This window comes from Nocardia arthritidis (assembly GCF_011801145.1).
Lineage (GTDB): Bacteria > Actinomycetota > Actinomycetes > Mycobacteriales > Mycobacteriaceae > Nocardia > Nocardia arthritidis_A.
On record NZ_CP046172.1, the window covers coordinates 2,354,289 to 2,411,959 of the forward strand.

The 57,671-nt window shown below is 68.2% G+C and carries 29 protein-coding genes and 1 pseudogene (2 of these 30 cut by a window edge); 20 read left to right on the forward strand and 10 right to left on the reverse strand.

The window, feature by feature from the left end:
• Positions 1–475: the final stretch of a phospho-N-acetylmuramoyl-pentapeptide-transferase gene (mraY, locus tag F5544_RS10455; protein WP_167473013.1), read on the forward strand. 599 nt of this gene lie to the left of the window's left edge; the window shows 475 of its 1,074 coding nt (coding positions 600–1,074); the start codon falls outside the window, past its left edge; the stop codon is at positions 473–475.
• 10 nt (positions 476–485) lie between these two features.
• On the opposite strand, the gene F5544_RS10460 is transcribed toward mraY, so the two are convergent.
• Positions 486–1,283, reverse strand: a complete 798-nt coding sequence (locus F5544_RS10460; RefSeq protein WP_167473014.1) for a sulfite exporter TauE/SafE family protein — start codon at positions 1,281–1,283, stop codon at positions 486–488.
• A 93-nt stretch (positions 1,284–1,376) separates the two neighbouring features.
• Here F5544_RS10460 and F5544_RS10465 point away from each other — a divergent pair, with 93 nt between their 5' ends.
• From F5544_RS10465 to F5544_RS10480, 4 genes are read left to right on the forward strand one after another with little or no spacing between them, the layout of a single operon-like run.
• Positions 1,377–2,207, forward strand: coding sequence for an AraC family transcriptional regulator (locus F5544_RS10465; protein ID WP_167473015.1), 831 nt, complete (start codon positions 1,377–1,379; stop codon positions 2,205–2,207).
• A gap of 24 nt (positions 2,208–2,231) precedes the next feature.
• Positions 2,232–4,256: a glutaminase family protein gene (locus F5544_RS10470; protein ID WP_167473016.1), complete on the forward strand. Its 2,025-nt coding sequence runs from the start codon at positions 2,232–2,234 to the stop codon at positions 4,254–4,256.
• The gene (locus F5544_RS10475; RefSeq protein WP_167473017.1) at positions 4,243–4,605 is read left to right on the forward strand and encodes a WD40 repeat domain-containing protein; all 363 of its coding nucleotides are present in this window, start codon (positions 4,243–4,245) and stop codon (positions 4,603–4,605) included. The genes F5544_RS10470 and F5544_RS10475 overlap by 14 nt, the downstream gene beginning before the upstream one ends.
• A 19-nt stretch (positions 4,606–4,624) precedes the next feature.
• Positions 4,625–6,661 carry an acyltransferase family protein gene (locus F5544_RS10480; protein ID WP_167473018.1) on the forward strand — a complete coding sequence of 679 codons (2,037 nt, stop codon included), beginning with the start codon at positions 4,625–4,627 and terminating at the stop codon, positions 6,659–6,661.
• 3 nt (positions 6,662–6,664) lie between these two features.
• Here the strand turns inward: F5544_RS10480 and F5544_RS10485 are convergent, their stop codons facing one another.
• Positions 6,665–7,342 (reverse strand): class I SAM-dependent methyltransferase, encoded by a 678-nt coding sequence (locus tag F5544_RS10485; protein ID WP_167473019.1) that lies wholly within the window; start codon positions 7,340–7,342, stop codon positions 6,665–6,667.
• Positions 7,343–7,416: 74 nt separating this feature from the next.
• Here F5544_RS10485 and F5544_RS10490 point away from each other — a divergent pair, with 74 nt between their 5' ends.
• The gene (locus tag F5544_RS10490; protein WP_167473020.1) at positions 7,417–8,265 is read left to right on the forward strand and encodes a helix-turn-helix transcriptional regulator; all 849 of its coding nucleotides are present in this window, start codon (positions 7,417–7,419) and stop codon (positions 8,263–8,265) included.
• 18 nt (positions 8,266–8,283) lie between these two features.
• On the opposite strand, the gene F5544_RS10495 is transcribed toward F5544_RS10490, so the two are convergent.
• Positions 8,284–9,507, reverse strand: coding sequence for an FAD-dependent oxidoreductase (locus F5544_RS10495; RefSeq protein WP_167473021.1), 1,224 nt, complete (start codon positions 9,505–9,507; stop codon positions 8,284–8,286).
• Between the two features lie 98 nt (positions 9,508–9,605).
• On the opposite strand from F5544_RS10495, the gene F5544_RS10500 reads away from it, so the two are divergent.
• Complete coding sequence (locus F5544_RS10500) at positions 9,606–10,217, forward strand: TetR family transcriptional regulator (protein WP_167473022.1); 612 nt, start codon at positions 9,606–9,608, stop codon at positions 10,215–10,217.
• Between the two features lie 18 nt (positions 10,218–10,235).
• Here the strand turns inward: F5544_RS10500 and F5544_RS10505 are convergent, their stop codons facing one another.
• Genes F5544_RS10505 through F5544_RS10515 form a run of 3 tightly spaced genes read right to left on the reverse strand, consistent with a single transcriptional unit; the run spans position 10,236 to position 13,172 of the window.
• Positions 10,236–11,042, reverse strand: coding sequence for an Rv1733c family protein (locus F5544_RS10505; RefSeq protein ID WP_167473023.1), 807 nt, complete (start codon positions 11,040–11,042; stop codon positions 10,236–10,238).
• Positions 11,021–11,971, reverse strand: a complete 951-nt coding sequence (locus F5544_RS10510) for a LysR family transcriptional regulator (protein ID WP_167473024.1) — start codon at positions 11,969–11,971, stop codon at positions 11,021–11,023. The genes F5544_RS10505 and F5544_RS10510 overlap by 22 nt, the downstream gene beginning before the upstream one ends.
• A gap of 46 nt (positions 11,972–12,017) precedes the next feature.
• On the reverse strand, positions 12,018–13,172 hold the full coding sequence (locus F5544_RS10515) for a permease (RefSeq protein WP_167473025.1): 1,155 nt from the start codon (positions 13,170–13,172) through the stop codon (positions 12,018–12,020).
• A gap of 226 nt (positions 13,173–13,398) precedes the next feature.
• Here F5544_RS10515 and F5544_RS10520 point away from each other — a divergent pair, with 226 nt between their 5' ends.
• From F5544_RS10520 to F5544_RS10530, 3 genes are all read left to right on the forward strand, one after another.
• Entirely contained in the window at positions 13,399–13,923 is a 525-nt protein-coding gene (locus F5544_RS10520) for a hypothetical protein (RefSeq protein WP_167473026.1), read from the forward strand.
• A 67-nt stretch (positions 13,924–13,990) separates the two neighbouring features.
• Entirely contained in the window at positions 13,991–14,155 is a 165-nt protein-coding gene (locus tag F5544_RS10525; protein ID WP_167473027.1) for a hypothetical protein, read from the forward strand.
• Positions 14,156–14,416: 261 nt separating this feature from the next.
• A complete protein-coding gene (locus F5544_RS10530) occupies positions 14,417–16,000 on the forward strand; it encodes a M1 family metallopeptidase (RefSeq protein WP_167473028.1) in 1,584 nt (527 codons plus the stop codon).
• 45 nt (positions 16,001–16,045) lie between these two features.
• On the opposite strand, the gene F5544_RS10535 is transcribed toward F5544_RS10530, so the two are convergent.
• Entirely contained in the window at positions 16,046–17,413 is a 1,368-nt protein-coding gene (locus F5544_RS10535; protein ID WP_167473029.1) for an FAD-binding oxidoreductase, read from the reverse strand.
• Between the two features lie 173 nt (positions 17,414–17,586).
• The gene (locus F5544_RS10540; RefSeq protein WP_238847187.1) at positions 17,587–18,711 is read right to left on the reverse strand and encodes a fused (3R)-hydroxyacyl-ACP dehydratase subunits HadA/HadB; all 1,125 of its coding nucleotides are present in this window, start codon (positions 18,709–18,711) and stop codon (positions 17,587–17,589) included.
• Positions 18,712–18,780: 69 nt separating this feature from the next.
• Here F5544_RS10540 and F5544_RS10545 point away from each other — a divergent pair, with 69 nt between their 5' ends.
• From F5544_RS10545 to F5544_RS10640, 9 genes and pseudogenes are all read left to right on the forward strand, one after another.
• Positions 18,781–19,809 carry an asparaginase gene (locus F5544_RS10545; RefSeq protein WP_167471223.1) on the forward strand — a complete coding sequence of 343 codons (1,029 nt, stop codon included), beginning with the start codon at positions 18,781–18,783 and terminating at the stop codon, positions 19,807–19,809.
• 55 nt (positions 19,810–19,864) lie between these two features.
• Positions 19,865–20,392, forward strand: coding sequence for a cupin domain-containing protein (locus F5544_RS10550; protein WP_167473031.1), 528 nt, complete (start codon positions 19,865–19,867; stop codon positions 20,390–20,392).
• Positions 20,393–20,635: 243 nt separating this feature from the next.
• A complete protein-coding gene (locus F5544_RS10555) occupies positions 20,636–22,000 on the forward strand; it encodes a lysine N(6)-hydroxylase/L-ornithine N(5)-oxygenase family protein (RefSeq protein WP_167473032.1) in 1,365 nt (454 codons plus the stop codon).
• 192 nt (positions 22,001–22,192) lie between these two features.
• Positions 22,193–23,320 carry a cytochrome P450 gene (locus F5544_RS10560; RefSeq protein WP_167473033.1) on the forward strand — a complete coding sequence of 376 codons (1,128 nt, stop codon included), beginning with the start codon at positions 22,193–22,195 and terminating at the stop codon, positions 23,318–23,320.
• 39 nt (positions 23,321–23,359) lie between these two features.
• A pseudogene (locus F5544_RS47480) lies at positions 23,360–38,119 on the forward strand (SDR family NAD(P)-dependent oxidoreductase); the annotation flags it as partial.
• Complete coding sequence (locus tag F5544_RS10625) at positions 38,119–38,886, forward strand: thioesterase II family protein (protein ID WP_167473034.1); 768 nt, start codon at positions 38,119–38,121, stop codon at positions 38,884–38,886. The pseudogene F5544_RS47480 and the gene F5544_RS10625, both read left to right, overlap by 1 nt.
• Positions 38,883–39,980 carry a branched-chain amino acid aminotransferase gene (locus F5544_RS10630; RefSeq protein ID WP_167473035.1) on the forward strand — a complete coding sequence of 366 codons (1,098 nt, stop codon included), beginning with the start codon at positions 38,883–38,885 and terminating at the stop codon, positions 39,978–39,980. The genes F5544_RS10625 and F5544_RS10630 overlap by 4 nt, the downstream gene beginning before the upstream one ends.
• Positions 39,981–40,141: 161 nt before the next feature.
• Positions 40,142–42,286, forward strand: a complete 2,145-nt coding sequence (locus tag F5544_RS10635; RefSeq protein WP_167473036.1) for an MMPL family transporter — start codon at positions 40,142–40,144, stop codon at positions 42,284–42,286.
• Positions 42,287–42,304: 18 nt separating this feature from the next.
• Positions 42,305–42,949 carry an FMN-binding negative transcriptional regulator gene (locus F5544_RS10640; RefSeq protein ID WP_167473037.1) on the forward strand — a complete coding sequence of 215 codons (645 nt, stop codon included), beginning with the start codon at positions 42,305–42,307 and terminating at the stop codon, positions 42,947–42,949.
• 142 nt (positions 42,950–43,091) lie between these two features.
• Here F5544_RS10640 and F5544_RS10645 read toward each other — a convergent pair whose 3' ends face one another.
• Positions 43,092–43,727: an LmbU family transcriptional regulator gene (locus tag F5544_RS10645; protein WP_203217524.1), complete on the reverse strand. Its 636-nt coding sequence runs from the start codon at positions 43,725–43,727 to the stop codon at positions 43,092–43,094.
• A gap of 1,206 nt (positions 43,728–44,933) precedes the next feature.
• Complete coding sequence (locus F5544_RS10650) at positions 44,934–46,115, reverse strand: pyridoxal phosphate-dependent aminotransferase (protein ID WP_167473039.1); 1,182 nt, start codon at positions 46,113–46,115, stop codon at positions 44,934–44,936.
• Between the two features lie 370 nt (positions 46,116–46,485).
• On the opposite strand from F5544_RS10650, the gene F5544_RS45930 reads away from it, so the two are divergent.
• Positions 46,486–57,671: the 5' portion of a non-ribosomal peptide synthetase gene (locus F5544_RS45930; protein WP_275107021.1), read on the forward strand. It continues 7,576 nt past the right edge of the window; only the first 11,186 of its 18,762 coding nucleotides appear in the window; it begins with the start codon at positions 46,486–46,488; its stop codon lies off the right edge, out of view.

The window sequence follows — 57,671 nt, forward strand, 5'->3', positions numbered from 1 at the left end:
CGGCTACACCATCATCACTTTCTGGCAGTATCAGCATTCCTGTGCGGCCCGGCCGGAAGCCGGCTGCTACAACGTCCGCGACCCGCTGGACCTGGCCCTGGTCTGCGCCGCCGCCGCGGCCGCGTGCGTCGGATTTCTCTGGTGGAATGCCGCGCCCGCGCGAATCATCATGGGCGACACCGGATCACTCATGCTGGGTGGTCTGCTCGCCGGACTTTCCGTCACCACCCGCACCGAATTGCTGATGATGGTCGTCGGCGCACTGTTCGTCGCCGAAATCTTCTCGGTGGTCCTGCAGGTGGCCGTCTTCCGCACCACCCGCGCCCGCCTGTTCAAAATGGCGCCCTTCCATCACCATTTCGAACTGAGCAAATGGGCCGAAACCGCGGTCGTCATCCGCTTCTGGATACTGAGCGGAATAGCGACCGCGATCGGTCTCGCCCTCTTCTACGGCGAATATCTCGGCGAGATCTGACCTCGCCGGTTCAGGTGAATGCGGTCGCGGTCATGACGATCAGCACGATGGTCAAGAACACCGGATATCCGATCGCGTGCAGGTGATCCGGAATCCTGACCACCGATCTCTTGACCAGCGCGATGGTCGGCAGCGCACCGGCCAGCAGGGCAAGCGCGGCGACGAGGTCGACGTGGCCGAATAATCCCTGACGCGAATCGGACTGTGCGGCAAAGGTGTACACCAGCGTGGCGACCAGTGCCACGGGGATGCTCAGCGGGTTCGCCAGCGCGGCGGCCTCGGCCATCGATAATCCACGGCGGCGCAGCAGCGGTACGGTGACGACACTGCCGCCGACGCCGAGAAATGCTGCGACAGTTCCGATTCCGACGCCGCCGAGCACCGACATCGTCTTCCCGAGTGGTTCGGGGCGGGCGGCGCGGGTGAGGAATCCGCCGCGCAGGACGATATCGGCGATCGCGACGAGCAGGTAGACGACGAACAGAATGTGCAATGTCTTGTCCGACACCGTATTCGCCGCCAGCGCGCCGATGACGGCGCCGACCGCGATGAAGCCCCAGAGGGGATGCAGATAGTCACGCCGCAACCCGCCGGAACGCGCGTGGGTGACGGTCGCGATCGTCGCGTTGACGACCATGACCGCCGCCGATGTGGCGACCGCGACATGCATCGCCTCCGATCTGGACGCGGCCGCCGAGATGGCGTAGATGACGGGCACGGTGACGAAGCCGCCACCGAAGCCGAACAGGACCGTCGTTACACCCGTCAAACATCCGAAACCCATCATGACCAGCAGTGATATCCACACAGACGCACGGTACGGCCAGCGGGGTATGGCGCACATTCGATGCTCTGCCATTAGCTTTCGAGAATCCGGCACCTCCGGCGTACGCTCGTCGAAATGCGGAACGTGCTGGTGGACGAGGTCGACTCGATCGAACGGGCCATCCTGGCCATCGGCACGGACTATCCGGCGCACCATTCGCTGCCGACCCATCGGCATCGCCGGGCGCAGGTTCTCTATGCGGCAGACGGCATCATGCGGGTCGACACCGAACATGGGACATGGACGGTTCCGACCCGGCGAGCCGTGCTGATCCCGCCAGGCATCGATCATCGGGTCCTGATGGAGGGTGTCAGCACGCGCAGCCTGTATCTGGAACCCGGTGCGGTGCCGTGGTTTCCGGCGCGCTGCCAGGTGGTCGAGGTGTCGCCGCTGCTGCGCGAACTGATCTTGGCGGCGGTGGATATGCCGCCCGAGTACAACATCGGCGGTCGAGACGGTGCGCTGACCGATCTGATCCTCTACGAACTCCGGACGTTGACACCGCTACCCCTCGAACTGCCCCTACCGGTTCGCGCGGACCTGCGGGACCTGTGTGAGGCCTTCCAGCGGACCCCGTCGATTCGATCGACGCCCGAAAGTTGGGCCGGGCGAATGCGTGTCAGCACACGCACCTTCAACCGCGTCTTTCGCGCCGAAACCGGGCTCACCTTCCAACAGTGGCGGCAACGGGCCTGCGTCGCGCACGCCATGCGCGCGCTGATGTCGGGAGCGGCGGTCACCGCGGTCGCGGCCGAACTCGGCTACGAAACACCGGCCGCCTTCTCGGTCATGTTCCACCGGGAAATGCGAACGCCGCCAAGCGCTTTCCGGCCCAGGTCCGGTGTCGAAGTCCGGGCGGGGGGTGCGCTGGGCGCGCGGGCGATGGATGATCGAGGGAGAGCGTGATTCCGGACGAACAGTGGGGTCGGAATGAGTTCGCAATTCGGTGTGATTCGGCCGCCTGCCGTGCCGTTGGCGGTGCGGTCTCCTTATCTGTCCACCTGGCTGGCGGGGGATCGGTTGGCGGGGACGTGGGCGACATTATGGGCGGGGCAGATTACCGCGTTGACGGGTATCGTGCGGGTCGACGGGGCGGCGTATCTGTTCGCCGGTGCGGTTGGTTCACCGGAACTGCCTGTGCTGCAACAAGTTTCGATTTCGGTGACGGCGACCCGATCGATTTTCGTATTCGATGGCGGCGGTATCGAATTGACCGTGACGTTCTTCTCCCCGGTCGACCTGTCCGACCTGCGTCGCCAAAGCGTTCCGATGTCCTATATCACCGTGACGGCCCGCTGTGTCGACGGCGGTTCGCATGATGTCGCGGTCTACCTGGATATCACCGGCGAGTGGGCGCACGGCGATCGGAGCCGGAGCATCGACTGGGATGTGCGAGTGGCGGATTCGCAACGCGCGCTGAGCTTCGCACCGGTCGACCCGGCCGTGCTGGCCGAGGACTCGGAGCAGGCATCGTGGGGGACGGTGGTATTCGCGACGGACGCGGATTCGGGGTTGACCTATCTGATCGCCGACGCGGACGCGGCGCGCGCCGCCGGTGCGGCGGGTCCGTTGGCCGATACGGTCGAGCCCGGTCCGCGCGGAATCGACGACCGCTGGCCGGTTTTCGCGTTCAGCCGGGATCTCGGCACCGTCACCGCGCAGACGCCGAGCCCGGAAATGGTGGTGACGATCGGACATGTCCGCACACCCGCGGTCAGCTATCTCGGTGCGCCGCTTGCCCCTTGGTGGCACACGTACTGGGCGGACTGGCCGGATATGTTGGGCTGGTTCCGCGCCGACTACCCCGCCGCACTCGCCGCGGCGAGCGGTATCGACGCCCGCATAATCGCGGATGCCGCAAGCATTTTCGGCGCGGGCGCCACCGCCGACCAATACGCGACGATCGCGGCGCTGGCCATGCGGCAGGCGGTCGGCGGCACCGAACTGGTCGATCACGACGGTGCGCCATGGGCATTTCTGAAGGAGATTTCCAGCGACGGCAACGTCTCCACGGTCGACGTCGTGTATCCGGCCGCGCCCGCATTTCTGTATCTGGCGCCGAATTACCTTCGGCTGCTGCTGAATCCGCTGCTGGAGTACGTGCGGGCGGGCAATTGGCCGCAGCCGTTCGCGCCGCACGACCTGGGCGCGCGCTACCCGGTCGCGGACGGCCACAACGACGGCGGCGGCGAGAATATGCCGGTCGAGGAGTCGGCGAATCTGCTGATCATGTGCGCGGCCCTGATCGGGCGGCCGGCCACCGCCGACACGACCGCACTGCTCACCGAGTACTACCCGCAGCTGCGCGCCTGGGCCGAATACCTGGTGCCGAACGCGCTCGATCCGCCGCTGCAGAATCAGACCGACGATTTCGCCGGACCGATCGCGCACAGCTGTAACCTCGCGCTCAAGGGGATCATCGGGATCGGTGCGATGAGCCTGATCGCGCAGGCGACCGGCAATGCCGACGACCGGAATCGCTACGACTCGATCGCACGCGACTACATCGCCCAGTGGGCGGCCAGGGCGCCGGATCCGACAGGCTCCCACCTCCAACTCGCCTACGACGACCCCGGCACCTGGAGCATCAAATACAACGGATACGCCGACCGCCTACTCGGCCTGAATCTCGTTCCGCCCGAAGTGATTACCCAAGAGGCCACGTGGTATGCCGGGCAGGCGAACGACTTCGGCGTCCCACTGGACAACCGGCACACCTACACCAAAGCCGACTGGGAATTGTGGACCGCGGCCTTCCTGATCAACGAACCAACCGCCCGCGACCTGCTGGTACGATCGGTCTACCGATTCGCCGACACCACCGGCGATCGGGTACCGCTCACCGACTGGTACGACACGGTCTCCGGCCAGCGCGTCGGATTCGCCGCCCGCCCGGTCGTCGGCGGACTGTTCGCCCTGCTCACCCTCGCCCAACCCGGTTGTGCGGGAACGTGATTGCCCCATCTACGACCGCGCGGGCCCCGATGACCCGGCACTGTGGCTGTCCATGCGCTATGTCGATGGCGGCGAGGTCGACGCGCTGCTTGCGGCGCATCCCGGCGGACTCCCCACCGACCGGGTGTTGTCGCTGTCCTTCTGTCCGGATGGATCGCTGCTCGCCTCGGGCAGCGAGGAGCGCACGGTGCGGGGCCGGGAGCTGACCGCCGAATCCGGTTCGCGATATCGCGGCAGCGGGGATGAAGCGCAGCTCACGCGGTTGGACCTCGGCCGTTCGTGCGTGATAAGAGATTTGTCATGTCATCGAACCCCGCTATCGCCCGCGCCGGTGCATTCGAGAGCCTGACGAGCGTCTTCGTGACACTGTGAAGGCCGCTCGAGTAGGGGTCGCGCCCGCCGAATCGGTTCGGTCCGGGTACCGGACGGATCTGGATGGGTTGCGTGGCTTCGCGATCGCGCTGGTGGTGGCGTTCCACGTGTGGTTCGGGCGGGTGTCCGGCGGTGTCGACATATTTCTGGTGCTGTCCGGATTCTTCTTCACCGGATCGCTGCTGCGGCGCGCCGAATCGACCGGTGCGGTGGCGCTGCGGGAGACCGCGCGGCGCACCGTGCGGAGGTTGCTGCCCACGCTGGTGGTCGTGCTGGCGACGGTGGCCGCCGCCACGGTGGTGTTGCGGCCGTATACGCAGTGGATGGATATGGCGGGGCAGCTGCTGGCCTCGCTGCTGTACTACCAGAACTGGCGGCTCGCGCTGTCCTGGAGTGACTATCTGGCCGCGGATCCGTCGGTGAGCCCGCTGCAGCACCTGTGGTCGATGGCGGTGCAGGGACAGTTCTATGTTGTTGCGCTGCTTGGTGTTTGGTTGCTGGTCGCGGTGTGCGGCGCACGGTGGGCGCGCCCGGTCGCGGCAGTGGTGTTCGGCGGGCTGGCAATCGCCTCGTTCGGCTATGCCGCGCACGGCGTCGCGACGCATCAGGGCTGGAACTACTACGACAGCGCGGCCAGGGCATGGGAATTGCTGGCGGGGGCATTGCTCGCCGTCGTCGCACCGCTCGTCGCGCTGCCGAAGCCGGCGCGGGTGCTGCTGGCCTTCGCCGGATTCGCGAGCGTCGTGGCGTGCGGCTGGGTTTTCGATGGCGCGAATGTCTTTCCCGGCTCTGCCGCGCTGGTCCCGGTGTGCGCCGCGGCCGCGCTGATCCTGGCCGCGAACAATGCCGAGCCGCCGCTGCCGAACCGCCTGCTGGCGGCCGCGCCTATGGTGCGGCTCGGAGAGCTGGCATACGCCCTGTACCTGTGGCATTGGCCACTGCTGATCTTCGTGCTCGCCGAGCGCGGCACCCCGACCGCCGGGCTGGAGACCGGCACCGCGGTGATCGCCGCGTCGCTGATGTTGGCGTACCTCACCAATCGGCTCGTCGAGTCGCCGCTGCGCGCGGGCGCGATCTCCTCGGCCTACCGCAGGCGCGGCGGACGACTGGTCGCCGCGCTCGGTGTGCTGCTGCTCGCGGTCACCGCGGGCGCTCAACTGGTGCATTACGCGAATCCGCCCCGGCCCATCGCGATGCTGGATCCGGTCCGGTATCCGGGCGCCGAAGCATTGGCCGCGGGCGCGACGGTGCCGCGAGTTCCCATGCGGCCCACCATTTTCGAGGGGTCCGCCGACTATCCCGATCCGACGGTGGACGGTTGCATCGCCGATTGGGACACCCGGGAGGTGATCACCTGCGCCTACGGTGACCAGGCCGCGGCGCGGACCATCGCGGTGGTCGGCAGCTCACATGCCGAGCACTGGATTCCGGCGCTGAAAGTGCTTGCCAGGGAACACAATTTCCGGATCACCGTCTATTTGAAGATGGGTTGCCCGCTGACGGTCGCGGCGGAACCCAGCTACAAGGGCGAGGCGAATCCGGACTGTCGCGACTGGTCGCGGGAGGTGATCGATCGGCTCGGCGCCGACCGTCCGGACTGGGTGTTCACCACCGGCACCCGCCCGCGCGACGGCGCGGGCGACGAGACGCCCGACGACTACCTCCAGGTGTGGTCCGAGCTGGCCGACCGCGGGCTGAAGGTGGCCGCCGTGCGCGATACCCCGTGGCTGCGCCGCGACGGCGTTCGCTACCGTGCCATCGATTGCCTTGCGCGCCAAGATGATCGAATCGGCTGCGGAATGCGGCGCACGGATGCGCTCGACCCGGTTGATCCGGCCGCCGCGCCCGCCGCCGCCTTTCCCAACGTCTTCCCGCTGGATCTCACCGACGCGGTCTGCGAGCCGCTGGTCTGCCCGGTGAGCGCGGGTAACGTCCTGATCTACCACGACGAACATCACCTCACCGCCAGCTACTCTCGTTCCCTGGCACCGGAATTGGGGCGCCGGCTCGGCCCGATTCTCGGCTGGTGGTGATGGTCAGGCGGGGCGGGTCGCGCGATAGTAGGTGAGCAGTCCGAGGGCGCGCCGCGGCTCCGCGAAGAGCACATCGCATTCGAAACCCGTCTCGCGCAACAGTTTCGGTATCCGATCACCCAAATTGCCCTCCAGGGCGCCGGTGCGGTGCATGAGGCGGGAGAGCACGCCGTGGTGCTGGTGGATATCGCCCGCGACATCGACGATGTGCAATCGCCCGCCCGGGCGCAGTACCCGGAAAACCTCCTGCATCGCCTGCGTTTTCACGTCTGCGTCCAGGTGGTGCAGCATCAGCGAGGAGAGTACCCGGTCGAAGCTGCCGTCCGGGTACGGCAGCTCCTGGGCGTAGGCGCGTTCGAAGCGAATTCCGGTCAAGTCCTCGGCCTTCCGCTGCGCGCGGGCCAGCGCCCGCGGGTCCGGATCGGAGCCGGTGACCTCGGCGGCGGGCTGGGATCGCTTCGCCATGATGGTGAGATTGCCGGTGCCGCAGCCGATTTCGAGCACTCGCTGCCCGGCTTCGAGCTCCGCCTGCACGATCAGCGCGGCATGCATCTTGGTGCTGCCGAGCAACCGGGTCAACAGGTCATAGGTCGGCAGCAGCAGATCGTGCCCGGCGGCGGGCAGATAGTCGTGGCGGTTTCCCAAGGCATCGGTGACGCTTCCGGGATGATGTTTGGTCATATGTCATATGATGAGCCCCGGTTTATCTGCGCAATTGGGTGATTGTTCGCGATATCGGGATTATCTTCGGTGTCATGACGGAGATGTCCCGGCTGGTGCGGCACGAGCGCGGCATCCCGGTTTTCGACTACCGGACCGATCCGGTGACGCCGCCGGTATCGGTGCTGCGCATGCATCGGCCCGGCAGGCCCGGTCCGGATGGGCGGCATATCCACGACTTTCCGGTGCTGTTCTATACGGCGGGCATCGTCCACGTCGTCGCGCCCGGCCGGGTGATCGATCTTCCGGTGGAGCACGGTCTCGGCTGCGGTACCGTCGTCGCATTCGATCCGAGGGCGCTCGGCGGGGCGGCCCGGCCCGCTTGGGCGTCACACCCGCTGCTGTACCCATTCCTGCACGGCAGTTCCGATGGGTTGCTGCGTCTTTCGGTACCCGATGGCCGAGACGTGTTCTGGGAGAACACGATCTCCGCCATCGAAGCCGAAATCGCCGGACGCCGGGAGGGCTATCGTCAGGCGGCGCTCGCCTATCTGACGCTGCTGTTGATCGAGCTGGCCAGGATGGCCGCCGATGTGGTCGGTGATCTGCGGCGCAGTGGTGAACCGCTGCTCGCCGCGGTATTCGAGGCGATAGACGACCACATCGGCGAACCGCTGTCGCTGCGCGATGTCGCGCGTGCGGTCGGTATGACACCGGGCCACCTCACCACCGTGGTCCGCCGCCGCACCGGCCGCACCGTGCAGGACTGGATCGTCGAACGCCGGATGACCGAGGCGCGCAGGCTGCTCACCGAAACCGAACTGCCCATCGGCGAGATCGCCCGCCGCGTCGGCATGGCCGATCCCGGCTACTTCACCCGGGTGTTCCGGCGCGAGAACGGTGCGCCGCCGCGGCGCTGGCGGGAGCGGTCGGCGGCGCGGTGATACGCGGGTAGGCCGCCCCTACTCGTTCGCGCGGGCGATGGCGCGCTGCATCATCGTGCGGATGCCGGGCAGCCGCATGGCGCGGATCATCATCTCGTTCGCGAAGATATGCGCCTTCGTCGGCGGGGCGAATTGGGCTGTGCCCTTGCGGGCCAACGCCTGTCGCTTGCGCACCTCGGGCCGCAGCGCCGCCTCCCACGCGGCGAGCGCGGCCGGGATATCGTCGCCGTGCGCGTCGAGTTCGTCGCCGAGCCGGTCGGCGCCGGTGAGCGCGAGTGCGGCCCCGTGCCCGGCGAAAACCGTTACGCACCAGGCGGAATCGCCGAGCAACAGCACCCGGCCGCTACTCCATCGGTTCAGCACGATCTGGCTGACCGAGTCGAAGTAGGCCGCGCCGGGGTCGCGGGCGAGTTGGCGCAGGGCGTTGGGCACGCCGCCTTCCAGATCGCCGAAAGCGGTGGTGAGCGCGTCCACCGCCCCCCGCTTCAGCTCCGTTTCCGGGTCTTCGCTGTAGTAGGTGAAGAATGCCGAGGACCGGCCGGGCCCGAGGTTCATCACCGCCGCCGTGCGGCGCACCCCGATGAAGGTGGTGCCCGCGCCCTCCGGCACGCCGTCCGGAGTTCCATCCAGCGGCAGCGCGCCGACCATATGTTTCAGCTCGACCCGGCAATCGGTGGCCTCGCCGAACAGCAGTCCGCGCACAACCGAATGCACGCCGTCGGCGCCGACCAGCAGGTCGGCCGTTTCGCGGCTGCCGTCGGCGAATTCGATATCGACCTCGTCCCGGCCGGGTACGACGGCTCGGACGGTGGTGCCGAACCGGATCGGGACGATCTCCGAAATCTCCTCGTAGAGAACGGTTTCGAGGTCTCCCCGGAAGACGGTGAGCATCCGGGAGCCGAGGGCCTGCGCCGCGGCGGCGGGCACGGTGAATTTCGCGCTGCCGTCGGCCCTGGTCAGGATCGAGGTGAAGAATCCGATATCGCGCGCGACGAGCTGGGGCAGTATGCCGAGGCGCCCGGCCGTGTCGTAGGCCTGACCGGGCAGGTTGACCAGATAACCGCTGCTGCGCCGCCCCGGCGCGCGCTCGACCACCAGCACCCGCCAACCCGACCGGTGCAGGCGCAATGCGGTGGCCAGGCCCGCGATTCCGGCACCGATGATCACCGCCCGTTTGGCCGGTGTGTCGGCACGGCCCGGCCGGTCGCCGTGCGCCTGTGCGCTTCCGCCGTTGTTCGTCACTCTCGCGATCCTCTCGGTTTGAGCAGTTGTTCAAATCGAGTATGAGCATGTGTTCAAACTTGGTCAAGGTATCGCCGACGGCCAATAGACTGGCCGTCATGCCTAGAGGTGTCGCCATCCCCGCGATCCGGCAGCAGCTGTTCACCGCCGCCGAGCAGCTGATCGTCCGCGACGGGCCGGGCAAGCTCAGCGGCCGGGCCGTCACCGGAGCGGCGGGTGTCGCGACCGGGTTGATGTACGCGCATTTCGCCGACTTCGACGAATTCCTGACCGGCTACGCCACCGACCGCGGGTTCCTCCTCTGCGCCGAGGCGGCGAACCTGCCGGAGCGGGCGGGCACCGGCGGGATCGCGGCGAACGTGTGCGAGGTGGTCCTCGCGCGTCCGCTGGCCGCAACCGTCGCCTCGGTGCGCCTGCTGGCCGCGCGTCCCGATCTGGCGGACCGGATCGGCGAATTGCTCGGCGATCGGAACGCGGGGCTCGACACCATCGAAAGCGCAACGGCCGCATACCTTTCGGCCGAGCAGCGGCTCGGCAGGCTGCCCGCGACGGCGGATCCGGCGGCCCTCGCGCTCGCCATCGTCGGCGTCGTCCACCACCTCCTGCTCACCGTCACCGCGGAAGCCGATATCCGCCTGCGCCTGCATCGAACCGTCGCGGCGCTGGTCGGTGAGCCGACGCCGTCGGAGCACGGGAGCGCGGCGCGGTGATTTCGCGGTGGCTGGGCGCTACTTGCCCTGCCCGATCGCGCGGCTCATCCGCTGCCATTCGCGTGCCCATTCCGCGCGATTGCGCCAGGCCAGCAGCCATGTCGCGGACCAGGCGAGAGTTATTGCGCCGCAGACAATTCCGGTCAGTGTGAACAGCCCGGCGCCGATGCCCTGTATGGCGGCGGACCCGGTGGACACCGGTGCGCCGGTGGGGCGTCCGTTCGACCCGAGCCACATCGGGACCAGGTCGCCCCGTTTGGCCGATGCGGGCACCTCGATGGTCGCGGTCGCGGGGTGACCGTCGAATTTCCACTGCACGTGGGCCTCGAGGTGGCTCGCCGCGGTCTGCCCCTCGGTGGGAATCAATTCGGGATCGCTGGTAATCGCCACCTGGACAAGGGTTTTGGTGGCATTGTCGGCGTGGATGCGCGCGGCGGCGGAGGTATATCCGACGGTGCCCGCAAGACCGGCCAGCGGAACTGCGGCCAGCACGAGCACGATGGCGAGCAGCCGGATCAGCCCCTCGAACCGATCCGCAGGGCGCATCAGCGGGTTGCCGCTCCACGGCAGTGTCCGCCACAGTCGCCGCGCCAGCGAGGGATATCCGTCCATCTCGACCGCCTCCAACACCGCCCATCGAGCCGAGCCGGACAACCGGTCCGGCGGTTGCACATGCGGCGGTGTCGCGTCGTCGCGGACGCCGCCGTGGCGCGAATAGCCCGGAAGCGCCCGGCCGAAACCCGGATTGGGCGTTCCGCGGAACGGCTGTACCGCGACTCGCGGTCGCCGACAACCGCCGGTTGTCAGCGCTGAGTGGAACCCCATAGCTCGGTCCGGATTTCCAGCGGCGGCAGCCACTGCGTGCGCGGATCGAACGGGCGGAATTCGGCGCGGATGTGCTCGATCAGGCGGGGCAGCGCCGGATGTTGGCTGTGCCGATGCCAGAGCATGGCGTGTGGATAGACGGGCGTCGGATCGATAATCGGGATCTGGACGATCTCGGGATGCCATGGGACGCGCATCTTTTCGGCGCCGAATACGAAACTCTCCGGGGAGTGGGCGATCTCGTCGAGCAGATGGTCCAATCCGAAATCCGGTCCGGTGGTGTCGTTGGTGAGTCCGAATTCGCCTGCGAGATCGTTGTAGTAATGCGCCCATTCGCTGCCCGGCTCGTTGCCCGGCATGCGGGCGACCGAATCGGTGAGCTCCGCCAAGCGTATTCGGCGGCGTCCCGCCAACCGATGCCTGCGGTTGACCAGGATCTGTAGCGGTTCGAGGTAGGCGGGAACATAGTCGATAACCGGGTCGAGCTCGCCGATCACCCTGGCGAAGGCGACATCGATGGTGCCGTTCGCGAGCGCGGACCGCCCGCTGCGCAACCCTTTCGAGGAGACGATATCGATCTCGACATCGTCGTTGGCCTCGTGGAAGGCGCGGACCAATTCCGCCGGCGCGAGCCGGGTTCCGATCACGTCGACGCGCAGCGGACGGTCGCGCCCGCATACGGATTCCACCGCGCGATCGGCCAGCGCGATCAGGGCGCGGGCATGCGGGAGGAAGGCCGCGCCGTCCGGGGTGAGCTCGGCGCCGCCGCGGGCGCGCCGCAGCAGTACGGTGCCGAGCCCGGCCTCCAACTTCGCGATCCGCTTCGAAATCGCCTGCTGCGTAAGGTGCAATTCATCGGCCGCCGCTCCGAAATGCCGATCGTCGGCGATGGCGATGAACGCCCGCACCGCACCGAGATCCAGTTCCAACTTTCGCTCCTCGCACAACCGATGGTGGTCGAGGGCAGGGTAGCGCTCAGTGGTGGTGCTGGGCTGCGGGGTCGGGGTTGCCGCCCATCATGCGCAGCATGGGGATTCCGCCGGTGCGGATGAAGCGCAGGACGAGCAGGGCGGCGAGGATGAGGAAGGCGATATTGAGCCAGGTGGTGTAGTTCCAGCTGATGCCGTCGGCCATGACCATGGCGTTGCGTTCCTTCGGCGTGAGACCCGTTGCGCCGAACAGGATTTCGACGAGGTAGCCGGCGCCCGCCATGGCGGCGTAGAACGTCGCGAGCAGGGTGAGCGTCATGCGGGCTCCATAGTATTTGCGGTAGATGTTGAGGATCGGCAGGATCAGCAGGTCGGCGTAGATGAAGGCGATGACGCCGCCGAAGCTGATGCCGCCGTTCCACAGCACCGCGGCCAGCGGCACGTTGCCGATCGAGCAGACGAACGACAGGATCGCCACCAGCGGCCCGACCAGCGGTCCCCAGATCGCGGACAGCAGCGGATGATCGGTCAGGAAGAAGTTCTGCCAGAACGAATTCGGCACCCACGCGCCGATCGCGCCCGCGATGAGCAGCCCGATGATCAGGTCGCGCAGGATGGCGGCCCATTCCATCACGAAGACGTGGGATACCGCGGTCAGGCCCGGGCGGGAGAGCAGCCGCCGCAGGAACGACCCCTCGGACGGCACCGACATATCCATGGCCGCATGGCCTTCCATCGATCCGGCGAGCCCGCGTTCGGCCTGCGCTCGCGCCGCGTCCACCAGCCTGGACCGGACGAAGATCCGGAACAGCACCGCGAGCAGCACGATCATGATCGGCCCCCCGATGAATTCCGCGGCGGTGAACTGCCAGCCGAGTAGCAGCGCGAGGATGATGCCGAGTTCGGCGACGAGGTTGGTCGAGCCGATCTCGAAGGCCATCGCCGCGGTGAAATTCGCGCCCTTGCGGAACAGCGAACGCGCGAGCGCGACCGCGGCATACGAGCAGGAGGAGGATGCGGCGCCGAGCCCGGCCGCGATCGCGAGCGTGCGCGGGCTGTCGTCGCCCAGCAGCCGCACGATGGTGGATTTGCGCACCACCGCCTGCACCACCGCCGACAGCGTGAATCCGAGGATGAGCGCCCAGAGTATCTCCCAGGTCATGGACCCGGTGAGGGCCAGTGCGTGTCCGATCGCGTGCATCGGTGGCCTCGTCTCGCGGTAGTCGGATGGGGTCCGGACGGCATCCCTTGGACACCTTATACCGGTAGGGGGTATTGCGGTCAAGGGTGCGGGCGCATGTCGGTCGAGAACGCATTCCCCAGTGGAGTGGGGAGCCGCGCGGAATACCTTGGCGGCCTCGGAAAGTCGTATCTTGATCGCGGCTCTTATGCCACGGATGAGCGCTAATTATTGGAGGTTCCGGGAAATGGCGCTAAAACATGTCCGCGTCACGGCTCTGCTGATTGCGGCGACCCCGCTCGCCGCTGCGATGGCACTACTTCCGACCACCCCCGCGGGCGCCGCCGACGGCGATCTCGGCTGCCAGGCGTCCCTCAATCTGACTCTCACCCCGCCGTTGCAGGCCGGCGGCAGCGCCACTGTCAGCATCAGTGGTGACCTCACCAATTGCACGTCGAGCAACGGCCAGCACAGCGATCTGACCGCGGGCAAGCTGGCGGGCACCGGCACCGCGTCGGCCACCTCGATGATTCTGTTCCCGTGCGGAATCTCGGTGGACGGCAATGGATCCGGCACGGTCACCTGGGCATCGGGCAGCACGAGCGATATCAGCTGGCAGCTCTCCATGCCGACCTTCAGCGCGAATGTCACCGGGGGCCAGTTGAGCGGCGACACGGTGGGGGCGAGCATCCAGAACGCCCAGCCGAATCCGGGCTGCGAGACCAGCGGCCTGAGCACCCTCGCGGTCCAGGCGCAGGTGACGTTCAGCTGAAAGCGCGCCGCGGCGGGCCCACCGCCGCGCTTCGAAATACCGGCAATAGAGTTAGGTGGTACCAAAAATGTCCGCACTTTACAGCGTTGTGGATTACATCGCCCAGAACAACTCCGGCTCCAGCAGCGGCGGTCATTCGCCGAGCACCGGATCGTCGCTCGTCGGCAGCGGCTCGGTCGGCATCGCGATCGATCTGGCCAAATTGATTCTCGGATTATTGACGGCATTCTGATCCGAATATTCGGCGTCCAGCGCGGAGACCATCGGTTTCCGCGCTGGACGTCGTTGTGCTGTATGGGATTGCCCGCTGATGGGGAATTTCCACAGTTGGCGCGATAACTCTACCGATCATTTCTGTGAGATCGTTTAGCGGCAGCGATGTTCGAGCCGCCGAATCGGCTTGTACTGCAATCGATCACAGATCCAGGCGAACGCCCGATACGGGGCGTGGCTGCGTTCGCCCTCGGATTGCTTATCAAAGGGGTTGATTCCCATGCGAATTCATCGTCCATCGAATGGACGCATTCGAACCTGCGCGGTACCGGGATCGCGGACGCTGCTCGCGCCCGCCGTGGTGGCGTTGAGCCTGATCTGCGGCGCGACGGCGGCCGCGGCACCCTCCGGCGCCCCGCATACCGGCACCGGGAACGGTTCGTCGACCGGTTCGGCCGATCCGACGCCGGGCTCGGACGGCGTCGGCGACCCGTACTATCCGCAGGACGGCAACGGCGGTTACACGGCGGTCCACTACGACCTCGGAATCGACTACGACCCGCCGACCCACCACCTCACCGGCAAGGCGACGATCACCGCGAACGCGACGCAGGACCTGTCCGCGTTCAACCTCGATTTCGCCGGTCCGCCGGTGCAGGGCGTCACCGTCAACGGCAAGGCGGCCCGCTTCGACCGGCAGGGCGAGCACGAACTCGTCATCACCCCGGCCGACCCGCTGCCGAACGAGCAGTCGTTCACGGTGACCGTCGACTACTCCGGCACCGTCGCCGACACCGGCGGTAACGGCTGGACGTATTCGCCGAGCGGCGGCGCCTTCGCCGCGGGCGAACCGCATTCCGCGACAACGTGGTACCCGCTCAACGACACCCCGTTGAACAAGGCCACGGTCACCCTGCACGCCACCGTGCCGACCGGCTGGGATGTCGCGTCCAACGGAATCATGACCTCCGACAACCCATCCGGGACCGATCACCACACGGTGACCTGGGAGGACCGCAGCCCGATCATCGGTTACCTGACCACGATCGCGATCGACAAGTTCACCCACCTCAGCCAGAAGCGTTCCGACGGAACGCCTTTGGAGAGTGTCTTCGCGCCGGGCGCGGCGGCTCAGAAACAGGAGCTGGAGAAGAAGCTCCCGCAGGTGCTCGACTTCGAGGAGCAGCTGTACGGCCCGTACCCGTTCGAGTCGGGCGGCGGCATCTACGTCGACACGGATCTGCGGTTCTCGCTGGAGACGCAGACCCGGCCGATCTACGCGCCGTGGACGGATCTGAACACGCTGATCCACGAGAACGCCCATCAGTGGTGGGGCGATTCGATGTCGGTGACGCTGTGGAAGGACGTCTGCCTGAACGAATGCTTCGCCAGCTACACCGCCGATATCCTCTGGCCGGAACGGATCGACAAGCAGGATGCCGATCAGCTCTACCTGGACGACCTCGCGCGCTGGGAGAAGCGCGACATCTGGAAGATCCCGCTGTTCGATCCCGGCAAGGGCAACGAGTTCACCACCGTCTACACCAGGGGCGCGCTGTTCCTGCACGCACTGCGCCGCACCATCGGTGACGACGTATTCTTCACCGCGGTAAAGGATTTCGTGCAGGACCACAAGTTCGGCAACGCCTCGATCCCGGAGTTCCGCGACTTCATCCAGTTGCGCAGCCCCGAACAGCTCGGCGGGTTCTTCGACGCTTGGCTGAACGGGACCACTCGGCCCGCGGATGAATACCTCTTCCCGGGTTCGCTGGGGGACCGCCACAAGAAGAATCCGTCGCCGCAGGTCAACGAGACACCGCAGTGGCCGTCCGGGCAGGGCGACCGCAAGGGTGCCGGTCAGTAACGGATTCGGTGGCCGTCCACGGATTCGCCTGGGCGGCCACCGTTTTCATGCGTCCAGCACCTTGTCCGGATTGAACAGGCCGAGCGGATCGATGGCACGCTTGATCGCGGCCATCAGGTCGACCGCGGCGCCGTGCTCGTCGCGCAGGTACTTCTTCTTGGCCAGGCCGATGCCGTGTTCGCCGGTGGCGGTGCCGCCGACGGCGAGCGCGTGCCGCACCACGCTGTCGGAAAACTGTTGTGCCGCGGCATAGCTCGCGTCCGTATAGGGGATGACGGCGTGCACGTTGCCATCGCCGATATGTCCGGCGACGCTGACCGCGAGCCCGAGTTCCGCACCGAGCCGGGTCGCGGTGTCGACGGCCGCGGCGACCCGGGAGAACGGGACGGCGGTGTCGGTCACCATGAATCGGTGCCCGGGATGGTGCGCCTTCAGTGCGAAGAAGAGATTGTGCCGGTCCTCCCAGAGGGCATGCCGCTCGGTGTGGGTGCGGGCCGTCGCGATATCGATGGCGTTGTGCGCCTGGGCGATTCGCTGGACCTCCTGTTCATCGGCGGTGCCCGCGACGGCCGACGACGATTCGATGTCGACGAACAGCGCGGGTGTTTCGGCGTAGTCGGTGCCGCGGTAGGCGTTGATCGCGGCCATACTCGGGGCGTCGACCAGTTCGAGCCTGCTGACCGGCAGCGCCGCGCCCATGACCGCGAGCGAGGCATCGACGGCATCGGCCACCGTCGGAAACGAAATCCGCAGCGAGCGGAGCCATTCCGGAATCGGGTGCAGGCGGACGGTGAGCTCGGTGATGATGCCGAGCGTCCCCGCCGAGCCGATCAGCAGATCCTTCAGGTCGTAGCCGCTCGACGATTTGCGGACCGCGCGGCCGAACCGGGCCGCGGTCGCGTCGGCGAGAACAGCCTGCAGCGCAAGCACATTCGCACGCATCCCGCCGTACCGGACGGTGGTTGTGCCGCTGGCGTTGGTGGCCGCCATCCCGCCGAGTGAGGCGTCCGCGCCGGGATCGACGGTGAACTGCAGGCCGAATTCCGCGGTGGCCGCGTTCAATTGGGTGCGCGTCACCCCGGGCTGCACCGTCGCGGTGAAATCGACGGGTGAGATGTCCAGGATCGCGTTCGCCCGCGACAGGTCGACGATCAGCTCGTCGCGCTGCGCGAGCAGATGCCCCTCCAGGCTGGTTCCCGCGCCGCGGGGGATGAGCGGAGTTCGGGTGGCCTCGGCCCATTCGACCACGGCGATCACTTCTTCCACGCCGGTCGGGTAAACGATCCCCCGCGGCCGCCGTCCGGTGCGCCCGGTCTCGTCCACCGTGAACTGATCCAGAACCGCCGGGCGCGTGTCGATCTCGAGCGGCGGCCCGCCGAATGCGGTGGTCCCCGTACCCCTGTTCACCGACATCGCGCTCCTCCGTACCTCGGGCTGCTCGTATTCGCATGGTAGAGCCCGCGTGTCGTACGGAACCACCGCTGTCCGGGCGGATCGCGGATCCGGCGAAAACGATGTTCACGGAGATCGGGTGCGCCGAAAGCACGCCCAGGCCGAGATCGGTTCACGGCCTGGGCGTTTCGGGTTCAGGAGAGCTGCACGACGGCGGTGGCGCGGCCGAAGATCTTGCGGTCCGCATATGTCGCGCCGATGGCGATGGTCGCGGTGCCCGTTGCGGGGTCCACCGATTTGATCTTGCCGGTGTAGCGGATCTCGCTGGTGCCGTCGAAGGAGACGTAGACCGGGCTGGTCATGCGGACGCTGTATTGCAGCAGCGCGCCCGGGTCGTCGAGCCATGCGGTGACGAATCCGGCGCCGAGGCCCATGGTCAGCATGCCGTGCGCGACGATGCCCTGCTCCAGTCCGACCATTTCGGCGGCCTGGTCGCTCCAGTGGATCGGATTCGGATCTCCGGATACGCCCGCATAGTTGACCAGATCGCCGCGGGTGAGCCGGACGGTGCGCGGCGGCAGTTCCGCACCCTCGCGCACCGATGCCAGCGCGCGCCCGTTTGCGGCGGCGCGTCGCGGCAGCGGTTCGAATTCGCGGTGTGCGATCGGCTCCGGTGTCGGCGCGGGCACGTCGGGGGTGCGGACATCGTGCCGGACGAGCCCGAGCACGAATTCCGCTATCTCGGTGTCCTTTTCGGTTTGGACCGAGCGGGCGATCAGGCTGGTGTACGCGGTGAGCACGGTCTCGTCGCGCTGGTTGGTGATCGTGTTCTCGACGACCATCAGGTCGCCGCCGAACGCCTGGCGGAACGAGTGCAGCGAAACGTTGCTGGTGAGCCGGTCGCCCGCGACGATCGGCTGGTGATAGTTGAAGACCTGGTCGGTCTGCACGGCGGTGGACAGGTCGTAGCCGGTGAGCATGGCCGCGAGCATTTTCTGGACCGCCCCGCTGAGCAGGCAGGTGAAGGTCGGCGGCGCGAGCAGCCCGCGGTATCCGTATGCCGTGGCTTCGGCTTCGTTCCAGTGGACCGGATGCTCGTCTCGGACGGCGCGTGCGTACTCGCGAATCTTCTCGCGGCCGACCTCGTATTCCTCGTTGACGCGGTAGCGGCGACCGACGATCGACCTCGCGTAATCCGCCAGATTCAGCGCCGGGATCTCCGCCACCAGCTGCGCGATGCCCGCATCGCGTTCCATGCCGGTGACATCCAAGGTGAATACCTCCGTTCGGTGGGTTTCGTGTGCAACATACGGCAACATCGGCGGATTGCCGGTAGATTGCCGGTGCGGGTTTTCCGGCCGGTGTCATGCTTTCGCTACGCTGGCCAGGTGCCTTCGTTCGGAAATCGTTCCCGGGTAATCGTTTACGCCCTCGGCGGCACCATCGCCATGACCGGTGCCGGCGGGGTGACCCCGTCGCTGTCCGCGGGTGAGTTACTTGGCGCGGTCCCCGGTCTCGCCGACAGCGGTGTCGAGCTCGAGGTGGTCGACTTCCGCCGGGTGCCCGGCGCCGCGCTGACCATCGCCGACATCACCGAGTTGGCCGTCGAAATCGGTACGCGCATCGGCGATTTCGACGGCGCCGTGGTCGTGCAAGGCACCGACACCATCGAGGAGACCGCCTACCTGCTCGATCTGCTGCATCCGGAACCGGAACCGATCGTCGTCACCGGTGCGATGCGCAATCCGACGCAGGCCGGTGCCGACGGACCGGCGAACCTGCTGGCCGCCATCCGAACGGCGGCGGACCCGCATGCGAGAAACCAAGGCGCCCTTGTGGTTTTCGCCGACGAGATCCACGCCGCGCGCCGGGTCGGCAAGACGCACACCACCAGCATCGCCACTTTCGTCTCACGTAACGGCGGCCCGCTCGGCTATCTGGTCGAGGGACGTGCGCGCCTGCTCAATCGGCTCACCCACCGCACCGTCGTCCCCGGGTATCCCGCCGCCGACCTGAAGGTTCCGGTGCTGCCGGTCGCGCTCGGCGAGGACGGCACCGTCCTGGAGGCGGTCGCGGATCGCGTCGACGGACTCATCGTCGCCGGATTCGGTGCGGGGCACGTACCGGCCCACCTCGTTCCGGGACTCGAAAAGCTTTGCGCCCGAGTACCTGTCGTGCTCGCCTCGCGCACCGGCAGCGGTTCGGTCCTCGCCGGCACCTACGGTTTCGCGGGCAGTGAGCGCGACCTCCTCGCCCGCGGCCTCATCCGCGCCGGCTACCTGGACCCGCTGAAGGCACGGCTCCTACTGCTGACCCTGCTGGCCGCCGGCGCGGACCGTACCGCCATCCTCGCCGCGTTCGGCGTCGCCGGCGAATATCGCGAACCCGGCGATTGGCCGTGGCTCGCACCCGAATGAGCGCTTCGTATCGGATCGCCGCCGCCGACCTCGGCGATGACGCATATTTGTAGGTATGGAAGAGTCGCTCACCTTCCGTGACGGACACCGGGTCACCAAGATTGCCGAAGGCGTCGACGAGCACGGCCCCTACCTGCGGTTGCGACATCTGTTGCCGACTCCGAAGCGAAGGGCGGGCGCGCACTGGCATCCGGTGCTGACCGAGCGCTGGACGGTCCGGCGGGGTCGCATGAAATTCCGGATCGACGGGTCCGATATCGTTGCGGGCGAGGGTGATTCGGTATCGGCCCCGGCGCGGGTGGTGCACGAATTCTGGAGCGCGGCACCGGATACGATTCTCGACCATGAGATCAGGCCGCCGCTGCGGCACTGGGAGATGTTCCGGCTCTGGCAGGCGCTCGACGTCGCAGGCCGCACCACCAGGTCCGGAATTCCACGCAACCCGTTCGAGCTGGCGCTGCTGTGGGAGCGTCAGGACGGCTACCTCGCGGGCGTACCCGCCTGGGCGCAGCGGCTGCTGTTCGGCGGGCTCGCGGCGCTGGCCCGCCGCCTGGGTTACGAATCTCGTTGGCGCGCAGCATAAATGGCGCTGACCGACGGCGCCGGAATTCCGGCGGATTTTTACCGTAAGACGCGCCGATAACACCATTGAATACCCCGTCGTGTGCGCCGGATGTCCTGTCCACAGGACATATTCGGGTGGGGTGGGAGATGGTGTTGTGACGGGTTCGGCGCGGAATCGTTTTCGGCCCGGCGGTTTGATTATGCGAGAGTTGGTCGATCGTTTGTGTAAGTCATTTTCGGGAGTCCTTGTGGGGGATTTCGTATGAGTACCGCTGCGCCGGATGTATTGGATATGGTCGGTATCGGGTTCGGGCCGTCCGGGCTCGCGCTGGCCATCGCATTGGAGGAGTTGCCCGCCGATGCGCTGGAGCCACCGGTAGCCGCCATGTTCTTCGAACGCAAGGCCGCCTTCGGCTGGCATCGGAATATGCTGCTGCCCGCGACGAAGATGCAGGTCGCATTTCTCAAGGACCTCGTCACGTTCCGCAATCCGCGATCCCGGTTCGGCTTCGTTTCCTACCTGCATTCGATGGGCCGCCTGGCCCAGTTCGTGAACAACCGGGACTTCTTTCCCACCCGCCACGAATTCCACGATTACCTGGAATGGGCCGCGCGGATGGTCGCGGACCGGGTGACCTACGGCGCCGAGGTGACCGGCATCCGGCTGCCCGGCGGCGATCCGCGCGCCGACCGCCTGGAGATCGAGGTGGTCGAGCACGGCCGCGGCCGCCGGGTGCTCAACGCGCGCAATGTCGTCATCTCGACCGGTCTGGTGCCCGCCATGCCCTCGGGCCTCGAACGCGGTGAAAGGGTCTGGCACAGTTCGGAATTCATCGAGCGGTTCGGCGGCTGCGATCCGCGTGACCTGCGCCGGGTGGTCGTCGCGGGCGCCGGGCAGAGCGCGGCCGAGATCACCAGGTACCTCTACGACACGCTGCCGGACGCCACCATTTTCGCAGTGATCCCGTCCTACGGATATTCGATCGCCGACAACACTCCGTTCGCGAATCAGATTTTCGATCCGGGCGCGGTCGACACCTACTACTCCGGCTCCAGCGAGTCCAAGGAGATGTTCTGGCGATATCACCGCAATACCAACTATTCGGTGGTCGACGACGAGGTGATCCGGGAGCTGTACCGGCGCGCGTACGACGACGAGGTGCGCAATGTCGACCGACTGCGGCTGCTGCGGCTGTGCCGGGTCGCCGGAATTCGCGGGAATGGTTCGGGCACAAGGCTTTCGGTGCATTCGCTGCTGGACGGTCAGTCGGTGGAGCTGGATGCCGACCTGCTGGTCTGCGCCACCGGATATAACGCGATGCAGCCCGCGAGCCTGCTCGGCGAACTGGACCGGTACCTGCGCCGCGATGCCGCGGGCCGCTACCTGGTGACCAGGGATTATCGGTTGATCGGCGATCTCGACCTGCCCGGTATCTACCTGCAAGGCGGCACCGAGCACACGCACGGTCTCTCTTCGTCGCTGCTGTCCAATATCGCGGTGCGCAGCGGGGAAATCGCCGAATCCATTCTCGGTCGCCGGGTCGGGCACGAACTGGAATCGGTGGTCGCGGCCGATCGGCTCGACCCGGCGAAAAGCTGGCCTGCGGGTGCGAATCTGCCGGGCTGATTACGCCCAGCGAATGGCTGTCCCGTCGACGGGACACGAATTATCGGCGGCGGTTCCGGCCCTCGCCGGGAGCATGAAACCGATCACCCCGCGAAATATGATCGGAAATATCTATTGCGCCCGAACAACGGCGTAATTCCGCAGCACGGGGACGCTCGAAAAACAAGCCGATCCGGCGTGAGGAGCGAATTGATGTCCATTACCGGATCCCGGTACCGAATCGGACCGCTGCCCGAATTTCTCGCGATACGGCCGGATTCGCCCGCGATGCCGGTCCGAGTGCCGACCGGTGATCGGGTGTGGCTGGTGACCGATTACGCGCTGGGGCGCGCGGTACTTGCCGACGCGCGATTCAGCAGGGCGGCGGCCGCCCGTCCGGAGGCGCCGAAATTGGGCACGGTGGATCCGTCACCGGATTCGATCATGAGCATGGACGGCGCGGCGCACGCCAGGCTGCGCCGCTTGGCCGGGGCGGCATTCACCACGCATCGCGTCGCCGAGCAGGCGCCGTTCATCGAGCGGATCGCCGACCAATTGCTCGCGGCGCTGGCCGATGGGCCGCGCCCAGCCGACCTGGTGGCCGGATTCATCTCGCCGCTGCCGATGGCCGCGATGGGCGCGCTGCTCGGCGTACCGCCGGCCGATCGGCCGAAATTCGATGCCTCGGTGACCGCGCTGTTCGAAATGTCCACCGACGACGGCACCAAACGGGCCCGGCACGAACTGATTCTGGTGGACTACGTGTCATCCCTGATCAGCAGCAAGCGCCGGGATCCGCGCGACGATGTGCTGAGCGCGCTGATCCGGGCCAACGACGGCGGCACGCTCTCGCACGCCGAACTCATCAACCTCGGGCTCGCCCTGCTGATGGCGGGGTACGAGACAACGGTTGGGCTGCTCGGCATTTCGGTGCTCGCGCTGCTCTGCGATGCCGAACTGCGCGCGCGGCCACTGGACGAGGCGACCATCGAGGAACTGGTCCGCATCGGCGCGTCGACCTCGGTGAGCGCGCCCCGGGTCGCCACCGAGGACGTCGAACTCGGCGGCACCACGATCGCCGCCGGTGCCGCGGTGGTCGTCTCGCTGCTGCACTGCAATGGCCTCTTCGATGAAACGACCAATCCCACAACGCATCTCACCTTCGGGCACGGCCTGCACCGCTGCCTCGGCGCACCGCTGGCCCGATTGCAGCTGCGGATCGCGCTGACCCGGCTGCTACAGCGCTTCCCCGGCCTGCGGCTGGCGGACGGCCCGGATGCCGTGCGGTGGAAGGCGGGCCTGGCGACCAGGGGCCTGACCGCACTGTCCGTCGAATGGTGAAACGCGGTGAGCCGCACGGAAAGAGGAGTTCAGGTGGCTGACGAGGTTGCGATCGTCGGTATGTCGTGCCGGGTGCCCGGAGCGGAGTCGGTGGCCGAATACTGGCGGCTGTTGCGCGACGGTGTCGACGCGACCGGCGCGGGTACGCCGCGCGACCGGCGGCTCGCGCGGGTACGCAGATTCGATGCCGCGTTCTTCGGAATCGCGCCGCACGAGGCGGATTCGATGGATCCGCAGCAGCGGTTGACGCTGGAACTGAGCTGGCAGGCGCTGGAGGACGCCGGTATCGCGCCCGCGGTGCTGCGGGGCAGTGCGGCGGGTGTGTTCATCGGTGTGTGCGCGAGTGATTACCTTGCGCTGCTGGATGATTCGAAGCAGGCGGTGCCGCAGCACGCGATGACCGGGCTGCATCGCAGCGTGATCGCGAACCGGGTGTCGCATCACCTCGACTGGCACGGTCCGAGCCTCACCGTCGACGCGGGCCAGGCATCTTCGCTGGCCGCGATCCATTTGGCTTGTGCCAGTGTGCGATCCGGCGAGTCGCGCCTCGCCGTCGCGGGTGGCGTGCAGCTGAATCCGAGCGAGCAGAGCGCGCGGATCGCCGAGGGTTTCGGCGGGCTGTCCGACGCGGGCCGGGTGCGCACCTTCGATGCGGCGGCCGACGGCTACGTCCGCGGTGAGGGCGCGGCGTTCGTGGTGCTGAAGCGGCTCGCCGAGGCTCGCGCCGACGGCGACCGGGTCTACGCGGTGATCCGCGGCAGCGCCGTCAACCACGACGGCACCGGCGTCGGACTGGTGGTGCCGAATGCGCGCGCACAGGCCGAGGTACTGCGGGCGGCGCATCGGCGCGCCGGTATCGAACCGGCCGCGGTGCAGTATGTGGAATTGCACGGCACCGGGACCCGGGTCGGCGATCCGATCGAGGCCGAGGCGCTCGGCCTGGTCTTCGGCGCGGGTCGCACCGGGCGTCCCGCGCTGCGGGTGGGTTCGACGAAGACGAATATCGGTCACCTCGAGGGCGCCGCGGGCGCGATCGGCCTGGTGAAGACGGCGCTCGCGGTGTCGCACGGAGTGCTGCCCGCCAGCCTGCATTTCGAAAATCCCAATCCGGCAATACCTTTCGATGAACTACCGGTAGAGGTGCAGACCGCGCAGACGCCGTGGCCGGATGCCGGCGCCGAACGGATCGCCGGTGTCTCGTCGTTCAGCGTCGGCGGCACCAATTGCCATGTCGTACTTGCCGAACCGCCCGCGGCGCTGGCCAGGAATCGGGAATCCGGCCCGGCCGCGTCCGCGCGGATGCTGCCGTGGGTGCTGTCGGCGCGCGACGATCGGGCGCTGCGGGCGCAGGCGCGCCGCCTGGCCGAGCAACTGGCCGAAAATGGTTCGCGGCCTGCGGATCTCGCGTACTCGCTGGCGGCTACCCGGGAGGCGATGGAATATCGGGCGATCGTGCTCGCGGATTCGGTCGCGACCGCGGGGCCGCTGCTGCGGGAGGTGGCCGACGGCACTCGGACCGGCGTGGTGGACCGGATCGTATTCGAGCTGGCCGAGAATCCGTCCGGCGCTGCCCGGTTGGCGGCGCGGCTGCTGGTGCGTTCGGCTCTGTTCCGCGAACAGCTGGCGGCGGTCGATCCGTTCTTCGGGCGGTCGGTGGTGGACGACCTGCTGGCGGGTGAACCGGAATCGATCTCGCGGCCGGTGCATTTCGCGATTTTGTCCGCACTCGTCGAGTTCTGGCGGCGTCACGGCATCGATCCGGCCGGTCTCCGCGCGGCCGGACCGGTGTCGCTGCTGGCCGCCGCGGTCGCCGCGGGGGCGTTGCCGCTACGGGAGGCGGCGGGTATCGCTTCGCGTGCCGACGCCCAACCGGAGACGATCGCGGAGCCGCGGATACCTGTCTTCGTAGCTGGGCCTACCGAATCGCCGTCCGCGTCGGACGATCCACGCTGCTTGCCTGCTGACGGAAATGCGGCCGAGTCATCGTGTGCGCCAGCGGATTTCGCGTCAGCCGAGGTGGGCGGCCCGCACAGGTCAACGGCCGATACCGGCGAATTACCGCACGCACCCGCCTCGACCGAGGCGGGAAACATCGCCGCGAGCTTGTCTGCGAGCGACATCGCCGAATTGCTGTGCGCGCCTGACGCCTTCGCTTCGATCGCGCCGCGAGATCTGCCCGTTGGCATGGTCGCGATGGATACGGCATTCGGCGGTGGATCGCCCGAGTTCGTCGACCTTCCGCTATATGCTTTCCAAGGCGACGACCATTGGTGGTCGTCCACGGAAGAGGTTGCCGCGCAGGAGAATTCGCCGAGACCGCGTACGGCGGGCGAATTGCGCGACGCCGTGCGCGCCGAGATCGCCGCCGTACTCGGCGACGAAACGGCCGACCCCACCTCGACGTTCCGGGATCTCGGATTCGGCTCGCTGCTGGCCGTCGAATTGCGAAACCGGTTGAGCGCGTTGACCGGTCTGCGGCTGCCGACAACGGTCGTATTCGACCACCCGACCCCCGATCTGCTCGCGGCGCACCTGGTCGCGCTGTCCGCTGGCACGCCGGTGGATGAACCCGTCCCGGTCGTCTCGGCGCATGGCGATGAGCCGATCGCGATCGTCGCGATGGCCTGCCGCTATCCGGGTGGTATTCGCTCGCCGGAGGATCTGTGGCGGGTGGTCGTCGACGGCGTCGACGCGATTTCGCCGTTCCCGGCCGATCGCGGCTGGGATATGGCGGCGCTGGCCGACGATCCGGCCGTCGTGGTGCGCGAGGGCGGCTTCCTGCGCGATGTCGACCAGTTCGACGCCGCGTTCTTCGGTATCGCGCCGCGCGAGGCGCAGGCGATGGATCCGCAGCAGCGGCTGCTGCTGGAATGCGCGTGGGAGACCTTCGAACGCGCCGCGATGGATCCGATGTCGTTGCGCGGCAGCCGAACCGGTGTGTTCATCGGCACCATCGCACAGGAGTACGGCCCACGGCTGCCGGAGGCGGGCGAATCGACCGGCCTGCTGTTCACCGGCACGACCAGCAGCGTCGCCTCCGGACGGGTGGCGTATGTGTTCGGGCTGGAAGGGCCCGCGCTGACCATAGATACCGCCTGTTCGTCCTCCCTGGTCGCGCTGCATCAGGCGGCGCTGTCGCTGCGCTCCGGAGAGTGCGGGCTCGCGCTGGCCGGCGGGGTGACGGTGCTGCCGTCGACCGGTATGGTCACCGAATTCTCCCGGCTCGGCGCGCTGTCGGCGGACGGCCGGTGCCGGGCCTTCGCCGCGGGCGCGAGCGGATTCGGGCTGGCCGAAGGCGTGGGTTTACTTCTGCTGGAACGGCTTTCGGACGCGCGGCGGCTCGGGCATCCGGTGCTCGCCGTGCTACGCGGGTCCGCGGTCAATCAGGACGGTGCGAGCAATGGGCTCACCGCGCCGAACGAATCGGCGCAGCGGCAGGTCATCGCGCAGGCGCTGCGCTCGGGCGGATTGACGCCGGCCGACGTCGACGCGGTGGAGGCGCACGGCACCGGAACCGCGCTCGGCGACCCGATCGAGGCGCACGCACTGCTGGCCACCTACGGCCGCGACCGGGAGCGGCCGCTGCTGCTCGGCTCGCTGAAATCGAATATCGGGCATGCGCAGGCCGCGGCGGGCGTCGGCGGTGTGATCAAGATGGTGCTCGCACTGCGGCACGAGTTGCTGCCGAAGACGCTGCACGCGGAACAGCCCACCGCACATATTGATTGGGCATCCGCGCCGATGCGGTTGCTGACCGAGCCGGTGCCGTGGCCGCGGCGGGATCGGGTGCGCAGGGCGGGTGTTTCGTCATTCGGCGTATCCGGCACTAACGCGCACGTGATCGTCGAGCAGGCGCCCGAGGAACCGCCGAGCGTCCCGGTGCGGACGGATGTAGCTCTCCCGCTGTTGATTTCGGCGAAGACGCGGCAGGCGCTGCGGGATCGAGCGCAGCAGCTGGATGCGACGCTGGCCGCCGACCCGGGCATCGATATCGCCGAACTGGCTGCGTCCCTGGCGATTACCCGCACGCACTTCCCCTGCCGGGTGACCATTCCGCCGGGCGAACCGGCTGCGGTCCGGGATGCGTTGCGGCAGCTCGCCGCCGGGGAAACGGATCCCCGGGTCGTTTCGAATGCCGGGCGCACCGTATTCGTCTTCCCGGGTCAGGGCTCGCAGTGGGTCGGCATGGGGCGGGCGCTGCTGGCCGCGTCGCCGGTGTTCGCCCGCCAGCTGCGGCGCTGCGCCGACGCGCTGGCCCCGCACCTCGACTGCGATGTGGTCGAGGTGCTACGGCGTGGTGACGCAGCGGATTTCGAGCGGGTGGAGATCATCCAGCCGGTGCTGTTCGCGGTGATGGTGAGCCTGGCCCGGCTGTGGCAGGCATACGGTGTGGAACCCGATGCGGTGGTTGGTCATTCGCAGGGTGAGATCGCCGCCGCGCATATCGCGGGCGCGCTGTCGCTCGCGGATGCGGCGTACATCAGCGCGGTCCGGGTCCGGCTGCTACAGGATCTGGCCGGGACGGGGACGATGGCCTCGGTGCCGCTGCCCGCCGACCGGGTCGCGCAGCGGCTGGCCGAATACCCCGATATCTACGTGGCCTGCGTGAACAGCCCGTTCCAGACGGTCGTCTCCGGTGGTATGGCCGTGGTTCGCGAGGTGGTCGCGCGCTGGCAGGACGAGGGGGTCGAGGCGAAAACCATTCCGGTGGACTACGCCTCGCACTGCCCGCACATCGACGCGATGCGCGATGAACTGCTGGCCGCGCTGCGGGATGTGACGCCGAAGGCAGCGGATATCGCCTTCTATTCCACCGTCGAAGCCGGGGTTGTCGACACCACCCGGTTGACGGCCGAGTACTGGTGCCGGAATATGCGCGAGCCGGTGCGGCTGGCCGAAACCGCCCGGGCCCTGATCGCGGCGGGGCACGACACGTTCATCGAGGCGAGCCCGCATCCGATCCTGACCGTCGCGCTCGAACAGACCTCGGGCACAACGGATATCGATGCGACCGTGCTGCCGACGCTGCACCGGGAACAGGGCGGGGTAGCGGACCTCTACGGGGCGCTCGGCCAGGCTCATCTGGCGGGACGGAGCGTCGACTGGGCGGCGGTGCGCGCCGATACGGCAGGGCGCGGCGGGATCGTCTTCGTCTTCCCCGGCCAGGGTTCCCAGTGGGTCGGCATGGGGCGGGCGCTGCTCGATTCGTCGCCGGTGTTCGCACATCATCTGCGGGCCTGCGCCGACGCGCTGGCCGCACATGTCGACTTCGACGTCGTCGAGGTGTTGCGGCGGGGCGACGCCGCGGATTTCGGGCATGCCGAGACGATTCAGCCGATCCTGTTCGCGGTGATGGTGAGCCTGGCCCGGCTGTGGCAGGCATACGGCGTGGAACCCGATGCGGTGGTTGGTCATTCGCAGGGTGAGATCGCCGCCGCGCATATCGCGGGTGCGCTGTCGCTGGCCGATGCCGCGTACATCTGTGTCGCGCGGGCCACGACGATGGAGCCGCTGTCCGGAACCGGGACGATGGCCTCGGTGCCGCTACCGGTCGAGCGGACCGAACCGTGGCTGGCCGATTATCCGGACCTGTACGTCGCGGGGGCGAACAGTCCGGTGCAGACGATCGTGTCCGGCGGCCGAGCGGCGATCGCGGCACTGATCGCGCGCCTGCGGGAGGCGGGCATAACCGCGAAACCCATTGCGATGGACTATGCCTCGCACAGCCCGCACGTCGACGTGGTGCGCGAGGACCTGCTGACCGCCCTGCGGGACGTGACGCCGGAACCGTCGGATATCGCCTGCTATTCGTCGGTGCGCGGTGCGGTCATCGATACGCGCGAGCTCACCGCCGAGTACTGGTGGCAGAACCTGCGGGAGCCGGTGCGCTGGGATGCGACGGTGCGCGCGCTGATCGCGGCGGGGCATCGGGTATTCGTCGAGGTGAGCCCGCATCCGATCCTGACCGTCGCGGTCGAGCAGATCGCCGAGACGGTGCCGGACGCCGAGATCGCCGCGCTGGCCACCGTGCGGCGGGGCCGCGACGGGCTCGACGAATTCACCGCGAGTATCGACCAGGTGCTGGGTGGCACCGACCGGACACTCGGTGTGCCGCGAATTGCTTTGCCCACCTATCCATTTCAGCGCGAACGCTTCTGGCTCACCGGGCAGCACCGGCGGCGGCGCGGACATCCGGTGCTCGATACCAGGACCGATCTGGCCGGGCGGGACGAGATCGTCTTCGGCGGCACCCTCGGTCTGGACACCCACCCCTGGCTCACCGACCACGTCGTCGAAGGCATGGTGCTGTTGCCCGGCACCCTGTTCCTGACCGCGGCGGCGCATGCGGCCCAGGCCATCGGTTACCGCGTCGTCGACGAATTGACCTTGCAGACACCGGCTTTCGTGCCGGAGCAAGGCGGGCTCGAACTGCAACTGGTGGTCGGTGCGCCCGACGCCGACGGGCGACGGCAGCTCACCGTGCATTCGCGGCGTTCCGCACGGGCCGACGCCTCCTGGCAGGCGCACGCGACGGGCGCGCTCGCGCCGGGTGAACCCGTCGCGGTCGAGCGGATCACTTGGCCGCCCGCCGGCGAACCGGTGACCGCCGACGAAATCTACGACCGGCTAACGGATCTCGGCTATGAGTACGGCCCGGCCTTCCAAGGCATACAGGCCGCGTGGCGCGTGAACGATTCGATCTATCTATCGCTTTCGCTGCCGGAAAATATCGAAACCCGAGGCTACGATGTACATCCGGCGCTGCTCGACGCCGCACTGCAAATGGCGGCCCTCGACGGCGCCACCGCCGCCGGGCGGGTGGTGCTGCCCTTCGCCTGGCACGGTGTGCGAGTCGGTGAGGCGCCATCGTCCACGCTGCGCGCCCGATTGACCTTCACGAGCGACCAAACGATGTCGGCGGTGCTCTGGGACGAGGAGGGCAATCCGGTTGTCACCGCCGACAAGCTGACATTGCGACCGCTGCCCGCCGCGGCCGCCGACGCGAGCGAAGTGGTGCGCCAATGTCTGTTCCGGGTCGGCTGGGAGCCACTAGCCGCATCGGGAATCCCGTTGCGGCAGACGGACACATGGGCGGTACTCGGCGACCCGGCCGCGCTCGCACCTGATCTGGACGGCATTCGCGTCGCCACGGACCTGGCCCAGCTGGCCGAATCGGTGCCGCAGGTGATATTCGTACCGCTGATTGCCGCCGGGATTGATCCGGCCGCAACGATTCCGGCCGCGGTCAGCGCCGCGGTGCACGCGGTGCTCGGCCTGGTGCAGGCATGGCTTGCTGATCGGCGGTTCGCCCGGAGCAGGCTCGTTTTCGTGACGCGAGCCGCGGTCGGCACCGAAACCGATACCGGTCCAATGGATCTGGTCAACGCGCCGATCTGGGGTCTGCTGCGGTCGGCTCAGTCGGAACATCCCGATCGGTTCGTCCTGCTCGATGTGGACGACACCGCGAGTGCGGATCTGATTGCCCGCGCGCTCGGCAGTGGCGAACCCGAGCTTGCGCTGCGCGAAAACCGGTTGCTGGCACCGCGATTGACTCGATACCAGCCGACGGCGCCGGCCGTCCCGTTCGACGCGGAAAGCCGCGTGCTGATCACCGGCGGGCTCGGGGCGATCGGCACACTGGTGGCGAAGCATCTGGTGCGCAGGCATGGCGTGCGCAGGATGATCCTGGTCGGGCGGGGCGGTTCGGACAGCCCGCACGCCGCCGCGGTGGTAGCGGAATTGGCCGGACTCGGCGCGACGGCCGAGGTGCATGCCTGCGACGCGGCCGACCGCGACGCGTTGGCCGCGCTGCTTGCCGAGGTGTGCGCGGACGGACCGCTGGACGCCGTGGTGCATGCGGCCGGTGTGCTGCGCGATGCCACGGTGCAGCTGATGACGCCGGAGCAGGTGGATATCGCGTTGCGCCCCAAGGTGGCGGCGGCGTGGAATCTGCACGAGCTCACGAAAGAGCTTCCGCTGCGGGCCTTCCTGGTGTTCTCGTCGATCGCGGCCACGCTGGGCAATGCCGGTCAGGCGAATTACGCGGCGGGCAACGCATTCCTCGACGCCATCGCCCAGCAGCGCACCCGGCTGGGTTTGCCTGGGAAATCGTGTATTTGGGGGCTGTGGTCGCTGCCGGACGGCATGGCCGCCGGGCTCGGCGATGTCGATCTGCGCAGGCTGGCCAGGGCGGGCGTGCTGCCCATCACCGCCGACGACGGGATGGAACTGTTCGACGCGGTGGCGGGCGCCGACCTTCCGGCCGTCGTCGCGGCGCGGTTCGATACGCAGGCGCTGCGCGGGCTGCGCGCGGTGCGACCGCTGTTGTCGGGGTTGATCCGCAGGCCCGCGCGCCGGGCGGCCGCGGATACGCCCGACGACAGCTCGGCGTGGGTGCGGCGGATGCGTGCGCTGCCCGCCGCCGAGCGCGCGGCCGCCGCGCTTCGTTCGGTGCTCGCCGAGGTGGGTGTGGTGGCGGGCGGCGGCTCGGTCGATGCCGGAATGACGTTCCGGGACTTGGGATTCGGCTCGCTGATGGCGGTGGAACTGCGCAATCGGCTGGTCGCGGCGACCGGGCTGCGGCTGTCGTCGACCACGGTATTCGACCATCCGACGCCCATTCTGCTGAGCGAACACCTGGCCGCACTGGTCGGCGCCGCCGAGGCCGAGCCGGTGCGGGCGCCCGCGGCGGTCACCGCGCCGGAGCGGGATCCGATCGCGATCGTCGGGATGGCCTGCCGGTATCCGGGCGGTGTCGAATCACCGGAAAGGTTGTGGCAGTTGGCCGCCGACGGCGTCGACGCGATCGGCGCGTTCCCGGCCGATCGCGGCTGGGACCTCGCGGCGCTGTTCGATCGCGGGATCGGCACCAGCTACGCGCGGGAGGGCGGATTCGTCAGCGGCGTAGATCTTTTCGACGCGGCCTTCTTCGGCGTCTCCCCGCGCGAGGCCGCGGCGATGGATCCGCAGCAGCGGCTGCTGCTGGAGACGGTGTGGGAGGTGTTGGAGCGGGCCGGAATCGTGCCCGAGACCCTGCGTGGTACGGAGACAGGGGTTTTCATCGGCGCGTCCTCGATCGATTACGGGCCCCGGCTGCATCAGCCGACACCGGAGTCGGCGGGATATCTGCTCACCGGCACCGCAGCCAGCGTGCTGTCCGGGCGGGTGGCGTATTCGCTGGGCTTGGAAGGCCCGGCCATCACGGTGGACACCGCGTGCTCGTCATCGCTTGTCGCACTGCACCTTGCGGCTCGGTCGCTGCGGTCGGGCGAATGCTCGCTCGCGGTTGCCGGTGGGGTGACGGTGCTTTCGACGCCGGGCATCTTCGCCGAGTTCTCCCGCCAGCAGGGCCTGTCCGCGGACGGGCGCTGCCGGGCCTTCTCTGCGGATGCAAACGGCACCGGTGCCGCGGAGGGCGTCGGCGTGCTGCTGGTGGAGCGGCTGTCGGACGCGCGGCGGCTCGGGCATCCGGTGCTCGCGGTGCTGCGCGGGTCGGCCGTCAATCAGGACGGCGCGAGCAACGGGTTGACCGCGCCGAACGGGCTGGCCCAGCGCCGGGTGATCGAACAGGCTTTGCGCTCGGCCGGATTGACGCCCGATGAGGTGGATGCGGTGGAGGCGCACGGCACCGGAACCCGATTGGGCGACCCGATCGAGGCACAGGCCGTGCTGGCCACCTACGGCCGGGACCGGGAACGGCCGCTGTGGCTCGGCTCGCTGAAATCGAATATCGGGCACGCGCAGGCCGCGGCGGGTGTCGGCGGCGTGATCAAGATGGTGCAGGCGCTGCGGCACGAACTGCTGCCGCGCACCCTGCACGTGAGCGAGCCGACGCCGCACGTGGATTGGGCGGCGGCGCCGGTGCGACTGCTGACCGAGCCGGTGCCGTGGCCGCGGGATACGCGGGTGCGCCGGGCCGCCGTCTCCTCGTTCGGGATTTCGGGGACCAATGCCCATGTGATCGTCGAGCAGGCGCCGGATCCGGTCGACGACGCGCCGCCGGAACGTGGACCGGTGGTGCCGCTGCCGCTGCTGCTTTCCGCGAAAACCGAACCGGCGCTGCGGGATCAGGCCCGGCGGCTGCATACGCTGCTGACCGAGCGGCCGGAGCTGGAACTCGCCGACGCCGCGACGACGCTGGCCACCGCGCGCACCCATTTCGCGCACCGGGCGGCGGTCACCGCGGCCGATCGGTCGGGCATGCTGGAAAGCCTTGCGGCACTTGCCGATAGCGGCACCGCCGCGCCGCGTGAAACCTCGGCCGCCGGTGTGACATTCCTGTTCGCGGGTCAGGGCACGCAGCGGCCCGGCATGGGCGCCGAACTGTACCAACAGTTCCCGGCCTTCGCCGAGGCATTCGACCGGGTATGCGCGGCATTCGCGCCGCATCTCACCAGACCATTGCCGGATATCGTTTTCGCGCGGCCGGATTCGCCGGAGGCCGAGCTGCTGCGCGATACCGCGTACGCGCAGCCCGCGCTGTTCGCCTACGAGGTCGCGCTGTATCGCCTCGTGCACTCGTGGGGGCTGCGCCCGGATACGGTGCTCGGCCATTCGCTGGGGGAGTTGGTCGCCGCGCATATCGCGGGCGTGCTCACCCTGGACGATGCCGCGACCCTGGTCGCGGCGCGCGGACGGCTGATGGGCTCGGTTTCCGAACCGGGCGCGATGGTTTCCGTCCATGCCGGGATCGGCGCGGTACAGCGGGTGCTGGCCGGTGCCGGGGACCGAGCCGGGATCGCGGCCGTCAACGGTGACCGGTCGATCGTCGTATCGGGCGCCGCCGATGTCGTCGGCGCCGTCGCGGACCGGCTCGCCGCACAGGGCGTCAAAACCACCGCGCTGGAGGTGCGTTCGGCCTTCCACTCGCCGCTGATGGATGCCGTCCGCGCCGAATTCGGCGGTATCGCCGCCGAATTGACCTACCACCAGCCCGAGCTGCGGATGATCTCCACGGTGACCGGGCGAGTGGTCGGCGGCACGGAACCGCTCGACGCCAGGTACTGGGTGCAGCAGCTGCGCGAACCGGTGCTGTTCGCGGCGGGTCTGCGCGCGGCCGAATCGGCAGGGGCGGGCAACTTCGTCGAAATCGGCCCGGATGGCACGCTTTCCGGTCTGGTGCGGGCCGCGGCGAACGGTTCGGTCTACACCCTCCCGAGCGGATCCGCCGGTTACCATCCGCCGCTCACCGCACACGGCGTGGTGCCGCTGCAACGGCGCGACCGGCCCGAGGCGCTGACCCTGATGGGCGCACTGGGCGCGGCCCATGTCGCGGGTATCGATATCGATTGGCCCAGGGTGGTCGCGCCGTGGGGCGGCCGACGAATCCCCTTGCCCACCTATGCCTTCCAACGTCGCAGGTACTGGCTGGCCCCCGCGACGGCGCCCGCGGTGCGCGGCCGGCTCGGCCATCCGATCCTGGGAGCGGGAGTTCCGGACGCCGATCGGACCGTTTGGTCGGGATCGATCGCGCTGGCCGAACATCCTTGGCTCGCCGCGCATGTGGTCGGCGGTCGGACGATCCTGCCCGCGCCGGTCCATCTCGAATTGGCGCATCGAGCCGCCGTCGAGGCCGGATACGCCGGTGTCGCCGAACTCACCGTCGAGCGACAGCTGCCGATACCGGCGACCGGCGGCGTCGATGTCCGGGTGGTGCTGGAGGCCGATTCGAATTCGCTTGTCGTCTACGGGAAGTCGGACGGGGACGCGGATTGGGTGCGGTACGCCGGTGGTGCGCCCGCTACCGAAGCGGCGGTGCCAGGGGAGAATTCCGAGCCGCAAACGATGGGTCCCGGACAGCAGGCGGTGTTCGAGGCGGAGACCGAACCGCCGACATACGCGCAGCCGCAGGCGATGCCGGAAACAAACCCTCAGCCGCGGTTGGGAGCAGAGCCGGAGACAGAGACCGCACCGGATCCGGAGACCACGTCCCCTCCGATCGACCGCGACGAGATCTACCGCAGGCTCGCGGAAGTCGGCCTGAATTATGGCCCGGAGTTGCGCGGCCTCACCGCGCTGCGGTTGCCGAACAGAACGAGCCGCGCCGCCAACGAGATTCGTGCGGAGGCCGAATTGCTTGCGCCACTGCCGACCGAGGCGCAGTCCTACGATCTGCATCCCGCGCTGCTCGACACCGTCATGCAGGCGATTGCCGTGGCCGCGGCGGTTGATGGCGGTCCGATGCGAATTCCCGTCGCATGGAAGGGATATCGCGTCTATCGGCCGGGCGTCTCCCATGTCGGCGTCCGCATTGTGCGGCGGGGCGATGACGACTACCGGGTGGAGTTGCGCGATCGGGCGGGCGCGCCGGTCGCCGCGATCGATTCCGTCACCGTACGGGCGACCGCGACGCCGAGCGAGCGTGCTGAGCTCCGAAGGTATTCCTGGACACCGGTTTTCGACGATGGATCGGTGCGCGATACGCCACGGGTCGCCGTGCTGACCAAGCGTGCGGGCGCCGCGGTCGACCGGCTCGGCGAATGCCTGCGCGCCGATATCCACGCCGATGTGATCGGCCTGCTGACCGCACTCGGTGCGGCGGGTCGCGGCACGCCGGAGTGCGTGGTGCTGCCCTATGCCGACGGCGACCTGCGCACCGTGCTGACCGAGGTACGCGAGCAGATCCAACAGGTCTGTGCCGCAACGGAATTGGCCCGCTGCCGGATAGTCGTCCTGACAAGGGGCGCGCTGTCCGTCGACGCGGAGCCACGGGCGGTCGACCCGGTGGCCCGGGCGGTCTGGGGTATGGTCCGAGCGCTGCGACCCGCTGCGGAGCAGCCGCTTTTCCTGATCGACGAGGACGGATCCGATGCCGCCGCGGCGGTTTTGGACCGCGCCCTGCTCGGCGACGAATCGCGGCTGGCCGTGCGCGGCGGCCGAATGTATCGTGCCGACCTGGTCGAGCAGTCGGCGCCCGCACTGGAACTGCCGCCGGATCCGTTCTGGCGCTTGAACTATGCGGCGGTCGGCGCACCGGACGACATCACCGTCGTCGTCGCACCCCGGTCGAATAGGCCGCTGGTTCGGCACGAAGTGCGGGTCGCGTTGCACACCGCCGGCGTGAATTTCCGTGACGTGCTGATGAATCTGGGTGTGGTCTCGCCGCGCGCGGGCACGCCGGAGGATTCGACCGTGCAGAACGCCGAGGGCGCGGGGGTGGTGCTCGAGGTCGGGCCCGGCGTCGACCGGCTGCGGCCCGGCGATCGGGTGATGGGTCTGTTCGACGAGATGAGCCCGGTCGCCATCGGCGATCACCGGCTGCTCGCGCGGGTGCCCGACGGTTGGTCGCTGGCCGACGCCGCCTCGGTGCCCGTCGCATTTCTCACGGCGTACTACGGACTTTCGCGGCTCGGGCAGGTGCGTCCCGGTGAGCGGGTGCTGATCCACACCGCGACCGGCGCGGTCGGGATGGCGGCCATCCAGGTGGCCAGGCAACTCGGCGCGGAGGTGTTCGCGACGGCAAGTCCCGGCAAATGGCCGACGCTGCGCGCGCTCGGCATACCCGACGATCACATCGCGTCGTCGCGCGATGCCTCGTTCGAGGAGCGATTCCGCGCGGATACGCCTGGACGGCCGGATATCGACGCGGTGCTGAACTCGCTGGCCGGACCGTTGACCGACGCGTCGCTGCGGCTGCTCACGCCGCCGCCGGGCGCGCGGGCCGGGCGGTTCCTCGATATGGGGAAGACCGATCCGCGCGATCCGGCCGCGGTGGCCGACGAATACTCGGGTGTCGCATACTCCCGCTTCGATATTCGCGATCCCGGACCCGACGGGGTGCGTGGTCTGCTCGACGAGTTGATCGAGCTGTTCGAGGCGGGCAGCCTGACCCCGATTCCGACAACGGTCAGCCATGTGACCGAGGCGCGGCAGGCCTTCCGCACCATGGCCGAGGCGCGGCATCTGGGCAAGGTGGTGTTGCGGCTCAGGGACTGGCCGACCGATCGCGCGGTGCTGCTCACGGGTGGGATGACGGCAGCGATCGCCCGGCACCTGGTCGGCGCGCACGGGGTGCGGTCGCTGGTATTCGTCGACGGACCGGGTCAACAATCCGATGCCGACCTGGTTCGGGAACTCGGCCAGCTCGGTGCGGAGATAGCAACGCGCACAGCCGATCTCGGTGACAGAACCGCGGTGGCCGCGCTGCTCGACGAACTGGACCGGTCCGGTATCCGGCTCGGCGCGATCGTGCACGCCGCCGTAACACCCACCGCACCAACGGATCTCGACAGGATCCTGGACGCGACGGCACATCCCGCCGCACATCTGCACGAGCTGACGAAGCAGCTGGACCTTTCGGCGTTCGTTCTCCTCGCCGAGCCCGCGGCCACGCCGGAGCACGCCGCGGCCAACGCATACCTCGACGGTCTGGCGGAGGCCAGGGCAGCCGCCGCGCTGCCCGGCCTCTCGATCACGGTGCGGCCCTTGGAGATCACGCCGCAGTGGTTGCGGCTGTTCGATCGAGCGGTCGCGCTCGGCTCGGGGACGGTGGTCGTCGCGTCGCCCGGCGACAGCCCGGCTCCCGCCGCGGTGCCGGAAACGGGTGCCGCGACCGCGAATCTGCTGCGCCTGATCTGCACCGCGACGGCGGAGGTGCTCGCGCTCGCACCCACCGAAGTCGTCGCACCGGATGCGCATTTCCGTGAGCTCGGGCTGACCTCGCTCGGTGCGATCGAACTGCGCGACCGGGTGTCGGAGGCGACCGGGGTGCCACTGCCGCCGACCCTGGTATTCGACTATCCGACACCGAACGATCTCGTGGAATACCTTGGCACACAATCATTTACGAGGGGAATCTGATGGCGGCCAATGCCTGGATCACCGTATTCCACGCCAAACCGGCGGCGGCCTACCGGGTGGTGTATTTCCCGCATGCCGGCGGTACGGCGGGCACCGCGCTGCCGCTCTCGGCGGCGGCCCCGCCGAGCGTCGAGGTGGTGGCCATCGAATATCCGGGCAGGCAGTGGCGGCGGTCCGAGCCGCCCGCCACCGATATCCGGCAGTTGGCTCACGGTGCGGCGCGGGCGCTGCTCGAACTCGGCGACCGGCCGACCGTGCTTTTCGGTCACAGCATGGGTGCGATCGTCGGCTTCGAGGTCGCCAGAATGCTTGCGGCCGAAGGCTCCGATGTCGTCGGCAGATTGTTCGCGTCGAGCAGCGGTCCGCCGTCGCGACCGCGCAGGCGCGCACCGGACGCGGGGATGAGCGATGCCGAACTCGTCGCCGAAATGCGTGAGCTGGGCGGCACGGACGAGACGCTGTTCGCCGATCGGGAGGCATTGCAACTCATGCTGCCCGCACTGCGCGACGACTACCGGGCGATGGCGTCCTATATCTGTCCGCCCGGCGAGATCGACGCGCCGGTCACCGTGTTGTTCGGCCGGGACGACCCGTCGATCAGCTACCGTTCGGCTCTCGAATGGCGTTGGCACACAAGGGGTTCGGTTGAAGTGCAGACCTTCCCGGGCGGCCACTTCTATCTGAACCGGTGCACGCGGGACGTGATCGAGACGATCCTGGCGCATTTCGAACTGCTGGCGAGCGCAGGGAAGCAGGAGCTGTCATGACGCTGACCGCCGACGGCGCGGCCGCGAAATCCGTTGGGCCGATTCTCGATCCGATCGCCGGGACCGCCTTCACCGGCAGCCTGGTGCACGCGACGTACACCAGGGGCGGTGGGTGGGGCGATCCGGTGCTCGCGCCGATCGGCGCGCTGGACATGCACCCCGCCATGCGCGGATTGCACTACGGCCACATCGTTTTCGAGGGTTTGAAGGCGCATCGCGGCGCCGACGGCTCGGTCGCCGTCTTCCGCCCCGACGCGCACGCGCGGCGCTTCCGGCGGTCGGCCCGCCGGATGGTGATGCCGGAGGTGCCGGAGGAGCTGTTCCGGGCCGCGGTGGACGAACTCGTCGCCGCCGATCATGCCGCGCTCTCCGACGATCCGCGGCACAGCATGTACCTGCGCCCGCTGCTGTTCGGATCGGACGCGAATCTGATGTTCCCACCCGCGGACGAATATCGCTTCCTGATGATGGCGATGATCATCGGCGACTATTTCGGCGATCATCCCGGTGCGATCGCGGTTTCGGTGTGTCGCGATCAGTGCCGCGCCGCGCCCGGCGGCACCGGGAATATCAAATGCCCTGGCAATTACGCGGTGGCGATCATGGCGCAGCAGCGGGCCGCCGCCGCGGGTTTTCAGGAGGTGGTCTGGCTCGATCCGGTCGAGCGCCGCTGGCTGGAGGAATTGAGCGGGATGAACCTGTTCCTGGTCCGGTCCGGGAACGGCGCGGTCGAGGTGGTGACGCCCGAACTCACCGACACCATCCTGGCGGGCGTCACCAGGGATTCGCTGCTCACCCTGGCCGCCGACGCCGGATACCGGGTGTGCGAGGAGCGGATCTCGATCGATCAGTGGCGCGACGGGTGTGTGTCCGGGGTGATCACCGAGGCGTTCGCGGCGGGGACGGCCGCGGTCGTCGCGCCGATCGGGCGGGTCGGTGACGCCGCGGGCGATTTCACGGTCGGTGATGGGACCGCGGGGCCGGTGGCGCTGGCGTTGCGCGGCGCGCTGGTCGATCTGCATCGCGGCGTGGCGCCGGGTCATGCCGATTGGCGCCACGTCGTTTCGGGTTGCCCTTCCGATGCGCGCCGGTAGCGGCCTGGTCGAGGCGGGTATGGGCCGTTTTTGCTGCGCCATCATGCGCCACGGAGGTGTTGACCTAGCGCCATGATGGTGCCATTCTGGCGCTATGCGGCGCCGTTACATCTATCCGGCCCGAATCCGTCGATAGCCGCAGAGTTCTGGAAAGGAATCCGATGTTCGCCCGTCTGGGATCCCTGGTCGTCCGCCATCCGTGGCTGACCATCGGCGCGTGGTTGGTCATCGTTTTCGCGGTGGTCGCCACGGCACCGAAGCTCACATCGACCACCGACCAATCCGCCTTCCTACCGAACCGTTTCGAATCGATCCAGGCCGCACAGCTGCAGCAGCAGGCCTTTCCGAACAATGCCGCGCCCGGCGCGCTCGTGGTATTCGAGCGGGGTGACGGCGCGCCGCTCAACGATGGCGATGTCGCGACGGTCGGCGCCATCGCGACGCAGTTGAACGACGCGCACCTGCCGAACGTCACCGCCGTCGCGGCGGGCAAACCGTCGGACAACCGGTTGATCCAGGTCGCGGGCGTGCAGCTGGCCAAGGACACCGGCGTCGGCGACGCCAGGCAGCGCGACGCGATCAACGCCCTGCGCGACGCGCTCGGCCCCAAGGTGTCGGGTACCGCGCTGAAGGCGGGCGTCACCGGGCCCGCGGCGTCCAGCCTGGACGCGCAGAAGTCGGCGTCGAAGGGCCTCGCCGTCATCGGCATCGCCACCATCACGCTGATCCTGGTGCTGCTGCTGGTCATCTTCCGCAGCCCGGTGATCGCACTGCTGCCGATCATCGTCGTCGGCGCGATCTACGCCATGGTGAACGGGCTGGTCGCGATGGTGAACAAGGCCTTCGACCTGAAGATCGACAGCTCGGTCACCTCGATGCTGGTCGTGGTGCTGTTCGGTATCGGCACCGACTACATCCTGTTCCTGATGTTCCGGTACCGGGAGCGGCTGCGCGCCGGGGAGGATCCGAAGACCGCGATGGTCAGCGCCGTCACCCGGGTCGGCGAGGCGATCACCTCGGCCGCGGCCGCGGTGATCATCGCATTCCTCGCGCTGACCCTGTCCACCTTCGGGCTGTTCCGCTCGCTCGGTCCGGCGCTGGCCATCGCCATCGCGGTGACGCTGCTGACCGGGCTGACGGTGGTGCCCGCGCTCGGTTCGCTGTTGGGCACCAAGGTTTTCTGGCCGTCGAAGGCATGGCGGCACGAGCCGAAGGGCGCGGTATTCGCCAGGATCGGCGGTGCGCTCGGCCGGCGGCCCGCCGTGTTCGCCGCGATATCCGGCGGGCTGCTGGTGGTGCTCGGACTGTTCGCCCTCGGCTTCAACCCGACCTTCGACCTCACCTCCGGCTCGACCTCGAACGCCGCCGAATCGGTCGTCTACAGCAAGGAAATGCTCAAGGGGCTGCCCGCGGGTGCCGCCCGGCCGAGCGATGTGCTGCTGCGGTCGCAGACCAGGCTGAATCCCGATCAGCTCAACGCTTTTCGCGGCGCGCTCGCCGGGGTGGACGGGGTCGGGCAGGTGTCCGAACCGCTGCTGTCCCCGGACAATCTGGTCGCCGATTTCCGGGTGACGCTGAAGTCGGCGGCGGAATCGGATGCCGCGCTCGCCACCGTGCGCGGTCCGCTGCGCGATGCCGCCAGGGCGGCGGCCCCGCCGGGAACAACGGCGCTGATCGGCGGCGCGACCGCGGTGTTCGTCGACTTCCGTGACGCGATGAACCACGATTACGCGCTCGTCTTCCCGGTGGCCGCCGTGCTGATCATGGTCGTGCTCGGGCTGCTGCTGCGCAGCCTGGTCGCGCCGTGGTATCTGATGCTTTCGGTGCTGCTCGGCTTCGTGGCCACGCTCGGCGCGGCGGTGCTGGTGTTCCAGCAGTTGCGCCACGAGGTCGGCGTCGTCTTCACGCTGCCGGTGATCATGTACCTGTTCGTCGTCGCGCTCGGCACCGACTACAACATCCTCATGGTGGCCAGGCTGCGGGAGGAGGCGCGGTCCGGTCATGAGCCGAAACAGGCAGCGGCCCTTGCGGTTCGGCACACCGGGCCGACCATCGCGGCGGCCGGGCTCGTGCTGGCGGGCACCTTCGCATCGATGACGCTCGCGGGCAATATCGCACTCTCGGAGATGGGTTTCGCCATCTCGGTCGGCATCGCGATATCCGCATTCGTCATGGCGCTGTTCTGGACCCCGGCGCTGACCGCGCTGATCGGTCGCCGGGCCTGGTGGCCGGGCCGCGGCGCGATCGCGCCCGCCCCAACTCGATTCGAACGGATGACGGCCGCGGTCAGCCGCCGCGGCCGCTGACGAAACGGCGGAATTCGGATGTTCGTACCCGATCTCTATCGCGCACCGGATGATTCGTGGACGGCCGAGCTGATCAGGCGCAATCCGCTTGCCCTGCTGACAAGCAACGGCGGAGCCGACGGCCCGTACGCCACCCACGTGCCGATAATTCCGGATCCGGAAGGCGCGATGGCGATCGGGGCGGGCGCCACCCTGCTCGGGCATATGAACCGGGCGAATCCGCACTGGGCCGCGCTGCGGACCGGCGATCCGGTGCTCGCGGTGTTCACCGGGCCGCACGCATACGTGACACCGACCATCTACGACATCACGCCCGCCGCGCCGACCTGGAATTTCACCGCCGTCCACGTGCGCGGCACGGTCACCAAGATGCCCGACCCGGAGGCGACGCTCGCGGTGGTGCGGGCCACCGTGCGCGCATTCGAGCGGGAATTCGGGTCCGGTTGGGATATGTCGGCTTCGCAGGGGTATTTCCGGCAGCTGCTGCCGGGGGTCGGGGCCTATCGGATCGCGGTGACCGCGGTGGAGAGCATGTTCAAGCTGAGCCAGGAACAGCGGCCGGAGGTCAGGGAGCGGGTGCGGTGCGCATTCGCGGAGCGGGAATGTTCCAGGCATCGTGAGACCGCGCGAATGATGGCCGAACTACCGGAATCTGGGAGATAGCTGGGATTCGCGTCCTGGTGACGGGACAATGCGACTCCCGTTGGCCGATAAGGCATTCCGCGCGGACCCGCCGCCGAGCCGGTGCCCACCGGCGGGACTATGGCAGTCACCATAATGCCGCGGGCACCGGCCCCGCGGCGGATCAGCCCGGAATGACGGCGGCGTGCTGGTCGAAGGTTTGCTCGGCGGCGCGATCGAGGACCATCATCACCCATTCATCGAAATCGATGCCCATATATTCGGCGGCTTTACGCCATGGTCGCAGCCTGCTACTCGCGATCGGGATATGCGCTATTGCGACGCCGACCTGATCCTTTTTATTTTCCTTCTGTTCAATTCCGTTCTGCTCGTCCCGGATGTGATTGCGCAGCTGCTTCGTCGTCCACATACCCTGTTCGGCGCGGTCCAGCCACCAGTCCTGTTCCTCGATGGGCAGTGAGGCGACTTCCGCATGATGTTGGAAACTCAGCTGGGGCCGCCTGCGTTCCAGCGGGAATCGGCGAGAAACCCATGCGTAGTTGCGCAATGTCTGATACTGGAGGCCGGCCGCGCGGATCGCGCGATGGTATCGGTCCGGGAAATAGTGCTTGCCGTAGACGAGCCAATCGCCGAGGCACCAGGTAGAAGAGTCGACCACGCCGGACAGCCGTACGCCCGCTCGCTCCCAGGTCTCGAAGGTCAGCCGTTTGTTGATCTGCAGGCCGACCCTGGTCATCAGGATTTGATGGTTACCCTGTTCGGTCGTGTTCAGATCGGAGGTGGTTTCCGTGGGTGTCACATGTGCCGAGTCACTGCCAACCGTTTTCATAGTTCGAACTCCAAAACCGCGATAGTTACGTGCCTGTCCCATTCGGTGGTTGTCTACGGACTCTGCCCGGACTCGTCGACCGTGCAATGGGTCTGGGCGAGCGTCGATTCGGCGCCGACCAGTGACGCCCATGTTCGGTCTCATGAATAAGCGCCGGAACGCTGGCATCCTTTGTGACTTCCGCACTGATGGACATCGGCTGGCCCCTCCCCACACGAGAAAATAACATTTGCTGGCCATCGCGCTCACCCCAGTTTTCTTGGGGGTTGACCGTCATGATATTCCACGGCGGCGGTCGTCATGGCGCGAATTGATGATCTCTTGTCGATCACATCGCGCACGAGTTAATTTCGTACCAGCCAATGTATCCATATATAAGACCAGTTGGTTCGGTAAATCAGTGAGGTACGCGCGGCGTGGACGTCGGGCGCGAGTGATTCCAGTTGGCAATGCCTATTGACGCGCTTTACTCAGCAGTTGGACATATCGGACAGGGTTTCGGCGCGGTGCCGACTTCTCTGTTGTAGCCGAATGTTGGCCGAATGTACACCGAGTGAAAAACGTCTATTTGCCATCTCTTGCCGATATTCGAGAGCTCGATGACCTTATTTGTAGCGAATACCTCAGCTGCCGCGATCGGAAATTCTCGAGCAGTATTTTTCCGGCAATTCGGGCAATCGGGTCGATGGTAATATTTTGTGCTGTTAATAAAATGCGTCCGCCGGGCGTCCCGACGTTGCGGTGTATCGCCGCGTCGCGTCAGTTCGGGAAATGGACCGTCCGTTGGGCAGTGGTGGATTCAGCGGCGAATGTCCGACTCGCCGTCGTAGTGGCCCTTGGCTGGGCTGAGGTGCGCCGGAGTTCCGATCGCGATATCGAGTGCCTCGGTATGCATGACTCGATATGGCGCACTTATGACGATTCAGCCGCGGCGATAGTGGCGGATGTATTTCGTGGGCCAATCCGATGATCCGGTGAGCTGAATACAGTCCCGGTGCCGGACGATTTCCGGGCCGGCCCGAATGGCACCATTCTATGGCGCCACGGATGGCGTCGCGGTAGGTCTGCCGGGTTATCTGCCGTACCCGTGTCCGGCACGGCGGATTCGCGTACGGCCCGAATAATTACCCATCGCTATATCGGCCGGAATGGTTCGGTGGATTGCTGGTCGACCGCTCAGTCTGTCGCCAGGTCCGCCAGGTCGTCCAAGGTGCCGCGGCGATGGGCGGCGAGCCGCCTGCGCGCCTCGTCGAGGACCGCCGGGCGTCGATTGAACGCGATGCGAACGAGGTGATCGCCCGCCCCGGGCGCCGAGTAGAAGAACTTTCCCGGGGCGACCATCACCCCGGTCTCCCGGACGAGCCGATAGGCGAGTGACTCACAATCCTCACCGGTGAACTCCCGGATATCCGCCATCGTGTAGCAGCCGCCGTCCGGCGGGATGCAGCGGAAGCCGAACTCGTCGAATATCGACACGGCCATATCCCGCTGGACGCTCAGGTCGGTCGGCCGCCAGAAATCGGATTCGGCCGCCGCGCGGGCCGCCGCCTCCTGCAAAGGGGCGGCCGCACCGCCGCACACCGCCGCGTGCACCCGCCGGATCGGCTCGGTCAGCGCGGCAGCGGCGCGCAGATAACCGATCCGCCAGCCGCTCACCGCATGGCTCTTGGACAGGCTGCCGATGACGATGCCGCGCTCGCGCAGTCCGGGGATGTCGGCCGCCGATACGTGCCGGTTCCCGTCGTAGACATAGGCCGAATAGATCTCGTCGGAGATCGCGATGACGTTCCAGCGCTCGCACAGCAGCGCGATCTCGGTGAACTCCGATCGGGTCAGCAGGTGACCGGTGGGGTTGTTCGGCGTGCACAACAGAATGGCCCTGGTGCGTGGGCCGAATGCCGCGCGCAGTTCGGCCGCGTCGTACCGCCAGTCGGGGGCGCGCACGGTCACCGGCCGGGGTATGCCGCCGGCGAGGGCGATCGCGCTGATGAAATTCTCGTAGAACGGCTCGAAGACGATGACCTCGTCGCCGGGGTCGACGGTGGCGAGCACGGCCGAGGTGAGGGCCTCGCTACCGCCGACGGTGATGGTGAGTTCGGTGCGCGGATCGGTCGGCGCGGACAATTCGGCCGCGATACGGCGCCGCAGCTCCGGATTGCCGTCGGGCAGTTCGTATTGATTGACCCCATCGCGCAATGCCGCGCAGGCCGATTCGACCAGACCGGGCGGGGTCGCGGGCGCGCCGGGCACGCCGAGGGCGAGGTCGACGATATCGCGGTCGCGTCCCTCGGCGAGCAATCGGAACAGTCCGCTGCGGGCCAGCGCGCCGACGCGCGCGGCCACCGGGATTCCCGTCATCGCGGCACCGCCGCAGCGTCTAGTTCGTGTTCCGGTCTAATAACTATTCCGGCCGGAGATAAATGAACATCAGTGTGTAACACGAGAACCCGCCTTTATGGAGCGTTTTGTGACCGAAACTCGGCGCGATCCGGTTTTCGGATATCTGATCTATCTGTACGGCATGCCGTCCGGGCGGATTTCCATTTTCCCGGATCCCTGTCCGCGCTGGTAGCGCGCCGGTTCTGCGTTCTGCTGCCGCCTGCTTCGGCGTCCGGGGTGATGTCCTGTTGACGGGACGTCGGCACCGGATTTCGTATCGGTCGCGCGGTAATTGTCGCGGCGCCGATCCAATCTTGACCGGGCCTGTCCGATGCCGCGAGGGTGGTTGATGACCACATGTGCTCCGTGTGGACTTTGTGACGACGAGGGGGCGGCTGCTTTGCGTTCGTTTGGTATTTCGTCGGCGCAGCAGGGGTTATGGCTTGCCCAAAAAATGACGCCGGAGTTTTCCAACAATCCGACCCTGCTCTGGGAAATATCGGGCGCGGTCGATCTCGGCCTGCTTTCCGCCGCGCTGCGCACCGTATTCGGCGAGACCGATGCCGTCCTGGTCAACTTCCGGGAGGACGCGGCCGGATTGCGCCAGGTGATCGGCGCGCCCGGTCGGTTGACGCCGTTCGCTATCGATGTCGGCTCGGCCGACGATCCGGACGCCGCGGCGCTCACGGCGCTGAACGAGCTGGTCGGCGCACCATTCGATCTCGCGAACGACCCGCTCTACCGGGTCGGCACGGTCCGGCTCGCGCCGACGCGACACCTGCTGGTCGTGATCTTCCAGCATCTGGCCGCCGACGGGTTCAGCGCCATCACCATGTTGTCGTCGCGGATCGCCGAGGTTTATACGGCGCTGCACGACGGGCTCGCCGTGCCGCCGCCGCGGTTCGGCGATCCGGCGGCTCTCGTCGATGTGGACGACCAGTACCGGGAATCGGCGCGGTTCACCGACGACGCGCGATTCTGGAAGGAATATCTGGCGGGCGATCCGACACCGGCCCGGCTGCCGCACCCGCGCACCGGCATATTCGAATCGCTCGACCGCGATCCGGACCGGCGTGCGAATCCGGCGGATACCTGGGCGGAATTGGCGGGCGCGATCGGGATGGTCAGCCGCGTCGTCACCATGTCGGGGGCCGAGGCGGACGGGCTGGAGCGGTTGGCCGACCGCGTCGGCGTGCGCGTATCCGCGGTGCAGTCCGCAGCCGTCGCCCTGTTCTGCGCGCGCCGCTGCGGCCTCGACGAACCGCTGTTCACCATGAGCGTCCGGAACCGGCGCGGCGCGGCGGCCCAAACGCCCGGGTTGACTCTGAACCTGATTCCGATCCGGGCGAAGGTCGCGCCCGCGGCGAGTTTCGCCGAGCTCGCCCAGGCCATGGCCGCCGAGCAGCGCCGCGTTTTCGCGCACGCCGACCACCACATCTCCGCCATCCAGCGTTGTGCGGGAACGGCCGCGGCGGTGCGTGACCCGTTCGGTGTGCTGCTCAACCTGATGCCGTTCGTCGCGGCGCCGGATTTCGCGGGCAGTCCGGCGCGATTGTTCCTCGGGCCGTGGGGAATTGCCGACGAACTGGCGATCTCGCTGTACCGGGACGGCGCGCAACATTTCCAGGTCCGGATGGACGCGCCGTCGAATCTGTACAGCGCCGCCGAATTGCGTTGGCTCTGTGACGATCTGGCCGGATTCCTCCGTGCGGTCGTCGAGCGGCCGGATGTGCCGGTCGCCCGGCTGTCGGTGCTGACCTCCGGTCAAACCGACTACCTGCTGACCCGGCTGAACGCGACAGCCGTGCCGACGCCCGCCGCATCGGTCCCGGATCTGGTTCGGCGACAACCGGATTCGGCGATCGCCGTGGTCTCCGGTACTACCGCGCTGACCTATCGGGAGCTGGTCGCGCGGGCCCGCGGGTTGGCCGCGGAGCTGGCGCGGCGCGGTGTCGGGCCGGAGGCGCTGGTGGCGGTGATCCTGCCGCGATCGCTCGATTTGGTTGTCGCGCTGCTCGCGGTGCTGGAGGCGGGCGGCGCGTATGTGCCCGTCGATCCGGGTTATCCGGCCGAGCGGGTGGCGGCCATGCTCGGCGTCGCCCGGCCGGTGCTGGTTCTTACGACGTCCGGGTATGCCGAGGTGCCCGGTGACGCGTATCCGGTTGTGGCGCTGGACGATCTGCGGGCACTGCCCTCGGCGGGATATACCGCCGACGGTCCGGTGGACCGGCTGGCGTGCGTCATGTTCACCTCGGGTTCGACAGGGGAGCCCAAAGGCGTCGGCGTCACCCATCGCGGCATCGTCGACTTCGTCTCGGACCGGAATTGGCGCGCGGGGCAGGAACGAGTGCTGCTGCGCTCGCCGCACACCTTCGACGCGGCCATCTACGAAATGTGGGTGCCGCTGACCCACGGCGGCACCGTGGTGGTGGCGCCGCAGGGTGACCTCGACACCGCCGGGCTCGCCGCGCTGGTCACCAGTCACCGGTTGACTTCGGTCTGCCTGCCCTCCGCGCTGTTGGATCTGCTGGTCGACGCGGATCCGCGCTGCCTGACCGGGCTGGCCAGGGTGGTGACCGGCGGCGAGCGGGTGCGGCCCGCGACCATCTCGCGTGCCATGCGCGCCTGTCCGGACATAACGTTCTTCAACGTCTACGGACCCACCGAGACAACCGTCGGCGCGACAACGCATGTGGTCACCGCCGAGCCGGCCGGAGCGGAACTGCCGATCGGGCGGCCCTACGACAACATGCGGGTCTTCGTGCTCGATCAGGCGCTGCAACCGGTGCCGCCCGGTCAGCCGGGCGAGCTGTACGTGGCCGGTTCCGGTGTGGCCCGCGGTTATCTCGGCAGGCCCGGGCTCACCACCGAGCGATTCGTCGCCTGCCCGTGGGGTCCGGCGGGCGGACGGATGTACCGCACCGGCGATATCGTCGCGCTCACCCCGCCCGGTGCGCTGGTCTTCCTCGGCCGCGCGGACGAGCAGGTCAAGATCCGCGGCTTCCGCATTGAACCCGGCGAGGTCGAGGCGGTGCTGCGGACGCATCCGGCCGTCGCGGGCGCCGGGGTGGTGACGCGCGCCGATCCGGCGGGCGGCGGACGACAGCTGGTCGCGTATGTGGCCACCGCGGGCGATGTCACCATCGCCGAGCTGCGCGCGCACGTCGCGCGACAGCTGCCGGAGTTCATGGTGCCCGCGGCGTACGGGTTGCTCGACCGGTTGCCGGTCAGCGCCAACGGGAAACTCGACCGGACCGCGCTGCCGGAACCCCAGGTCGCCAGCACCGAGTACCGGCCGCCGCGCACCAGGAACGAGCAGGTGCTCGCGCGGCTGTACACCGAACTCACCGGTGCCGATCCGGTCGGCGTCGACGACAATTTCTTTGCGCTCGGCGGGAATTCGCTGCTCGCGCTGCGGCTGGTCAACCAGTTGCGCGCCGGACTCGGCGCCGAGATCTCGATCGGCGCCGTCTTCGACGCGCCCAAGGTCGGCGAACTGGCGCGGCGGCTGGCCATCGGTAAGGGCGGACGTCCGGCGCTGAAACCGGTTGCGCGCCCGGAGCGGATACCGCTCTCGTTCGCCCAGCGGCGGTTGTGGTTCCTGCATCGGTTGGAGCCGTCCGCCACCTACAACGTGCCCGCGGTATTCCGTCTCGCGGGGACGTTGAATCCGGCGGTGCTCGCCACCGCGCTGCGGGATGTGGTCGGCAGGCACGAGGCGCTGCGCACGCTCGTCGCCGAGGATGCCGACGGCATCGCCTACCAGCACGTGATCGCGGTGGATGCGCTCGAGGCGCCCGTGACCGCGGTGTCGCCGGAGTCGGTGGCCGCCGCGGTGGCCGAATCCGCGCGCAGGATATTCGATCTCACCGCCGACCTGCCGGTGCGGGCGGAGGTGTTCCAGGTCGGCTCCGAATACCTGCTGATGCTGGTGCTGCACCATATCGCCGCCGACGGTGAATCCGTTGTGCCGCTAGGCCGGGACCTATCGATCGCCTACGCGGCGCGGCGGGCCGGTCGCGCACCGGAGTGGACCGATCTTCCGGTGCAGTACGCCGATTACACGCTCTGGCAATACGAACTGATGGCCGAAGCATCCGATGCCGACAGTCTCATCGGACGTCAATTCGGTTACTGGCGGCGCGAATTGGCCGGTGTGCGCGGGCCGCTGCGGCTGCCCACCGACCGTCCGCGACCATCCGCGCCGAGCCATCGCGGCGACGTACTCGACTTCGTCCTGGAACCCGAGCTGCGTGCCCGGTCGACCGAACTCGCCGGTGCGCGCGGCGGCACCGAGTCGATGGTTTTACAGGCCGCCCTGTCCGTGCTGCTCTACCACCTGGGCGGCGGCAGCGACATCACCATCGGCGCGCCCGTCGCGGGACGCACCGACGAGGCCTTGGCGGATCTGGTCGGGCTCTTCGTCAACACCTGGGTGCTGCGGGTGCGGCTCAGCGCCGGGCTGCCGTTCGAGCAGGCGCTCGCGCAGGTACGCGATAAAGCGTTGGCCGCGTACGACAATCAGGACGCACCGTTCGACCGCATCGTCGAACTGGTCAACCCCGATCGCTCGCTGGCGTATCACCCGCTGTGCCAGGTGATGTTCACCTGGCAGGCCGAATTGCCGGGCTTCGACCTCGGCGGCGTGCGGGCGGAATGGAATCTCGTCCCGACCGGTACCGCGAAATTCGACCTGTCGTTCACGGTGATCCCCGAATCCGGTGGCGGACTGCGCGGCACCATCGAATACGCCACCGACCTCTTCGACCGCGACACAGTTGCGCGCATCGCGGACTGGTACGGCCGGGTCGTCCGGGAGGTACTCGCCGATCCGGCGCGGGCGATCGGTGCGATCCGGCCGTTCGATGGGGTGCCGGATGTGGGGTCAACGTTCGGTTTTCACGCTGGTGTTGTCCCAGAAGACGTTGCGATACAAGGTTTTTGGCGCACACTGTGTGATGTTCGCCAAGTTGCTGGCGGTAGCGAACTCGGCGAAGACGTTGTTCGGGACATATCGCGCGACGGTGGCCGGGTGGTCGGTCGAGTGGTGGGGGCACGGGACAGCGGTCCGTTGGAGGTTGTCTTGCCGCGCGATGGTGCGGGTGACGGTGGGGTGGCGGGGGCGGGGGATAGCGGTTCGTCGGAGATCGTTCCGCCGGGTGATGGTGGCCGGGTGGCCGGTGGAGTGGTGGGGGCGTGGGACAGCGGTCGGTCGGAGGTTGTCTTGCCGCGCGATGGTGCGGGTGACGGTGGAGTGGCGGGGGTGCGGGATAGCGGTCCGTTGGAGATCGTCCCGCCGGGCGATGGTGGCCGGGTAGCCGGTGCAGTAGTGGGGGCGCGAGATAGCGGGCTGTCGGAGATCGTCTTGCCGGGTGATGGTGCTGGGGCTGGGGAGCTGCGGGTGCTGGGGCCGGGGTTGGCGGCGGTGCCGCCGGGGGTGGCGGGTGAGGTGTATCTGACCGGCGATGTGGCTCGGAATTATCGAGGGAATTCGGGGTGGGTGGCGCGGTGGTTCGTCGCCGATCCGTTCGGCACGGGTGGGCGCATGTATCGGACCGGTGAGCTCGCGCGGTGCGGCCGGGACGGGAAATTGGAGTATGCCGGGCGGGCGGATTGGATTTCGGCCGAGGTGGAGGCCGTGCTCGGTGCGCATCCGGGGGTGGCGGCGGCCGCGGTGGTCGAGGGGGCGGACCGGCGGCTGGTGGGTTATGTGGTGCCGGTGCGGGCGGCGAGCGCCGCGGGCGGCATGGATGTGGACATCAGCGCGGACTTCACCGCGGCCGACCTCCGGACGTTGGCGGCGCGGCGATTGCCCGCGCATCTGGTGCCCTCGGCGATCGTGCTGCTCGACCGGCTGCCCGTCACCGCGACCGGGGAGCCGGATCGGGCGGCGCTGCCCGATCCCGATGAGGCGGGCGGCTCGTATCGCGAACCGGTTTCGCCGACCGAGCGGGCGCTCGCCACGATCTTCGCCGATGTGCTCGGGCTGGACCGGGTCGGTGTCGACGACGACTTCTTCGCCATCGGCGGGGAAAGTATTCGATCCATTCAGGTGGCGGTTCGCGCGCGGGCCGCCGGTATCGCGATCAACACCCGCCAGGTGTTCGAGCACCGCACCGTGGCCGGTCTCGCGGCGGCCGCGGGCATCGCCGATCCGGACCGCCCCGCGCGATTGGCCGAACTCGAGGGCGGCGCGACAGGCTGGGCGCCGTTGTTACCGGTCGCGCGGTACGCGCTCGAATTGGGCGGGGACTGGGCCGATTTCGCGCAGAGCATGCTGCTGGTGCTGCCGCCCGGCGCGGATATCGCGGCGACGGTGACCGCAGTGCTCGACCGGCACGGTGTGCTGCGCACCCGGCTGGTGACCGAACCCGAGCCCGGTCTCGTCGTCGATCCAGTGGCGAATGCGGCCGACCTGATCCGGACGGTCGAATGGGACGGCGGCTGGACGGGCGAGCGGTGGGACCACCTGCTGAATAGCGAATTAGAAGCTGCCGCAGCACAATTGGCACCGGCGTCCGGCGTGATGGCGCGGCTCGTCCAGTTCCGTGCCACCGGCGCGCCGGGCCGGTTGCTGTTGGTGCTGCACCACCTCGTCGTCGATGTCGTTTCGTGGCAGATCCTGATCTCCGATCTCGCCGCCGCATGGGAAGGGGTCGAGCCGCCGCCCGCGACGACATCGGCGCGGCGGTGGGCACACGCGCTGGTCGCCGAGGCCGCGCGCCCCGGCCGAATGGCCGAAATGTCGCTGTGGCGCGGCATTCTCGATGGGCCCGATCCGCTGATCGGTACGCGGCCGCTCGACCCCGCCATCGACCTGACGTCGACGGTCGACAGCGTGCAGGTCGAGCTGCCTGCCGCCGACACCGCGGCCCTGCTCACCGATCTACCCGCCGCATACCGTTGCGGCGCCGCCGACGCCATGCTGGCCGCGCTCGCCGTCGCGGTTCGGCGGTGGCGGGATACCGATGACGACTCGGTCCTGGTCCGCGTCGAAGGCCACGGCCGCGAGGAGCAGATCGTTCCCGGCGCCGACCTCTCCCGCACCGTCGGCTGGTTCACCAGTGTGTATCCCGTCCGGCTCGAAATCCCTACCGCGCCAGGGCCGGGCGCGCTGCTGAAGTCGGTGAAGGAACAACTGCGTGCGATCCCGGACAAGGGGATCGGCTACGGGCTGCTGCGCTATCTCAACCCGGAGACCGGCCCCGTGCTCGCGGCGCATCCACAGGGCCAGATCTCCTTCAACTATCTCGGCAGCCTCCCGTCCGATACGCGCGAGGTCGCCTGGGCGCCTGCGCCCGAAGGACTTTCGGCGCCGGTTGCGCGAAATATGCCCGCGGCGTCCGCAATCGATGTGACCGCCGCCGCGATGGATATCCGGGGCGAGGGACGCCTGCGCGTCACCTTCGGCTTCCCGCGCGGCGTGCTGTCCCGCGCCGAAGTGCGCGAGCTGGCGCGGCTGTGGCAGCAGGCGGCGGCCGAATTCGCAAGGCACGCACGCTCATCGGATGCCGGTGGCCTCACCCCGTCGGATGTCCCGCTCGTCGATGTCGGCCAGCCGGAGATCGATGCGTGGCAGGCCGAGTTCCCGGGCCTCACCGATATCTGGCCGCTCACGCCACTGCAATCCGGGCTGCTGTTCCACGCCTCGATGGCCGAGGGCTTCGACCCGTACCGGGTGCAACTGGTCATTCACCTCGCGGGCCGGGTCGACGCGGACCGGATGCGGGCCGCTGGCCAGGCCGTGCTGGACCGGCACGCCGGTCTGCGCGCCGGATTCGTCACCGGCGCAACGGGAGAACCGGTGCAACTCGTCGTCGCCGGAGTCGCCGTGCCGTGGCAAGAACTCGACCTGCGAACCCTGTCCGATGCGGTGCGCGCCGACGCCCTCGACCGGTTCCTGACCGATGATCTGCACCGCCCCTCCGCCTTCGACCGTCCGCCGCTGCTGCGGTTGGCGCTGGTGCGCACCGAGCCGGAACGCGCGGAACTCGTGCTCACCTCGCACCACCTGCTGATCGATGGCTGGTGCCTGTCGATCCTGCTGCGAGAGTTGTTGAGTCACTACGCATCCGGCGCGGACCGGCTGCCGAGGCCACGAGACTTCCGCAGCTACCTGTCCTGGCTCGCCGAACAGGATCGCGCGGTCTCCGAACAGGTTTGGGTCGACGAGCTGGACGGCATCGATGAGCCGACCCTGCTCGCCGCGCGGTTATCCGCGCGGGCTCCGGAACCCGGAATCGGTCAGGTCGATGTCCCGCTGTCCATTTCGGCGGCCAAGGCGCTCGCCCTGCGCGCGGCGGAGCTCGGCGTGACGGTCAATACGGTCGTCCAGGGCGCGTGGGGTCTGCTGCTCACCGAGCTGACCGGTCGCACCGATGTGGTGTTCGGCGCGACCGTTTCGGGCCGCCCGCCCGCCATCGCGGGTGTCGACGGCATTGTCGGCATGTTCGTCAACACCGTGCCGGTGCGGGTGCGCCGCGCACCCACCGACACCGTCGCGGAATTCCTGACCCGGCTGCAGGCCCGGCAGGCCGCGCTCCTGGAACACCATCACATCGGGCTCGCCGAAATCCAACACCGGACCGGGCTCGGCGTCCTGTTCGACACCCTGGTCGCGTTCGAGTCCTATCCGATGGACCGGATCGGAATCGACGACGCGCGCGCCGCCGCAGGCATCGAGGTCACCGGTCTACGCCCGCGCACCGGCACCCACTATCCGGTGACGGTGGTGGCCACCCCCGACCCGCATGTTCGAATCTCGTTGCAGTACCAGCGATCTCTGCTCGACCGACCCACCGCCGACAATATCGCGACCCGATTCGCGCGGGTACTCGACCTGCTCGCCGGCGCACCGGACCGCCGCCTGGCAACCTTCGATCTGCTGACCCCAGCGGAACACGAGCTGCTATCGCACTACAACGACACCGCGGCACCGCATTCCGCCTCGACAATCCCGGAACTCGTCGAGCGCCAGGCCGCCGCCACCCCCGACGCGATCGCAGTAACCGACGGCACAACGACATCGACCTACCGTGAGCTGTGCACCCGGGCAAACTGGCTGGCGCACAAGCTATTCGAACGCGGCATCCGCCCGGAAACCCTCACGGCCATCGCCCTCCCGCGCTCGGCGGATCTGGTCGTCGCAATGCTCGCAGTATGGCGCGCGGGCGGCGCATATCTACCCGTCGACCCCGAATTCCCCGGGGCACGACTGGAATTCGTCCTCGGCGAGGCGCAGCCGCAACTGATCCTCACCGACGCCAGGACGGTGCGATTGCTGCCGCCATCCGATACACCGAGGCTGACGCTCGACGAGCTCTACGGGGTATCGGATCCGATGGAGGTGCGCGCTGCCGACGGCGGTGTGAGCGCACACGTGGTTGCGGCGAGTCCGGCGTTCGAGGAGTTCGACGGGGTGTCGGATCCGATGGAGGTGCGGGCCGCCGATGGTGGTGGCGCGCCTGCGGTTCGGCGCGCGCGGCCGGACAACCTCGCCTATGTCATGTACACCTCCGGGTCGACCGGGACGCCGAAAGGTGTTGCGATCACGCACGGCAACGTCGTCAACGGTATTGCTCGGCTGATCGACGGGCTTGGGGTCGGGGCGGGGTGGCGGATGCTGGCGGGCACCTCGATCGGCTTCGATGTGTCGGTTTTCGAAATGTTCACCACGCTGAGCACCGGCGGCTGTGTCGAGGTGGTGCGGGATGTGCTCGTGCTGGGGGAGCGGCAGAGTTGGTCCGGGGGCGTAATCAGCACTGTCCCTTCCGCATTCGGTGAACTCACCGAGCGGCTGGCGGGTCGCGTCGCCGCCGATGCGGTGGTTTTCGCGGGTGAGGCGCTGTCGTCGGCGCTGGCCGCGCGGGTGCGTGCCATACTGCCCAGCGCGCGGCTGATCAACGCGTATGGGCAGAGTGAATCGTTCTACGCCACCGCCTTCGCGATCCCTGCGAACGAACTGCCGCCCGCAGACGGCAATGTGCCGATCGGCGGTCCGCTGGGCAATGTCCGGGTGTATGTGCTCGGTCCGGCGTTGCGTCCGGTGCCGCCGGGCGTGGTGGGGGAGTTGTATGTCGCGGGCGCGAGCATAGGCCGCGGTTATCACCGGGCGGCCGGGACGAGTGCGAGCCGGTTCGTCGCCGACCCGTTCGGTCCCGCGGGTTCGCGCATGTATCGCACCGGTGATCTGGCCAAATGGCAGGCGTCGCAGAGCGATTCAATGGGGGATGGTGCCCGGGCGACGGGTGCTCAGGCGCCGCAGAGCGATTCGATAGGAGATGGTGCCCAGGCGGCGGATGGTCAGGCACCGCAAAGTGATTCGATCAGGCACGACGGCGTGCTGGAATATGTCGGCCGGGCGGACGCGCAGGTCAAGATTCGCGGCTACCGGGTCGAACCGGCCGAGGTCGAAGCGGCGCTGGCCGAACATCCCGCGGTCCGGCAGGCCGTCGTCGTCGCCGATCGCACCGGGACGGTGGCGCGGTTGATCGGATACGCGGTCGTCGGCACTGCGGTATCCACCGAGGAATTGCGGAAGTTCGTCGCGGGACGGCTGCCCGCGTACCTGGTGCCCGCGGCGGTCGTCATTGTGGACCGCTTCCCGCTGACGCCGAGCGGAAAGCTGGATCGCCGGGCGCTGCCCGCACCGGAATTCACCGGCACGACATACCATGCGCCGCGAACGCCGGACGAGCACGCGCTCGCAACGCTTTTCGCCGAGGTGTTGGGCGTCGAGCGGGTCGGCATCGATGACGACTTCTTCGCACTCGGCGGCCATTCGTTGCTCGCCACCCGGCTGGTCGGCCGGATCCGGGCGCGGCTCGCGGCCGAGGTGCCGATCAGGGCCGTGTTCGACGCGCCGACGGTGGCTCGGCTGGCGACCCGGCTGCGCACCGGATCGCGACCGAGGCCGCCGCTGGTCCGTGCGGTTCGGCCGCAGACGGTGCCGCTCTCGTTCGCACAGCGGCGGATGTGGTTCATCGATCGGTTCGAAGGTCCTTCGGCCACTTACAATTTGCTGCTCGCCGTCCGGATGCATGGCGAATTGGACACGGCCGCATTGGGTTTCGCATTGCGGGATGTGGTGGGCAGGCATGAGAGCCTGCGCACGCTGATCGTCGAGGACGCCGCGGGCACGGCGGCACAACGGGTGCTGCCCGCCGCCGAGGTGCCCGAGGTGTTTACCGTGCGCACCGTGTCCGAGGTGGAGTTGCCCGGCGCCGTCGCCGCTCTGGCCGCGTACGAATTGGATTTGTACACAAGGGTTCCCATCCACGCCGAGCTGCTGCGGGTCGCGCCCGACGACCACGTGCTGATGCTGGTGATCCACCACATCGCCGCCGACGGCGCCTCGGCCGCCCCGCTGACCCGCGATCTCTCCCATGCCTATGCGGCACGGCGCGCGGGCCGGGCGCCCGACTGGCCGGACCTGCCGGTGCAATACGCGGATTACACGCTCTGGCACGCCGAATTGCTCGGCGACGAGCGCGATCCGGAGAGTTTGCTCGCCGAGCAGTTCGATTACTGGCGGCG

Coding starts and splice junctions, on each gene's coding strand:
- F5544_RS10465 (WP_167473015.1), top strand. CDS start 1,377: ATGCGGAACGTGCTGGTGGACGAGGTCGACTCGATCGAACGGGCCATC.
- F5544_RS10470 (WP_167473016.1), top strand. CDS start 2,232: ATGAGTTCGCAATTCGGTGTGATTCGGCCGCCTGCCGTGCCGTTGGCG.
- F5544_RS10485 (WP_167473019.1), bottom strand. CDS start 7,342: ATGACCAAACATCATCCCGGAAGCGTCACCGATGCCTTGGGAAACCGC.
- F5544_RS10490 (WP_167473020.1), top strand. CDS start 7,417: ATGACGGAGATGTCCCGGCTGGTGCGGCACGAGCGCGGCATCCCGGTT.
- F5544_RS10500 (WP_167473022.1), top strand. CDS start 9,606: ATGCCTAGAGGTGTCGCCATCCCCGCGATCCGGCAGCAGCTGTTCACC.
- F5544_RS10505 (WP_167473023.1), bottom strand. CDS start 11,042: ATGGGGTTCCACTCAGCGCTGACAACCGGCGGTTGTCGGCGACCGCGA.
- F5544_RS10515 (WP_167473025.1), bottom strand. CDS start 13,172: ATGCACGCGATCGGACACGCACTGGCCCTCACCGGGTCCATGACCTGG.
- F5544_RS10520 (WP_167473026.1), top strand. CDS start 13,399: ATGGCGCTAAAACATGTCCGCGTCACGGCTCTGCTGATTGCGGCGACC.
- F5544_RS10525 (WP_167473027.1), top strand. CDS start 13,991: ATGTCCGCACTTTACAGCGTTGTGGATTACATCGCCCAGAACAACTCC.
- F5544_RS10530 (WP_167473028.1), top strand. CDS start 14,417: ATGCGAATTCATCGTCCATCGAATGGACGCATTCGAACCTGCGCGGTA.
- F5544_RS10535 (WP_167473029.1), bottom strand. CDS start 17,413: ATGTCGGTGAACAGGGGTACGGGGACCACCGCATTCGGCGGGCCGCCG.
- F5544_RS10540 (WP_238847187.1), bottom strand. CDS start 18,711: ATGTTGCCGTATGTTGCACACGAAACCCACCGAACGGAGGTATTCACC.
- F5544_RS10550 (WP_167473031.1), top strand. CDS start 19,865: ATGGAAGAGTCGCTCACCTTCCGTGACGGACACCGGGTCACCAAGATT.
- F5544_RS10555 (WP_167473032.1), top strand. CDS start 20,636: ATGAGTACCGCTGCGCCGGATGTATTGGATATGGTCGGTATCGGGTTC.
- F5544_RS10560 (WP_167473033.1), top strand. CDS start 22,193: ATGTCCATTACCGGATCCCGGTACCGAATCGGACCGCTGCCCGAATTT.
- F5544_RS10625 (WP_167473034.1), top strand. CDS start 38,119: ATGGCGGCCAATGCCTGGATCACCGTATTCCACGCCAAACCGGCGGCG.
- F5544_RS10630 (WP_167473035.1), top strand. CDS start 38,883: ATGACGCTGACCGCCGACGGCGCGGCCGCGAAATCCGTTGGGCCGATT.
- F5544_RS10635 (WP_167473036.1), top strand. CDS start 40,142: ATGTTCGCCCGTCTGGGATCCCTGGTCGTCCGCCATCCGTGGCTGACC.
- F5544_RS10640 (WP_167473037.1), top strand. CDS start 42,305: ATGTTCGTACCCGATCTCTATCGCGCACCGGATGATTCGTGGACGGCC.
- F5544_RS10650 (WP_167473039.1), bottom strand. CDS start 46,115: ATGACGGGAATCCCGGTGGCCGCGCGCGTCGGCGCGCTGGCCCGCAGC.